56 protein-coding genes, 2 pseudogenes and 1 riboswitch (2 of these 59 running past the window's edge) are annotated in these 56,684 nt (G+C 57.0%); of the genes and pseudogenes, 28 read left to right on the plus strand and 30 right to left on the minus strand.

Annotated elements, in window-relative coordinates; translation table 11 throughout:
* Positions 1-929: the 3' portion of an amidase gene (locus tag IEI95_RS16750; protein ID WP_194416795.1), read on the plus strand. 469 nt of this gene lie to the left of the window's left edge; 929 of the gene's 1,398 nt are visible here — the last part of the coding sequence; its start codon lies off the left edge, out of view; its stop codon occupies positions 927-929.
* 258 nt (positions 930-1,187) lie between these two features.
* On the opposite strand, the gene IEI95_RS16755 is transcribed toward IEI95_RS16750, so the two are convergent.
* The 4 genes from IEI95_RS16755 to IEI95_RS16770 form a co-directional block, all read right to left on the minus strand.
* Positions 1,188-1,958, minus strand: coding sequence for an amino acid ABC transporter ATP-binding protein (locus tag IEI95_RS16755; protein ID WP_015916253.1), 771 nt, complete (start codon positions 1,956-1,958; stop codon positions 1,188-1,190).
* Between the two features lie 111 nt (positions 1,959-2,069).
* Entirely contained in the window at positions 2,070-3,224 is a 1,155-nt protein-coding gene (locus IEI95_RS16760; RefSeq protein ID WP_194416796.1) for an amino acid ABC transporter permease, read from the minus strand.
* Positions 3,225-3,228: 4 nt separating this feature from the next.
* Positions 3,229-4,425: an amino acid ABC transporter permease gene (locus IEI95_RS16765; RefSeq protein ID WP_194416797.1), complete on the minus strand. Its 1,197-nt coding sequence runs from the start codon at positions 4,423-4,425 to the stop codon at positions 3,229-3,231.
* Between the two features lie 133 nt (positions 4,426-4,558).
* Positions 4,559-5,584, minus strand: coding sequence for an amino acid ABC transporter substrate-binding protein (locus IEI95_RS16770; RefSeq protein WP_174089206.1), 1,026 nt, complete (start codon positions 5,582-5,584; stop codon positions 4,559-4,561).
* A gap of 236 nt (positions 5,585-5,820) precedes the next feature.
* On the opposite strand from IEI95_RS16770, the gene IEI95_RS16775 reads away from it, so the two are divergent.
* Both IEI95_RS16775 and IEI95_RS16780 read left to right on the plus strand, forming a co-directional pair.
* Positions 5,821-6,048: a hypothetical protein gene (locus IEI95_RS16775; protein WP_156536289.1), complete on the plus strand. Its 228-nt coding sequence runs from the start codon at positions 5,821-5,823 to the stop codon at positions 6,046-6,048.
* Positions 6,024-7,214, plus strand: a complete 1,191-nt coding sequence (locus tag IEI95_RS16780; RefSeq protein ID WP_156536290.1) for a cystathionine beta-lyase — start codon at positions 6,024-6,026, stop codon at positions 7,212-7,214. Before IEI95_RS16775 ends, IEI95_RS16780 begins: the two co-directional genes overlap by 25 nt.
* Before the next feature lie 50 nt (positions 7,215-7,264).
* Here IEI95_RS16780 and IEI95_RS16785 read toward each other — a convergent pair whose 3' ends face one another.
* Positions 7,265-8,443: an FAD-dependent monooxygenase gene (locus tag IEI95_RS16785; RefSeq protein WP_156536291.1), complete on the minus strand. Its 1,179-nt coding sequence runs from the start codon at positions 8,441-8,443 to the stop codon at positions 7,265-7,267.
* A 38-nt stretch (positions 8,444-8,481) separates the two neighbouring features.
* Positions 8,482-8,727: a zinc-finger domain-containing protein gene (locus IEI95_RS16790; protein ID WP_015916247.1), complete on the minus strand. Its 246-nt coding sequence runs from the start codon at positions 8,725-8,727 to the stop codon at positions 8,482-8,484.
* Here IEI95_RS16790 and IEI95_RS16795 point away from each other — a divergent pair.
* Both IEI95_RS16795 and IEI95_RS16800 read left to right on the plus strand, forming a co-directional pair.
* The gene (locus tag IEI95_RS16795) at positions 8,716-8,880 is read left to right on the plus strand and encodes a hypothetical protein (protein WP_156536292.1); all 165 of its coding nucleotides are present in this window, start codon (positions 8,716-8,718) and stop codon (positions 8,878-8,880) included. The two genes, IEI95_RS16790 and IEI95_RS16795, sit on opposite strands and share 12 nt — an antisense overlap.
* A 248-nt stretch (positions 8,881-9,128) precedes the next feature.
* Positions 9,129-9,914, plus strand: coding sequence for an alpha/beta fold hydrolase (locus tag IEI95_RS16800; protein ID WP_156536121.1), 786 nt, complete (start codon positions 9,129-9,131; stop codon positions 9,912-9,914).
* Between the two features lie 6 nt (positions 9,915-9,920).
* Here the strand turns inward: IEI95_RS16800 and IEI95_RS16805 are convergent, their stop codons facing one another.
* Entirely contained in the window at positions 9,921-10,724 is an 804-nt protein-coding gene (locus tag IEI95_RS16805) for an enoyl-CoA hydratase-related protein (RefSeq protein ID WP_156536122.1), read from the minus strand.
* 72 nt (positions 10,725-10,796) lie between these two features.
* Between IEI95_RS16805 and cysE the strand changes: the two genes are divergently transcribed.
* The 7 genes from cysE (at position 10,797) to IEI95_RS16840 (ending at position 17,194) form a co-directional block, all read left to right on the plus strand.
* On the plus strand, positions 10,797-11,621 hold the full coding sequence (cysE, locus tag IEI95_RS16810) for a serine O-acetyltransferase (RefSeq protein WP_070164906.1): 825 nt from the start codon (positions 10,797-10,799) through the stop codon (positions 11,619-11,621).
* 334 nt (positions 11,622-11,955) lie between these two features.
* Entirely contained in the window at positions 11,956-12,159 is a 204-nt protein-coding gene (locus IEI95_RS16815; RefSeq protein WP_041698049.1) for a DUF3126 family protein, read from the plus strand.
* Positions 12,160-12,349: 190 nt separating this feature from the next.
* On the plus strand, positions 12,350-12,703 hold the full coding sequence (locus tag IEI95_RS16820) for a phasin family protein (RefSeq protein ID WP_156536124.1): 354 nt from the start codon (positions 12,350-12,352) through the stop codon (positions 12,701-12,703).
* Positions 12,704-13,114: 411 nt separating this feature from the next.
* The gene (clpS, locus tag IEI95_RS16825; RefSeq protein ID WP_041698048.1) at positions 13,115-13,462 is read left to right on the plus strand and encodes an ATP-dependent Clp protease adapter ClpS; all 348 of its coding nucleotides are present in this window, start codon (positions 13,115-13,117) and stop codon (positions 13,460-13,462) included.
* Between the two features lie 10 nt (positions 13,463-13,472).
* Complete coding sequence (gene clpA / locus IEI95_RS16830; RefSeq protein ID WP_070164904.1) at positions 13,473-15,959, plus strand: ATP-dependent Clp protease ATP-binding subunit ClpA; 2,487 nt, start codon at positions 13,473-13,475, stop codon at positions 15,957-15,959.
* Between the two features lie 129 nt (positions 15,960-16,088).
* Positions 16,089-16,865: an AzlC family ABC transporter permease gene (locus tag IEI95_RS16835; protein ID WP_071205220.1), complete on the plus strand. Its 777-nt coding sequence runs from the start codon at positions 16,089-16,091 to the stop codon at positions 16,863-16,865.
* Positions 16,862-17,194 carry a branched-chain amino acid transport AzlD family protein gene (locus IEI95_RS16840; RefSeq protein ID WP_087728371.1) on the plus strand — a complete coding sequence of 111 codons (333 nt, stop codon included), beginning with the start codon at positions 16,862-16,864 and terminating at the stop codon, positions 17,192-17,194. The genes IEI95_RS16835 and IEI95_RS16840 overlap by 4 nt, the downstream gene beginning before the upstream one ends.
* Here IEI95_RS16840 and IEI95_RS16845 read toward each other — a convergent pair.
* Genes IEI95_RS16845 through IEI95_RS16860 form a run of 4 tightly spaced genes read right to left on the minus strand, consistent with a single transcriptional unit; the run spans position 17,189 to position 20,088 of the window.
* Positions 17,189-17,614 (minus strand): HIT family protein, encoded by a 426-nt coding sequence (locus IEI95_RS16845; RefSeq protein ID WP_156536126.1) that lies wholly within the window; start codon positions 17,612-17,614, stop codon positions 17,189-17,191. The genes IEI95_RS16840 and IEI95_RS16845 overlap by 6 nt on opposite strands.
* 55 nt (positions 17,615-17,669) lie before the next feature.
* A complete protein-coding gene (locus IEI95_RS16850; RefSeq protein ID WP_156536127.1) occupies positions 17,670-18,878 on the minus strand; it encodes a GNAT family N-acetyltransferase in 1,209 nt (402 codons plus the stop codon).
* A gap of 17 nt (positions 18,879-18,895) precedes the next feature.
* Complete coding sequence (locus IEI95_RS16855) at positions 18,896-19,621, minus strand: glycerophosphodiester phosphodiesterase (RefSeq protein ID WP_194416798.1); 726 nt, start codon at positions 19,619-19,621, stop codon at positions 18,896-18,898.
* Positions 19,618-20,088, minus strand: coding sequence for a RidA family protein (locus IEI95_RS16860; RefSeq protein WP_071205225.1), 471 nt, complete (start codon positions 20,086-20,088; stop codon positions 19,618-19,620). The genes IEI95_RS16855 and IEI95_RS16860 overlap by 4 nt, the downstream gene beginning before the upstream one ends.
* Positions 20,089-20,212: 124 nt before the next feature.
* On the opposite strand from IEI95_RS16860, the gene IEI95_RS16865 reads away from it, so the two are divergent.
* From IEI95_RS16865 to lpxB, 14 genes are all read left to right on the plus strand, one after another.
* The gene (locus IEI95_RS16865; RefSeq protein ID WP_156538101.1) at positions 20,213-21,031 is read left to right on the plus strand and encodes a cell envelope integrity EipB family protein; all 819 of its coding nucleotides are present in this window, start codon (positions 20,213-20,215) and stop codon (positions 21,029-21,031) included.
* A gap of 289 nt (positions 21,032-21,320) precedes the next feature.
* Positions 21,321-22,088 (plus strand): 30S ribosomal protein S2, encoded by a 768-nt coding sequence (gene rpsB / locus IEI95_RS16870; protein WP_041696674.1) that lies wholly within the window; start codon positions 21,321-21,323, stop codon positions 22,086-22,088.
* A gap of 291 nt (positions 22,089-22,379) precedes the next feature.
* The gene (gene tsf / locus IEI95_RS16875) at positions 22,380-23,306 is read left to right on the plus strand and encodes a translation elongation factor Ts (protein WP_156553414.1); all 927 of its coding nucleotides are present in this window, start codon (positions 22,380-22,382) and stop codon (positions 23,304-23,306) included.
* Positions 23,307-23,523: 217 nt separating this feature from the next.
* Positions 23,524-24,246, plus strand: coding sequence for a UMP kinase (gene pyrH / locus IEI95_RS16880; protein WP_015916230.1), 723 nt, complete (start codon positions 23,524-23,526; stop codon positions 24,244-24,246).
* An 87-nt stretch (positions 24,247-24,333) separates the two neighbouring features.
* A complete protein-coding gene (frr, locus tag IEI95_RS16885) occupies positions 24,334-24,894 on the plus strand; it encodes a ribosome recycling factor (RefSeq protein WP_015916229.1) in 561 nt (186 codons plus the stop codon).
* A 44-nt stretch (positions 24,895-24,938) separates the two neighbouring features.
* Positions 24,939-25,685 (plus strand): isoprenyl transferase, encoded by a 747-nt coding sequence (locus tag IEI95_RS16890; protein ID WP_015916228.1) that lies wholly within the window; start codon positions 24,939-24,941, stop codon positions 25,683-25,685.
* Between the two features lie 6 nt (positions 25,686-25,691).
* Positions 25,692-26,534, plus strand: coding sequence for a phosphatidate cytidylyltransferase (locus IEI95_RS16895; protein WP_194416799.1), 843 nt, complete (start codon positions 25,692-25,694; stop codon positions 26,532-26,534).
* A 110-nt stretch (positions 26,535-26,644) separates the two neighbouring features.
* Entirely contained in the window at positions 26,645-27,766 is a 1,122-nt protein-coding gene (gene rseP, locus IEI95_RS16900) for an RIP metalloprotease RseP (RefSeq protein ID WP_156536130.1), read from the plus strand.
* A 194-nt stretch (positions 27,767-27,960) separates the two neighbouring features.
* Complete coding sequence (gene bamA / locus IEI95_RS16905; protein WP_156536131.1) at positions 27,961-30,297, plus strand: outer membrane protein assembly factor BamA; 2,337 nt, start codon at positions 27,961-27,963, stop codon at positions 30,295-30,297.
* 51 nt (positions 30,298-30,348) lie between these two features.
* Positions 30,349-31,413 (plus strand): UDP-3-O-(3-hydroxymyristoyl)glucosamine N-acyltransferase, encoded by a 1,065-nt coding sequence (gene lpxD, locus IEI95_RS16910; RefSeq protein ID WP_156536132.1) that lies wholly within the window; start codon positions 30,349-30,351, stop codon positions 31,411-31,413.
* Positions 31,410-31,874 carry a 3-hydroxyacyl-ACP dehydratase FabZ gene (fabZ, locus tag IEI95_RS16915; RefSeq protein ID WP_015916223.1) on the plus strand — a complete coding sequence of 155 codons (465 nt, stop codon included), beginning with the start codon at positions 31,410-31,412 and terminating at the stop codon, positions 31,872-31,874. Before lpxD ends, fabZ begins: the two co-directional genes overlap by 4 nt.
* Complete coding sequence (gene lpxA / locus IEI95_RS16920) at positions 31,871-32,686, plus strand: acyl-ACP--UDP-N-acetylglucosamine O-acyltransferase (RefSeq protein WP_071205230.1); 816 nt, start codon at positions 31,871-31,873, stop codon at positions 32,684-32,686. Before fabZ ends, lpxA begins: the two co-directional genes overlap by 4 nt.
* A gap of 3 nt (positions 32,687-32,689) precedes the next feature.
* Positions 32,690-33,562 carry an LpxI family protein gene (gene lpxI, locus IEI95_RS16925; protein ID WP_156536134.1) on the plus strand — a complete coding sequence of 291 codons (873 nt, stop codon included), beginning with the start codon at positions 32,690-32,692 and terminating at the stop codon, positions 33,560-33,562.
* A 46-nt stretch (positions 33,563-33,608) separates the two neighbouring features.
* Positions 33,609-34,784: a lipid-A-disaccharide synthase gene (gene lpxB / locus IEI95_RS16930; protein ID WP_156538098.1), complete on the plus strand. Its 1,176-nt coding sequence runs from the start codon at positions 33,609-33,611 to the stop codon at positions 34,782-34,784.
* Positions 34,785-34,829: 45 nt separating this feature from the next.
* Here lpxB and fghA read toward each other — a convergent pair whose 3' ends face one another.
* From fghA to ilvA, 16 genes and pseudogenes are all read right to left on the minus strand, one after another.
* Positions 34,830-35,675, minus strand: coding sequence for an S-formylglutathione hydrolase (gene fghA, locus IEI95_RS16935; RefSeq protein WP_194416800.1), 846 nt, complete (start codon positions 35,673-35,675; stop codon positions 34,830-34,832).
* Between the two features lie 19 nt (positions 35,676-35,694).
* The gene (locus IEI95_RS16940) at positions 35,695-36,366 is read right to left on the minus strand and encodes a DUF1345 domain-containing protein (RefSeq protein WP_015916218.1); all 672 of its coding nucleotides are present in this window, start codon (positions 36,364-36,366) and stop codon (positions 35,695-35,697) included.
* Positions 36,363-36,827: a YaiI/YqxD family protein gene (locus tag IEI95_RS16945; RefSeq protein ID WP_156536137.1), complete on the minus strand. Its 465-nt coding sequence runs from the start codon at positions 36,825-36,827 to the stop codon at positions 36,363-36,365. The genes IEI95_RS16940 and IEI95_RS16945 overlap by 4 nt, the downstream gene beginning before the upstream one ends.
* A 5-nt stretch (positions 36,828-36,832) precedes the next feature.
* Positions 36,833-37,306 (minus strand): GNAT family N-acetyltransferase, encoded by a 474-nt coding sequence (locus IEI95_RS16950; protein WP_194416801.1) that lies wholly within the window; start codon positions 37,304-37,306, stop codon positions 36,833-36,835.
* Positions 37,306-38,433 (minus strand): S-(hydroxymethyl)glutathione dehydrogenase/class III alcohol dehydrogenase, encoded by a 1,128-nt coding sequence (locus tag IEI95_RS16955; protein ID WP_015916215.1) that lies wholly within the window; start codon positions 38,431-38,433, stop codon positions 37,306-37,308. The genes IEI95_RS16950 and IEI95_RS16955 overlap by 1 nt, the downstream gene beginning before the upstream one ends.
* Positions 38,434-38,520: 87 nt before the next feature.
* A complete protein-coding gene (locus IEI95_RS16960) occupies positions 38,521-39,000 on the minus strand; it encodes a hypothetical protein (protein ID WP_194416802.1) in 480 nt (159 codons plus the stop codon).
* A gap of 255 nt (positions 39,001-39,255) precedes the next feature.
* The gene (locus tag IEI95_RS16965; RefSeq protein WP_156536140.1) at positions 39,256-40,194 is read right to left on the minus strand and encodes a DMT family transporter; all 939 of its coding nucleotides are present in this window, start codon (positions 40,192-40,194) and stop codon (positions 39,256-39,258) included.
* Positions 40,195-40,287: 93 nt separating this feature from the next.
* Complete coding sequence (locus IEI95_RS16970) at positions 40,288-40,929, minus strand: RBBP9/YdeN family alpha/beta hydrolase (protein WP_194416803.1); 642 nt, start codon at positions 40,927-40,929, stop codon at positions 40,288-40,290.
* A 203-nt stretch (positions 40,930-41,132) separates the two neighbouring features.
* A pseudogene (locus tag IEI95_RS29820) lies at positions 41,133-42,389 on the minus strand (carboxyltransferase domain-containing protein); the annotation flags it as partial.
* A gap of 240 nt (positions 42,390-42,629) precedes the next feature.
* Positions 42,630-44,864: pseudogene (locus tag IEI95_RS29825) on the minus strand (5-oxoprolinase/urea amidolyase family protein); the annotation flags it as partial.
* A 3-nt stretch (positions 44,865-44,867) separates the two neighbouring features.
* Entirely contained in the window at positions 44,868-45,518 is a 651-nt protein-coding gene (locus IEI95_RS16980; protein WP_156536143.1) for an urea amidolyase associated protein UAAP2, read from the minus strand.
* Between the two features lie 11 nt (positions 45,519-45,529).
* Positions 45,530-46,360, minus strand: a complete 831-nt coding sequence (locus IEI95_RS16985) for an urea amidolyase associated protein UAAP1 (RefSeq protein ID WP_194417317.1) — start codon at positions 46,358-46,360, stop codon at positions 45,530-45,532.
* A gap of 7 nt (positions 46,361-46,367) precedes the next feature.
* Positions 46,368-47,183, minus strand: a complete 816-nt coding sequence (locus IEI95_RS16990) for an ABC transporter ATP-binding protein (RefSeq protein WP_194416805.1) — start codon at positions 47,181-47,183, stop codon at positions 46,368-46,370.
* The gene (locus IEI95_RS16995) at positions 47,180-47,998 is read right to left on the minus strand and encodes an ABC transporter permease (RefSeq protein WP_194416806.1); all 819 of its coding nucleotides are present in this window, start codon (positions 47,996-47,998) and stop codon (positions 47,180-47,182) included. Before IEI95_RS16995 ends, IEI95_RS16990 begins: the two co-directional genes overlap by 4 nt.
* A gap of 73 nt (positions 47,999-48,071) precedes the next feature.
* The gene (locus tag IEI95_RS17000; protein WP_194416807.1) at positions 48,072-49,145 is read right to left on the minus strand and encodes a putative urea ABC transporter substrate-binding protein; all 1,074 of its coding nucleotides are present in this window, start codon (positions 49,143-49,145) and stop codon (positions 48,072-48,074) included.
* 70 nt (positions 49,146-49,215) lie between these two features.
* A riboswitch (guanidine-I (ykkC/yxkD leader) is annotated at positions 49,216-49,324 on the minus strand.
* A gap of 185 nt (positions 49,325-49,509) precedes the next feature.
* A complete protein-coding gene (gene ilvA / locus IEI95_RS17005; RefSeq protein ID WP_194416808.1) occupies positions 49,510-50,760 on the minus strand; it encodes a threonine ammonia-lyase in 1,251 nt (416 codons plus the stop codon).
* Positions 50,761-51,450: 690 nt separating this feature from the next.
* Here ilvA and IEI95_RS17010 point away from each other — a divergent pair.
* Together IEI95_RS17010 and IEI95_RS17015 are read left to right on the plus strand one after the other, a co-directional pair.
* Positions 51,451-52,488 carry a glycosyltransferase family A protein gene (locus IEI95_RS17010; protein WP_194416809.1) on the plus strand — a complete coding sequence of 346 codons (1,038 nt, stop codon included), beginning with the start codon at positions 51,451-51,453 and terminating at the stop codon, positions 52,486-52,488.
* 139 nt (positions 52,489-52,627) lie between these two features.
* Complete coding sequence (locus IEI95_RS17015; RefSeq protein WP_015916203.1) at positions 52,628-52,954, plus strand: HlyU family transcriptional regulator; 327 nt, start codon at positions 52,628-52,630, stop codon at positions 52,952-52,954.
* A 76-nt stretch (positions 52,955-53,030) separates the two neighbouring features.
* On the opposite strand, the gene IEI95_RS17020 is transcribed toward IEI95_RS17015, so the two are convergent.
* The 3 genes from IEI95_RS17020 to IEI95_RS17030 form a co-directional block, all read right to left on the minus strand.
* On the minus strand, positions 53,031-55,034 hold the full coding sequence (locus IEI95_RS17020) for a bifunctional 2',3'-cyclic-nucleotide 2'-phosphodiesterase/3'-nucleotidase (RefSeq protein ID WP_156536150.1): 2,004 nt from the start codon (positions 55,032-55,034) through the stop codon (positions 53,031-53,033).
* A 163-nt stretch (positions 55,035-55,197) separates the two neighbouring features.
* Complete coding sequence (locus IEI95_RS17025; protein ID WP_156536151.1) at positions 55,198-55,533, minus strand: PilZ domain-containing protein; 336 nt, start codon at positions 55,531-55,533, stop codon at positions 55,198-55,200.
* Between the two features lie 149 nt (positions 55,534-55,682).
* Positions 55,683-56,684: the 3' portion of an asparaginase domain-containing protein gene (locus IEI95_RS17030; protein ID WP_156536152.1), read on the minus strand. 603 nt of this gene lie beyond the right edge of the window; 1,002 of the gene's 1,605 nt are visible here — the last part of the coding sequence; its start codon lies off the right edge, out of view; the stop codon is at positions 55,683-55,685.

Consider the following 56,684-nt stretch of genomic DNA (forward strand, 5'->3'; position numbering starts at 1 on the left):
TTGCGTTAGGTACGGAAACGGTGAATTCGATCCGCAATCCCGCGCATGTTTGCGGCGTTTTCGGATTGAGGCCAAGCCGGGGGCTGATCGCCCGAAGCGGCACGATTCCCGTCTCGCCGACCATGGACGTGCTGGGGCCGCTCGCGGGGACGGTCGAAGATCTGGCACTGGCATTTCGGATGATGATTGGCTTTGATCCGGACGACGCCGTGAGTTTGGCGGCCCGAGATTTCGATAGGAACGGTCTTAACGTGTCACGGTGGCCGAAAGTCGAGGGTATGCGCATCGGTGTGCTGTCTGGGCTGTTTGGTACAGGTCGGGAGCATGTCGGCATAAATCAATGCCTGGATGCTGCTTTTGAGCGGCTTCGCAGCAGCGATGTCGTTGTTGTCGATATCGCTGAACCACAGTTCAATTCTCTATCGTTATATAATGATCTGGCGTTACATGCGCACGAATTTGAAAGTGCATTCGATGGCTGGCTGAGCGGCTTGGATACCTGTGCCCCACTCCGTAGCTTCAAGACCTATGTCGAAGATGGGCGCTGGCCGCATTCGACCATGCATATGCTGCTTAAAACAGCACTGGAGGCGGATAGGGGCGAGGCGAAGCTGGATTATGCCCGGAAGATTGCCGTTACGCAGACGATGCGAACGCTTACCGAGCAGATTATGCGGGAGCATCGGCTTGATGCCCTGGCCTATCCTGTTCAACATCGCACCGCTCTTCTGATCGGTGAACCGTCGAGACCCGAACGCAATGGCGTACTAGCGTCAGCGCTTGGATGGCCGGCCATAAACGTGCCGGTAGGGCAATATGAAGGCCTGCCGGTTGGGGTGGATTTAATGGCATTTCCATTCCAGGAGCCCCTGCTGTTTTCACTGGCAAAGGCCGTGCAAGGGCCGCCCGCTCGCCCCAAAACCTTATAAAATGCGCGGTTTATAAATTCGTTTGAAGCGCTATAGGAGCGGGGGTAAGCCTTGGCGGAGAGGGCGACATCAACAATGTCGCTCTATCGAATACAGCCATGACAAATTCTGCAATTCGTCATGGCTTTTCAGACAAACGGTCGACACTGGTTAGATCCAAGAGTCTGCCAGGTTCAGATTGAACCAGACAGACTCTTGCTTCTCTTAGTTTCGTTTGTCTGTTCGGGAAAACCGGATTCCGCTTTTCCCTGATAAACTTTAGTGCAGGATCTGGCTGAGGAACAGCTTGGTGCGCTCATGCTGCGGATTGTCGAAGAACTCGGCGGGCGCGTTCTGTTCGACGATCTGGCCCTGGTCCATGAAGATCACCCGGTCGGCAACCTGGCGGGCGAAGCCCATTTCATGGGTAACGCAGAGCATGGTCATGCCCTCTTCCGCCAGACCCACCATAGTGTCCAGCACTTCCTTGACCATTTCAGGGTCAAGTGCCGAGGTCGGTTCGTCGAATAGCATGATCTTCGGCTTCATGCAGAGCGCACGTGCAATAGCCACGCGCTGCTGCTGGCCACCGGAGAGCTGGCCTGGATATTTATTGGCCTGTTCCGGGATCTTGACGCGCTTCAGATAGTGCATCGCAACTTCTTCGGCTTCCTTCTTCGGCATCTTGCGGACCCAGATCGGTGCCAGTGTGCAATTTTCGAGGATCGTCAGATGCGGGAACAGATTGAAGTGCTGGAACACCATGCCGACTTCGCGACGGACTTCATCGATCTTCTTGAGGTCGTTGGTCAACTCGATGTCGTCGACGATAATCTGTCCGGTCTGGTGTTCCTCCAACCGGTTAATACAACGGATCATCGTCGACTTGCCGGAGCCCGACGGACCCGCGATGACGATCCGCTCGCCGGTCGCGACCTTGAGGTTGATGTCACGAAGGACGTGAAATTCGCCATACCATTTGTTCATGGCAATCAATTCGATTGCGGTCTTGGTCGGGGCTTTCTCGATGGAGGTTTGAGCTTCAGCCATAATTGAGTTTCCTAGAAGTGGAGTTTGTCAGGAAAGCCGGACGTCGATCTTGTCCCGACAAACGAACGAAAGAATGAAGCAACTGCCGGATCAGGTCGAAACCGACAGATGCTAGTGCTTGTGGCCCGTGTCGAGGTGCCGTTCCATGAAATACGAGTAGCGCGACATGCTGAAGCAGAACAGCCAGTAGATGAAGCCTGCAAACACCAGACCGGTTACGGCTGTCTCAGGCGTTGCCCAGTTGGAGTCCGACAGGTTGAGGATGACGATGCCCAGCAGGTCGAACATGCCAATGATCGAGACCAGCGACGTATCCTTGAACAGCCCGATAAAAGTATTGACGATGCCCGGAATGACCAGCTTGATCGCTTGCGGCAGGACGATCAACCGGATCTTCTGCCAGTAGCTCAGGCCAAGCGAGTCGGCACCTTCGAACTGCCCCTTCGGGATGGCCTGCAGGCCGCCGCGAATGACTTCAGCCATATAAGCCGATGAGAAGATCGAGACACCGACCAAAGCGCGCAGCAACTTGTCGAAACTCCAGCCATCGGGAAGGAATAACGGCAGCATGACGCTGGCCATGAACAATACGGTGATCAAGGGGACGCCGCGCACCACTTCGATGAAGATCACGCAGAGCATCTTGATGACCGGCATGGTCGACCGGCGGCCAAGCGCCAGCATGATGCCAACCGGCAGCGACACCGCAATCCCAAAGAAGGACAGAATCAGGGTCACCATCAGGCCGCCCCAACGGGCCGTTTCCACATGCTCGAGGCCAAAGCCGCCAGTGAGCAAAAAGAAGGAAACTACTGGCAGCACCAGAAACAGCAGCAGGGCATTGGTACCCTTGAACGGCGCCTTCGGAATCAGCATGGGTGCCAGCAGGACGGCGAACAGGATCATGACGGTCAATGGACGCCAGATCTCTTCGCTCGGATAGCGTCCGAAGATGAATTGCTGGAACTTGGCGCCGACAAACGCCCAGCAGGCACCAGCGCTGCCATCGGGCAATGCCCCGCCCTGAGAGACGGTAAGGCAGGCGATGCGGCCTGCGCCCGACCAGACAGCGTGGACGAACAGCCAGTTGATCAAGCCGGGCAGGATATAGGCCAGAAAGGCCAATGCCAGCAGGGTCAGCACAACGTCTTTCGGGGTCGCAATCAGGTTCTTGCGGACCCAGGCCGTCGTGCCAATCTGGCCAGCGGGTGCCGGAGAGGCGGACACCATCTCCGTGCGTACGAATACAGGGGTGTGTAATGCCATGATATTACCTCTCGACCAGCGCCATCTTGGCATTAAACCAGTTCATGAAGACTGCAGTGCTGATGCTGATCGTCAGGTAGACGGCCAGCCAGACGGCAACGATTTCGACGGCCTGTCCGGTCTGATTGAGAATCGTACCACCGACAGCGACGATATCGGCAAAGCCGATGGCAACAGCCAAGGAGGAGTTTTTCGCAAGGTTGAGATACTGGCTTGTCAGCGGCGGAATGATAATCCGCATCGCCTGCGGCACGACAATGAGCCGCGAGGTGTGGCTATGCTTGAGGCCGAGCGCACTGGCCGCTTCTGTCTGCCCCTTGGAGACAGCCTTGATGCCACCGCGAACGATTTCCGCTATGAAAGCGGCGGTGTAGAAGGACAGCGCCAGAAACAGCGAGGTGAACTCGGGTCCGACGACCGAACCGCCCTGCATGTTGAATCGACCGACAATTGGAAGATCGAAGGTGAGCGGCATGCCGATCGCCATAAACACCAGGACTGGAAGGCCGACGATCAACGCCAGCGACGACCAGAGGATTGGAAATTGTTGGCCTGTCGCCATCTGGCGCTTGCGGGCCCATTTCCTGACGAGAATGGAAAGAACGATGCCTATCGCGATGGCTGGCAATAGCAGCCAGGCCTCGTCGCCGAAAATCGCCTTCGGAAAAGTGACGCCTCGATTGTTCAGATAGATATCGAAAGGCAGCGCAATGGAATCGCGCGCCTGCGGCAGAATGGCGATGACGCCGCGGTACCAGAAGAAGATGACCAGCAGCGGCGGAATATTGCGGAAAATCTCGACATAGACCTGGCAGAGCTTGGCGATAAGCCAATTGTGCGACAGCCGGCCAAGGCCGATGGCAAAGCCGATGATCGAGGCGGTGATGATGCCAGCCACGGCGACTTGCAGCGTATTGAGCAGGCCGACGACCAGCGCTCGACCATAGGTGGAATCACTGCTGTAGCTGATCAACTGCTGACCGATGTCGAAGCCGGAGCGGCCTTGCAGAAAGCCGAATCCGGAGGTGATATTGGCTTTTTGCAGATTGTGAATGGTATTATTGGCGACCATCCAGATGAAGGCGACCAAAATTACTAAGGTAACCACCTGATAAAATATGCCCCGGACCTTCGGGTCGTAGATGAGCGATGCCGCGCTGACCGATCCGGTTTTAGAGGAGCTCGAATCCTGTATTGCCATTGAGGCTTTTTCCCCCTTTTTCACCCTTGGTTTTGGGTGCGCATGTCCTTGCCCTTTTGCAATGAGGAGGCGGTGCGGACACCGCCTCCCCAGAAAGGCTTGGTTTGGGTTGGTTATCGGACCCGGTTGCGGATCAGCGGATCGGCGGGCCGTATTGCAGGCCACCCTTCGACCACAGAGCGTTGACGCCACGGGCAATCTTCAGCGGGCTGCCATTACCGACATTCCGGTCGAAGACCTCGCCGTAATTGCCAACGAGCTTGATGACATTGTAAGCCCAGTCTTCCTTGAGGCCGAGATCAGTGCCCAGCTTGCTGCCAGATTCAGCGCCGAGCATGCGCTTGACGTCCGGACCGCCATTGGCCTTCATTTCGTCGATGTTCTTGGAGGTCACGCCGGCTTCTTCAGCGTTCACCATGGCATAGTGAACCCAGCTGACCACGTCGAACCACTTGTCGTCGCCCTGACGCACAGCCGGTCCGAGCGGCTCCTTGGAAATGACTTCCGGCAGAACCATGTTGTCATCGGGGTTCTTCAACTTCAGACGGATCGCATAGAGGCCGGACTGGTCGGTGGTGTAGACGTCACAACGACCGGCGTCGTAGGCCGAAGTCGCGTCGTCTTCCTTTTCAAACACGACCGGGTTGTATTTCAGGCCGTTGGCCTTGAAATAGTCGGCAAGGTTCAATTCGGTTGTGGTACCGGTCTGAACGCAGACGGCTGCGCCGGACAGTTCCAGAGCCGACTTCACGTTGAGGCTCTTTTTCGCCATGAAGCCCTGGCCGTCATAATAGTTGACGGTGCGGAAGTTGAAGCCGAGCGAGGTGTCGCGGCTGATCGTCCAGGTGGTGTTACGCGTCAGCACATCGACTTCACCCGACTGCAATGCGGGGAAGCGGTCTTTACTGGACAGCGGCGTAAACTTGGCCTTGGATGCGTCGCCGAAGACGGCGGCAGCAATGCCGCGGCAATAATCGACATCCAGACCCGACCAGTCGCCCTTGTCATTCGGAGCGGAAAATCCCGGAATGCCCTGGCTGACGCCGCATTGAACAAAGCCTTTTGCCTTAACATCGCTCAGCGTGTCGGCCGAGGCTGCCGATGCGCCAAAACCAAATGCCGCAGCGCCAAGCGCAACTGACAGGAGCGTCTTTTTCATGTTTCCCAACCTTTTTTCTGTTTGTCTTCCCTCCGGTGCCTGACACGGCTCTTGCCCCTCTCCATGCACCGGTGCCCGGGTTGTGACCCTAGCAAGCCCATCACATTCATAAATGGGTTCATGGTCAAGTGTTGATGGGTGGAAATTGCGTCGAAAAGTGGCAATTCGATTTTTTTGCTCATAAAATAGGCCGACAACACAGGAAAGCCGCAGTTGGTGATGAAAATTTAGTCTAAATGGCGCCGTTGAATTTCATTGTCCCGGTGACGCGGGAAGGCTTGACCATGATTGGCTGGCCTGTTCAAAAAAAGAAGTGGAGAAGCGGCGGCGATAAACCGATAACGAGGTGGATTGCGCCGCTATTTTCGATAGTCATAACTCTTGGCAAGTTGCTCGATCGGGCAGGCGGCCAGCAGATGAAAAAAGGCAGTTATAGCGGATGTCCGACAAAAAAGACTGGTTGACGAGCGCTGGCACCAATACGAAATTGTGCCATATCGGCCATGATCCCTCGAGCTACCATGGTTTTGTCAATCCGCCGATCGTCAAGGCATCGACGGTGCTGTTTCCGACTGCCGAAAGCATGGAAACACGGACGCAGAAATATACCTATGGCACCCGCGGCACACCGACGACGGACGCGCTTTGCGATGCGATCGACGTGCTGGAAGGGTCAGCTGGAACGATTATACTGCCCTCCGGCCTCGCTGCGATTACTGTCCCTTTTCTGGCCTTTCTATCGCCGGGCGATCATGCGCTGATCGTCGATTCGGTCTATGACCCGGCCCGGCATTTTTGCGATACAATGTTGAAGCGGATGGGTGTCGAGGTTGAATACTATGACCCTGCCATCGGCGCGGGACTAGCATCGCTGATGCGCGCCAATACAAAGCTGGTTCACGCCGAGGCTCCCGGCAGCAACACATTCGAAATGCAGGATATTCGCCTTCTGGCTGACATCGCTCATAGTCATGGCGCCGTGGTCAGCATGGACAATACCTGGGCAACGCCGCTCTATTTCCGGCCACTGGATTTCGGTGTTGATATTTCCATGCAGGCAGCAACCAAATATCCGGCTGGCCATTCCGACATTCTGATGGGGACGGTTTCGGCCAATGCCGCTTGCTGGCCGCGCCTTAAGGCTGCCAATGGCGCCATGGGCCTCTGCGGTTCGGCAGAGGACAGCTATATGGTTCTGCGTGGTCTTAGAACCATGGCGGTTCGGCTTGCCCATCACGATCGCAGCTCTCGTACCGTTGCCGAATGGCTGGAGACGAGGGACGATGTTGCGCGGGTCTTGCATCCGGCCCTGCCCAGTTTTCCCGGTCATGACATCTGGAAACGCGATTTTAAAGGCGCGTCGGGGATATTTTCCTTTGTGCTGGAGGAAAGCGATCCGGCGCAGTTCAAGCGCAAGGCGCATGCCTTTCTCGATGCCTTGCAGATTTTCGGTCTTGGATGGTCCTGGGGCGGGTACGAAAGCCTGGCGGTATTGGCCAATGTCGGCGACCGCGTCATCGCCAAGCCGCCCGCAGGCGGGCCGTTGATTCGTCTTCAGATCGGACTTGAAGATGTTGCCGATCTCCAGGCGGATCTGGAGTGTGGTTTTGCTGCGGCAGCTACTGTTTAACTGTCTGATCCGAAAGCAATTTCTGGTTGAAGGCATCGGACAATTTACGGCTACCGGTCCGTCAAGACAGGCCGGTAGCCATAGAGCCAGTCGAGATCGCGGGCAAAGCTATCGGAAGGGCGCAAGGACAATAGGACGTCGCGCCCGATTTGCAGCGGCCCCTTGGCGTGATAGGCGAATTTGTTGATTGCCCCTCGTTTGCGCACGGCGCTGACCCGTTTTTGCCGACTGGTCTCATAAGCCGTGAGTGCCTGGGGGATGGACAGGCTGGAGACAAGGTCGGCCAGTTCGAAAGCGTCTTCAATGGCCATCGCCGCGCCCTGAGCCGAGAAGGGGAGCATGGCATGGGCTGCATCACCGATCAGCACCAGATCCCTGTCATTGTGCCAACGGCCATTTCCAGCCTGAAACAGCGGCCAGAAGGTCATGTTGGTCTTGGCATTCGCCAACATGGTGCAGATGTCGCTATTCCAGCCTTTGAAGGCCCGCTCCAGCAGCAGAGCCTGGCTATCCTGCGTTTGAGCTGCCCATCCTTCGCCGGGATCGACGCCCGCGCCGATGGCCACGATGTTGGTACTGTCGGTATCGCGCAAGGGATAGGTGACCATATGGGCATTCGGCCCCAGAAAGGCCGTTACGGACTGTCGGTCGAGAAAGGCGGGGGCTTCGGCCTGGGGAAGGGTAACGCGCCAGGCAATGCTGCCGCTGAAGGACACGTCCGGGCCGCCAGCCACGAAATTGCGCAGCCGCGACCAGACGCCATCGGCAGCGATCAGCAGGTCGGGACGCTCGCCGGTCTGCGGATCGCGCAGGATTTGTGCATCGGGGCTTTCAACCCTCTGGTCCAATGTCAGGGAGCAAAGCGGATTTTGGGCCACGGCCTCAAGAAGAGCCTGTTGCAGCGTTGCGCGATGCAACACGCCGTAAGGCGCCTGCCAACGGGATTTCGCGTGGGCGCCAACTGGTACGTTGCACAGGCGTTTCAAGCTGATGCCGGAGGCGAGCGCCACCACATCCGGCTCATGCCAGCGCGTGCGCAGGTTTTCGAGAACACCGAGTTCGTTGAGAATCCAGGTGACGTTTGGCGTCAGTTGCAGGCCGGCGCCGACCTCAAGCAATTGCGGGCTTTTCTCAAAAATCCGGGTCGCAATACCCACGCGGGCAAAGCACAAGGACGCGACGAGACCGGCTATGCCGCCGCCGACAATTGCCACGGTTTTCGTGGACATGATGATGATCCGATCGCTGGCGCGTCGCTGAGAGCCGCTTAGGCTGCCTTGACGTGAAAGACGCAGCCTGCGGGGTTGGTTTCGGTTGCCTTCAGGCTGCTGTTATAACGATAGAGCGTTGAGCAGTATGGGCAGACCTTCTCGGTGTCATGGCCAAGGTCGATGAAAATATGCGGATGATCGAAAGGAACGGACGCGCCGGTGCACATGAATTCCTTGACGCCGATTTCGACAAGCCGATGTCCGCCGTCGTTCTGGAAGTGGGGAATGGAATGACCGGCCATGTCTATGCTCCGAATGCCTTGTTGCCCAGTTTCCAAGGCCTGCAAGGTCCGGAAACTCAACTGAATATGAAACGTTTATGGCGCGTGATCCGCATCTCTGCTGCGCCATGCACCGCGATTGGGTTTCGCCGGACATTAGCCGCCTTTTTTTGAAATGGGTAGAGCCAATGCAGGGCGCTGCCGATTGTTTTTACAGAATTCCTGTGCCTTTGCAGGGGTATGGGCAGATAAACTCTTGAACCTTACAGGGGTTACGACTTATGCAGCAGGGCTACTGCGTATCGCAACCCTTGCGGATGTCTGGCGTCTTCCTGCCCTTGTTGGCAGATTGGGGATGGCATGGTGTGGGGCGGCGGGCCGGGTCACGCCACATTGATCGACTATCAACTGGACCGATTGTGATGAATCTGAACGCTCCCGCTTTTTCCCGCCTTCGCCATGACGGTCTGGAGATCGCCTATTTCGACGAGGGCGATCCGTCTGGCCCGGCGGTTTTGCTGATCCACGGGTTTGCCTCCAGCGCCCTGGTCAATTGGGTGCATCCTGGCTGGCTGAAGACGTTGGGCGATGCCGGCTACCGGGTGATCGCACTCGACAATCGCGGCCATGGCCAGAGTGACAAGCCGCATGAAGCGGAAGTCTATCACCCTGAAAACATGGCAGCGGATGCCGCAGCCCTGCTCGATCATCTTGGCGTGGCTGAAGCGCATGTCATGGGATATTCCATGGGCGCGCGGATTTCGGCTTTCATGGCGCTGGATTTTCCGCAGCGAGTCCGCTCGCTGGTGTTTGGCGGGCTTGGCATCGGCATATCCACCGGGGTCGGCGACTGGGATCCGATTGCCGATGCGTTGCTGGCTCCTTCGCTTGATGATGTGACCCATGAGCGCGGACGGATGTTTCGCGCTTTTGCCGAGCAGACCCGCAGCGACCGGCTGGCGCTTGCCGCCTGTATTTCAACGTCACGCGATCTGGTCTCCGCAGCCGAGCTTGCTACAATCAGCATGCCCGTCCTGATCGGCGTTGGCACTGTGGATGATATTGCCGGATCGCCACACGAACTCGCAGCGCTGATGCCCAATGCCCGCGCGCTCGATATTCCCAAGCGCGACCATATGCTGGCGGTTGGCGACAGGGTGTTTAAACAGGCCGTCCTCGAATTTTATGCTGAACTGGATGGAAGATGAAGACGTTCACTCTCCGGTAAAGATCGGTTGGCGTTTTTCGCGAAAAGCCGCGCGGCCTTCACGGTAGTCGGCGCTTTCGAACGTGGTTGAGCCAAGAACAGCGGCCTCGCTCAGCAGGCTGTCGTCCTGGCTTTCCGTTGCCCGCAGCGCCAGCTTGGCAGCGTGGATAGACAGCGGCGCATTGGCAGCGATGGTTTCTGCTAGCGAAAAGGCGGCACCATCAAGGGATTGGGGGGCTACGAGATCGCCCAGAAAGCCGCAGCTCAACAGAGAAGCAGCAGGGAACGCCTGACCGGTAAACAGTGCCCGCCGGGCGATCTGGCTGCCCAGCGTCCGGCTGAGGTCGGCAACGGCATCTGCGGGATAGGCCAGGCCAAGGCGGGCTGCGGGTATGGCGAAGATTGCGGTGTCGTCAGCGATCCTGAGATCGGCAGCGGCGGCAAGCCCGAAGGCTCCACCATAGCAAACCCCGCGAAGCGAAGCGATGACAGGCACCCGCGATTCCCGAATTGCCGAGAAAGCCGCGCTATTATCAGCCTCGTAGATCCGCGCCTGACGGCTGTCATTGCGCACGGCGTCGAATTCGGAAATGTCGGCACCGGCGCTGAAATCCGTCTGGCCGCCGCCTGTCATGACGATGCAGTGAACCCCGGCCTCGGCAATCAGCCAGTCCAGTGCCGGCGGAATGGCGCGCCACATGGCCTGGGTAATCGCGTTCTTGCGTGTCGGATTGTCGATAATCAGCGCGCCAATGCCATTTTGTCCGGCCACCCTTATGCCGTTATTTGCAAAGGTCCGCGCTTTTTTCATGTCATGCCCCCATCTGGTCTGATCGATAGATCATCTATATAATGGAAGATGAACGTCAACGAGGAGATTGCAATGGCTGTCATGCACGATCTTGCTGTGCGCGAGATGATCAAGCCCATGGACCCGATCTGGGACAGCATGCGCCAGGAGGCCCGCAGTGCCGCCGAGCATGATCCGCTCCTGGCGGCCTTCCTCTATTCCACCGTGCTCAACCACCGTTCGCTGGAAGGCAGCGTGATCTACCGGATCTGTGAACGGCTCGACCATGCCGACCTGCAATCCAGTCTTTTGCGCCAGACTTTCGAGGAAATGCTGACCGATTGGCCGGAATGGGGTACCGTGCTGCGCGTCGATATTCAGGCCTATTACGACCGCGACCCTGCCTGCCTGCGCTTTATCGAGCCCGTGCTGTATTTCAAAGGGTTTCACGCGATCCAGACCCATCGGCTGGCAAACTGGCTTTGGAACAAAGGCAGGCGAGATTTCGCGCTCTATCTGCAAAGCCGGTCCTCCAGCGTTTTTCAGACGGATATCAATCCGGCTGCTCACATCGGCAAGGGAATATTTCTGGATCACGCCACAGGCCTGGTGGTCGGCGAGACAGCACGGATCGGCGATAATGTTTCTATCTTGCATGGGGTGACGCTGGGCGGCACCGGCAAGGAAGGGGCAGATCGCCATCCCAAGATTGGCAATGGTGTCCTGATCGGCGCGGGCGCGAAAGTGCTGGGCAATATCGAGATCGGCTGCTGCTCGCGGGTGGCCGCCGGTTCTGTTGTGCTGAAGCCTGTACCGGCTGGCAAGACGGTTGCAGGCGTACCCGCCAAGGTGGTGGGCGAAGCAGGCTGTGCCGAACCGGCCCGCTCGATGAACCAGGTGGTGTCCGAGGACGGCTGACGGAACGGGTGCCCACGCCGTTACGTTGATTTCGACATGCCGTATTTGGCGCGCGAACCTTATGGCCTCCGTGGCCGCTTCGGTTGGTGGTCATGGATGAACCTGTCTGATGATTTTTTAGTGAACCGATTCCGCTTCCAGCAATTATCCCTTAAAAGCAGGGGCGGATCGATATTCGCGGCTTTACACAGCTGTTTGGCCCATGCGACAAGCAGGCCGCCGAAGCATGGTTCGTGCGGTTTGTCAGTCACTGCCATGCTGGAATTTTGAGAGCGCTGCGGCATCATGGCCGGATCGAAGGTTCGTGCTGCGCAGACAATCCATGGAGATTTTTGTGAAAGCAGACGAAATCAAGAAGCTTGACGCTTATTTCAAGCGGACTTTCAACCCGACGATGGCTGTAAAGGCGCGCCCGCGCAAGGATGACTCGGCAGAAGTGTATGTGGGCGAAGAGTTTCTCGGCGTTGTCTTCAAGGATGACGAGGACGGCGATCTGTCCTACAATTTCTCGATGGCCATTCTGGATGTCGATCTTTGATCGCAGGTTGCATTCATAAGGAATGCATTTATTGATATTTGATAATGAAGGGCGGCCGCGTATGGGGTCGCCCTTTTTTGTTATTGATAAAATGCAACTTTTTGGCGATGACGCACTGCACAAATTGACTTGACCAATTTTAGCAATCTGTCCTATGGTTTGGGACAGCAGAGGAAAAAGGAGTGCTGTTATGTTGAATTTCGAAGACGTGAACAAAAAGAGCAAAGAAGCCGTCGATACGATGGTGAAGAATTATTCCGAGGTTGCCAAGGGCATGCAGTCGATCGCTGCTGAAGCCCAGGATTACTCGAAAAAGTCCTTCCAGGATCTGGCCGGTTTCATGGAGCAGCTGACCGCTGCCCGCAGCATCGAAACCGTTTTCGAGTTGCAGACGAAATATGCGAAGACCTCCTACGAAACCTTCGTGTCGGAAGCCACCAAGATCACCGAAATGTATGCTGATCTGGCCAAGACGGCATATAAGCCTTATGAGGCTCCGATTGCCAAGGCTTCGAAAGCGGCGTCCGCCGCGACGGCTGCCTGATCATTTTTTATTGATGTCGCTGCAAACGGCCGTCCTGTGGGACGGCCGTTTTTCGTTGTAACTTCCCATGCAGCCCAGGTTTGGCAGCTTATGTCCATTCTCAGTCTTGTGGTCAGCCTGGGGCATTGCTGGGGAGACAATATGATTATCTGGTGGTAATCTCAGCTGGAATTGAACGTGCTGCGATTGCTGGTCTGGAAAACGCGGGTAAGGCACTTATCTTTAGGCCTGTTGCGTCGGTATCGGGACTTGTCCGGGGTGCCTTTTTGAGGCCGGACACGCAATTCTCTTTGCAGTGCGTATCTATGGGCTTAAAATCGATGAGAAATGGACTACCTTAATGAATCTGTGAGGTCTGGCGGGATTCGCCTTTTGCGATGAAGCGGCCGGAACTCGGGAGAATGGATGGAAATGATCGCGCAACCGATCGTCATGCAAGCGCAGGGTAACAACGACGGACCAAACAGGGGCACGTCGGTTATCACGCGCACGAAGCCGAAAACCAAGAAGCCCAATTTATATCGCGTTCTGCTGCTAAATGATGACTATACGCCGATGGAGTTCGTCATCCATATTCTGGAGCGGTTCTTTCAAAAAGACAGGGAAGCGGCAACCCTCGTCATGCTGCACGTACACAACCACGGGGTAGGGGAATGCGGCGTCTTCACCTATGAGGTCGCCGAAACCAAGGTAAGCCAAGTTATGGACTTCGCGCGGCAGCACGAGCATCCGCTGCAATGCGTCATGGAAAAGAAATGAGGATCTGACCGTGCCAACATTTTCTCCGAGCCTGGAAAAGGCGCTGCATCAGGCACTGACTTTTGCCAATGAGCGCCACCACGAATATGCGACGCTTGAACATTTGCTGATGGCACTGATCGATGATGCCGATGCGGCCGCCGTTATGGGCGCCTGCAATGTGAACCTCGATACGCTGCGCAAGACCGTGAGCGATTACGTCGATAATGAGCTGGCCAATCTGGTGACCGGCTATGATGAGGATTCCAAACCCACCTCCGGCTTCCAGCGAGTGATCCAGCGGGCTGTCATCCATGTCCAGTCTTCCGGTCGGGAAGAAGTGACGGGTGCCAATGTTCTGGTGGCGATCTTTGCCGAGCGTGAAAGCCATGCGGCTTACTTCCTGCAAGAACAGGAAATGACCCGCTATGATGCCGTCAACTATATTTCCCACGGTATCGGCAAGCGGCCTGGCACGTCTCAACCTCGTCCACCGCGCGGTGTCGAGGAAGAGAGTGAAGCCAGCCAGAAGCCGCCGCGTGAGCAGGAGGAAGGTCCGGCCAAGAAGCAGCCGGAAGCCCTCAAGGCCTATTGCGTCAACCTCAATGAAAAGGCCAAGACCGGCCGGATCGATCCGCTGATCGGTCGTCACGACGAGGTCAACCGTACCATTCAGGTCCTGTGCCGCCGCTCAAAAAACAATCCGCTCTATGTCGGCGATCCCGGCGTCGGCAAGACGGCAATTGCCGAAGGCCTTGCCAAGCGGATCGTTGAAGGCAAGGTACCGGAAGCACTGGCCGATGCGACGATCTTTTCGCTCGACATGGGCACGCTTTTGGCCGGTACTCGCTATCGCGGTGATTTCGAGGAACGCTTGAAGCAGGTGGTCAAGGAGCTGGAAGATTATCCGGGTGCCGTGCTGTTCATCGATGAAATTCATACGGTGATCGGGGCCGGGGCAACCTCCGGCGGGGCGATGGATGCTTCCAACCTGTTGAAGCCTGCCTTGTCGTCTGGCGCGATCCGTTGCATCGGTTCGACCACCTATAAGGAATATCGGCAGTTCTTCGAGAAGGATAGGGCGCTGGTGCGCCGGTTCCAGAAGATCGATGTCAACGAGCCGTCGATCGACGATGCCATCGAGATCATGAAGGGCCTGAAGCCTTATTTCGAGGAATATCACAAGCTGCGTTACACCAACGAGGCGATCAAGACGGCTGTCGAGCTTTCGGCCCGCTATATCAGCGACCGCAAGCTGCCGGACAAAGCCATCGACGTGATCGATGAGACGGGTGCCGCGCAAATGCTGCTGCCTGCCTCGCGTCGCCGCAAGCTGATCACCGAGAAGGAAATCGAAGTCACCATCGCGACGATGGCGCGGATTCCGGCCAAGACCGTGTCCAAGGACGATGAGTTGGTTCTTGCCAATCTCGACAAGGAACTGCGCTCGGTCGTTTACGGTCAGGACGATGCCATCGAAGCGCTATCGACGGCGATCAAGCTGGCCCGGGCAGGGCTGCGTGAACCCAATAAGCCGATTGGCTCCTACGTCTTCTCCGGTCCGACAGGCGTCGGCAAGACCGAGGTTGCCAAGCAATTGGCTGCGTCGCTTGGCGTGGAAATGCTTCGCTTCGATATGTCTGAATATATGGAGCGTCACACGGTGTCGCGTCTGCTGGGTGCCCCTCCCGGCTATGTAGGCTTCGATCAGGGTGGCCTGCTGACTGATGGTGTGGATCAGCATCCGCATTGCGTCGTGCTGCTGGACGAAATCGAAAAGGCCCATCCTGACATCTACAACATTCTGTTGCAGGTTATGGACCATGGCTCGCTGACCGACCATAACGGCAAGAAGATCGACTTCCGCAATGTAATCCTGATCATGACCACCAATGCGGGCGCGTCGGAAATGGCCAAGTCGGCGATCGGCTTTGGCTCTTCCAAGCGCAGCGGCGAGGATGAAGAGGCGATCAATCGTCTGTTCACCCCGGAATTCCGCAATCGCCTGGATGCGATCATTCCGTTCGCCCCGCTGCCAAGCGAAGTGATCCACAAGGTCGTGCAGAAGTTTGTCATGCAGCTGGAAGCCCAGCTTTCGGAACGTGGCATCACGTTCGACCTGTCCGAACCCGCTGTCGCCTGGTTGGCGACGCGTGGCTATGACGAGAAAATGGGCGCCCGGCCGCTTGGCCGCGTCATTCAGGAGCATATCAAGAAGCCATTGGCCAATGAGATCCTGTTTGGCAAGCTAAAGAAGGGCGGCATCGTCAAGGTCGGTACCGTCACAAAGGATGGTGACGAACAGCTATCCCTGGACTGCGTGGCCGATGTGGCGCCGGTCAAGCCGAAGAAGGAAGCCGAAATTGCCGCCGTGGTGCCTGACGATGGCGAGGTCATCGCCAAGCCGCGTTCCAAGGCAAAAAAAGTCGCCAAGGCTGAGCCGGAAGTCGAGGCCTTGAAGGAAACCAAGCCGGTCGCCAAGAAAACCACGGTTCCAAAGGTGCCAAAAAAGAAGTAATTCTTTTGGAAGAACGGTCAAATTTTTGACAGCATCAATGCCGGGCAGTTTGCCCGGCATTGTCATGAGCGGAAGCGCTGATTTTTCAACGCAATGCGCTGTAACGCTTCGACTTTTGCTGGAAATCTTATGTCATCTCTCCTCCTTGCCGACCGCAGCCAGTTGCGCTGGTTCTTCACGGGCATGCGCGGCCTTTTCAGCCTGCCGGCGATTATTCTCATGGTATCGTTTGTCGGCTTCAGCGCCTTCGCATTGCAAAGCGGCGTCAGCCGTAATGAAGCGATGTTCATGACCGTGATCATCTGGGCCTTGCCTGCCAAGATGATCCTGATCGGCATGATGTCGAGTGGCGCCAATCTGCTGGCCTGTTTTCTGGCCGTATCGCTTTCCTCGATCCGGATGATGCCGATGGTCGCCTCGCTGGTACCGGAAATGCGCAGCCAACGCACCCCGACCTGGCTCCTGCTGTTTCTGTCGCATTTCGTCGCCATTACCGCTTGGGTCTATGCGATGGGCAATCTGAAGACTGTGCCGCGCGAAGGTCGGGTGGCGTTTTTCGCAGGCTTCGGCCTGACTTTGGTGGCGGTCAACACCATTCTGGTCGGTGTGTGCTATGGCCTTGTCTCCAGCCTGCCGCCGCTCGTCGCCGGTCTGTTGTTTTTCCTCACCCCGGTCTATTTCGTCGCTTCGATCTGGGCGACTGGCAAGCAGCGGGTGGTGAAGATCGCCTTTGTGATCGGCATCGTCTCCGGGCCGCTGCTGGCACTGGCGGTCCCAGGTTTCGACATCCTGATCGCAGGCCTGGGTGGTGGCACGATTGCCTATCTGATCGACCGGCAAATCCGCCGCCGAAGCCATGAGCCCTCGGATATTCGTCCAGTTGAAAACCTGTCGGAGGAGCTATGATGGCGGAGTTCTGGCCCTATCTGGTTATCATCGTCGCAGGCTGGCTGGCGACCGATCTCTGGCGCTGGCTGGGCGTGCTGGCCGGAAACCGCCTTCAGGAAGGGTCCGAGCCGCTCTATTGGGTGAGGGCGGTTGCCACGGCCCTGGTCATGGCCGTGACGGCCAAGCTGATTGTCTTTCCGACCGGCACACTCGAACATTCGCCGCTCTGGCTGCGGCTGGCTGCGACCGGCCTCGGCTTTGCAGCCTTTCTGCTCGCCGGTCAGCGGATCATCGTTGGCGTGGTCGTATCGCTCGGTGTTTTGGCGATAGGTCTGTTTGTCCTATAATGCTGCGATAATTTTCGCGGCGTTGGCCTTCAACACGTCGATATTCTCCATGCCGCCCACATGCGGCTTCAACGGTTGCCCATCATGGCGGGGAATGACGTGGAAATGCAGATGAAACACGGTCTGGCCCGCGGCAGGCTCGTTGAATTGCGCAACATAGACACCGTCGGCATCGAAGGCCTGTTTGACTGCAACGGCCAATGTCTGCACGACCGGGATGAGTTTTGCCAGCACAGCCGGATCGGCATCCAGCAGATTGCGGGAGCCCTGCTTTGGAATCACCAGGCAATGACCCGCCGCCTGCGGCATGACATCCATGAAGGCCAGCGCGTCGTCATCCTCATACAGCTTGATCGAGGGGATGTCGCCCTTGAGGATCTTGGCGAAAATATTGTCTGGATCATAGGCCGAAATGGTCATTATCTGTCTCCGTTACCGGGTCTTGTCTATTCTGCTTCTGACCTCTCAATCAAGGTCAGCCGTCGATTTCCTCGCCGTCGCGCGGCTGGCGCTCGCCCTTGCGAAACGGCGTATGTTCGCCGAGATAGGCACCGATGTGCTCCACCTCTTCGCGTTCGCGCTCCAGATAATCGGCGATGGCTCGGCGCAGACCCGGATGGGCGATGTAATGGGCGGAATGGGTGGTAACCGGCTGATAGCCACGCGCCAGCTTATGCTCTCCCTGCGCGCCCGCTTCGACCTTTTTCAGCCCCTTGGCCAAGGCAAAGTCGATGGCCTGATGGTAGCAGACCTCGAAATGCAGGAAAGGGTGATCTTCGCTACAGCCCCAATGACGACCGAACAGCGTATCCTCGCCGATGAAATTGATGGCGCCCGCCACATAGCGGCCATCGCGTTTGGCCATCACCAGCAGAATGTCCTCGGCCATGCGCTCGCCAATCAGCGAGTAGAATTGCCGGGTCAGGTAGGGCTTGCCCCATTTACGGCTACCGGTATCCATATAGAAGGTGAAAAATTGGTCCCACACCGCTTCCGTCAAGTCGCTGCCTGTCAGCCAATCGATGGTGATACCGTTTTCCAGCGCCGCCCGCCGCTCCTTCTTCAGGGCTTTGCGTTTGCGCGACGCTAGTGTTTCCAGAAAGGCGTCGTGATCGGCGTAGCCCTGGTTGATGAAGTGGAATTGCTGGTCCAGCCGGTGCAGGAAATCCGCATCCTCGAAATGCTCCAGCTCGTTTTCCGGCAGAAAGGTCGCATGGGCTGAGGAGACGCCGAGCTTGCGGGATATTTCTGCAAAGCTGGCGGCCAGCGAGGCGCGGGCGCTTTCCGGTTCAATGCCATCTGCAACCATCAGCCTTGGGCCGGTTGCTGGCGTAAACGGAATTGAGGCCTGCAATTTCGGATAATATTGCCCGCCGGCCCGCTCAAATGCATCGGCCCAGCCCTGGTCGAAGACATATTCGCCCCGGCTATGGTTTTTGAGATAACAGGGCATGGCACCAAGCAATTGCCCATCACCATCCTCCATCAGCAGATGATGGCCGAGCCAGCCGGTTTTGGCTGTGGCCGAGCCTGATTCTTCCAATGCCGAAAGATAGGCCCAGCTGTTGAACGGATTATAGGCTTCGCCCCCAGATGCCTTGGCGGCACCGGAAAGCCTGTTCCATGCGTGTCTGTCGATCGCCTTGAAAGACTGCTCGACCCGGATGATGACCTCTTGTGTCATGCCACTCCACTATAAGGTTATGATGCCGCGGTCTCGCGCGGGTCAAAGCCTTCAAACGTCATTTGATCGGCATAAGTATAGGTGTGGGCGCGCATGATTTCATCCCGCACCGTCCAGGTGATCACTGGAATGTTTTTCTGCCGCTGCGCGTCGATGAAGCTGTTGGGCAGATGGGCGACGCAATAGGAGATGAAATCCAGACCGAGCTGCATGGCCTCGTCATGGGCAAAGAAGTTTTCCGGCTTGGCACCCTCGGCGGTCAGTCCGACCGGGTAGGGGCAATCATTGGCCTTCAACTCTTTCAAAAGATGATGGTCGAAGCTCATCAGCGCGACTTTGCCCTGGTAGCCGGTGAGGATCTCCAGCACATCTTCGACAAAGCCCTCGTCGTCGCCGAGCCGGCCTTTCAGCTCGATGATCAACGGCACCTGGCCCTTGACCAGATCAAGCAATTGGCGAAGCGTCGGCACCTTGTCGGCTGTACCGCCAATCGACATCATTTTCAGTTCCGCCGAGGTACGGGCGCGCACGTCGCCGGTCATGTTGCACAGGCGCTGCATATCGTCGTCGTGAAACACCACCGGTACGCTGTCCGTGGTATATTGCAGGTCGCATTCGATGGCGAAACCGGCCTCTATGGCGCGGGCGGCGGCCGACAGCGTGTTTTCCCAGACCAGTTTGTTCTGGTCGTGAAAGCCGCGATGGGCAACCGGCGTGTCCTTGATCCAGCTTGCATCCGTCACAGGCGGATCTCCAGGATGGCATCGATTTCCACGGCGGCATTCAGGGGCAGGGCGGCCATGCCAACGGCAGCGCGGGCATGTTTGCCCGCCTCACCCAGCACCGAGGCAATCAGGTTGGAAGCGCCGTTGATCACCAGATGCTGATCGGTAAAGCCGGGGCCTGAGGCCACGAAGCCGTTGAGCTTGATGACACGGGCAATGCGGGAAAGGTCGCCGTCCAGTGCCGATTTTGCCTGAGCCAGAATATTGATGGCGCACAGCTCTGCGGCGCGCTGGGCCGAAGCCAGGTCCACATCGCTGCCGACCAGGCCGCTCACGGCAATTTTGCCGGCTTCCATCGGCAATTGGCCAGAGAGATAAAGCAGGTTGCCGCTGATGACATAGGGTACATAATTGGCAGCAGGTGCTGCGGCCTGGGGCAGGGTAATGCCAAGGGCGGCAAGGCGGCTGTCGATAGTGTCGGACATGATCAAATCCCGGCTAGCATGAAAACGGAAACGTGGTGATAAACTCAGGCAAGTTGCGTAAGCGCCTCGCTTTTGACAACTCAGTTCTTATAGCATCAAGCCAGACCGCAACAGGAGAATATGCATGCCGCAGTTGACCTTGGCCCTTGTTATGGCATTGACGGCAAACACCGCGGTGACATCCGTGAAGGTCGATCCGCAGGCTGTAGGCGATCTTGCGCCACATCGCGCCACCTATGATATCCAGCTGAAAAAGGCGACAGACCAGTCCGGCGTCGATAATATGAGCGGCCGGATGGTCTATGAGTTCAATGGCTCGGCTTGCGATGGCTATTCCACCAGCTTCCGATTCGTCACCAAAATCGAGACTGGCGATCAGGTCAGCGTGACGGACCAGCAGGTTCGGACTTTTGAGGACATGGCAGCCAGACGATTCGATTTCGAGTCGAAAAGTTTTACCGACGACAAGCTGGACAAGGATGTCAAAGGAGCGGCTGCGGCGAAAACAGACGGTCTTAGTATCGAGTTGAAGGAACCGCAGAAAAAGGAGCTGGAACTGGCCTCTGCTCGTTTTCCGGCTCAACATATGATCGATATGATCGATAAGGCCAGGAAGGGCAATCGCTTCTTCGAGGCTCGTGTGTTTGATGGCACGGAAGACGGCGACAAAAGCTATTTGACCACGACGGTGCTGGGGACATCGAAAAAGCTGACGGGCGATACCAAGGACCCCCTGTCGGGCCGCACCTATTGGCCGGTCGCCATCGCCTATTATGAGGACAAGTCGGATGGCGATCAATTGCCGGTCTATACCCAGTCCTTCGACCTCTATGACAATGGGGTGACGCGGGATCTGACGCTGGATTACGGTGATGTTGTCCTGACAGGCAAGCTTTCCAAGTTGGAATTGCTGCCACCGACGGCCTGCAAGGCGCAAAAGTAGCAATTGCAGGCTTTTTCTTGGCCCTACAGCGAACCATTGTGCGCCATATATAGCGCACAATGGTTCGCTGTGGCTCTATATGTGTTGCATAATTTTCTCTTTAAACCGATTCCGGTCTAAAGAATTATGCAATAGTCTTGCCTTGGCCGTCAAATCGTTCTATGCGACCGGCATTCCACACGTGAAGCTTGGGATAGGCCGGGAGACATCCGGTCCGTTCCGCCCGGTGGCGTTTTGAAAAAGACGCTGTTTGCTTCACGGGGGTTCAACCGGAAAAGGAGAAAAAGGCATGGCATTGCCTGATTTTAGCATGCGTCAGCTTCTGGAAGCTGGCGTTCACTTCGGCCACCAGACACATCGCTGGAACCCGAAGATGAAGCCGTATATCTTCGGCGACCGTAACAACATCCACATCATCGATCTGGCTCAGACCGTACCGATGCTGTCGCGCGCCCTGCAGGTCGTATCTGACACGGTTGCCCGTGGCGGTCGCGTTCTGTTCGTCGGTACCAAGCGTCAGGCGTCTGACCTGATTGCCGATGCTGCCAAGCGTTCGGCCCAGTATTATGTCAATTCCCGCTGGCTCGGCGGCATGATGACCAACTGGAAGACCATTTCCAATTCGATCCAGCGCCTGCGCAAGCTCGACGAAATCCTGAATTCGGAAGCCCAGGGCTTTACGAAGAAGGAACGTCTGAACCTTGAGCGCGAGCGCGAAAAGCTTGACAAGGCTCTCGGCGGTATCCGCGACATGGGCGGCACCCCGGACCTGATGGTGATCGTTGACACCAACAAGGAAAAGATCGCTATCGATGAAGCCAAGCGCCTGGGCATTCCGGTCGTTGCCATCATCGACTCGAACTGCGATCCGGACCTGATCGATTACCCGATCCCCGGCAATGACGATGCTTCGCGCGCCATCGCTCTTTACTGCGACCTGATCTCGCGCGCTGCCATCGACGGCATTGCCCGTCAGCAGGGCTCGTCTGGCCGCGATATCGGCGCTTCGGTTGAAGCTCCAATCGAGCCTGCTCTGGAAGGCTCCGCCGAGGCTTGATGCCTTGACCGGATGAGGGGGGTGTGACCCGCCCTTTGTAAAGGCCAGCCTTTTTTAGAGGCCAGCCTTTTCTACAGGATTGATGGGCCGCCCGTCAGCGTCAGGCTGTGCGGCGGCCCGCTCCTTTGAATAGGGTCTTATCCCCGGGCGCCATCTTATGGTTCCCCGTGCGTGTGATGACACTGATTTCATCACGCTGTAACATTTCCGGGTACAAGTCGTGCCCAATCCGGGCGCCGGTTGCAGGTTTCTGTCCTGCCGCCCGCCCCTGAACAGACAAAGAGGCAAACAATGACCGAGATCACTGCTGCAATGGTGAAGGAACTGCGCGAAAAGTCCGGCGCAGGCATGATGGATTGCAAAAAGGCGCTGGCTGAAAATGGCGGCGACATGGAAGCATCCATCGACTGGCTGCGCGCCAAGGGCATTGCCAAGGCCGACAAGAAGTCCGGTCGCACCGCAGCCGAAGGCCTGATCGGTATTGCCAGCGCTGGCACAACCGCCGTGGTCGTCGAAGTCAATTCCGAAACCGACTTCGTTGCCCGCAACGATGCCTTCCAGGATATGGTTCGCGGCATCTCCAACGTCGCTCTCTCCACCGACGGCACGGTTGATTCCATCAATGCCGCGACTTATGCCGCGACCGGCAAGTCGGTTTCCGACTCGATCAAGGACGCGATTGCGACCATTGGCGAGAACATGGCTCTGCGCCGCGCCACCCAGCTGAAGGTTGAGGACGGCGTTGTCGCCACTTACGTCCACAATGCTGTTGCTGACGGTCTCGGCAAGCTCGGCGTGCTGGTTGCCCTGAAGTCCACCGGCAACAAGGAAGCGCTCAACACGATCGGTCGCCAGATCGCCATGCATGTTGCTGCCACCAACCCGCTGGCTGTGCGCGCCGAGGAAGTGGATGCTGCCGTTGCCGAGCGCGAGCGCAATGTGTTCATCGAGCAGTCGCGCGAATCGGGCAAGCCGGAGAATATCATCGAAAAGATGGTTGAAGGCCGGATGCGCAAGTTCTTCGAAGACGTGGCCCTGCTGTCGCAGGCTTTCGTTATCAATCCTGACCTGACCGTTGCCGCCGCCCTCAAGGAAGCCGAAAAGGACGTTGGCGCGCCAATCGAGATCACCGGCATCGCCCGCCTGCTGCTGGGTGAAGGCATTGAGAAGGAAGAGAGCGATTTCGCCGCCGAAGTGGCTGCTGTCGCCAAGGGCTGATCGGTCTTTACCGTAAAACATTCCAATCATGGGAAAAGTCAGGGCATCGCGTGACAACGCGGTGCCCTTCGTGTATCCGGCATTGCTGGCGCCCGCGCTTCTTGTTCGCTGCGGCACATTTCGTGACGTTTTTCACCATTGCGGCCTCTGTTTCATCATCCGCCGGTATCAAGCCGGGATGTTTCATCAGGCGGCAGGTTCAATTCAAGGAGAGACCATGACCTCCAAGCCCATCTATCAACGAGTTCTCCTCAAAGCCTCCGGTGAAGCCCTGATGGGCAGCCAGGGCTTCGGCATTGATGTCGCGGTCGCCGATCGGATCGCCGGCGATATCGCAGAGGCGCGCGCCATGGGCGTCGAAGTCGGCGTCGTGGTCGGCGGCGGCAATATCTTTCGCGGCGTGGCCGTTGCCTCCAAGGGCGGTGATCGGGTAACCGGCGACCATATGGGCATGCTCGGGACGGTGATCAATGCGCTGGCGCTGGCAACCTCGCTGCGCAAGCTGGACATCGACACCGTGGTGCTTTCAGCCATTGCCATGCCGGAAATCTGTGAGAGTTTTTCGCAGCGCGTCGCGGTTCATCACCTGTCGCAAGGCAGGGTGGTGATCTTCGCTGGCGGCACCGGCAATCCATTCTTCACCACCGATTCTGCCGCTGCATTGCGGGCTGCAGAAATGGGTGCGCAGGCGATTTTCAAGGGCACCCAGGTGGATGGCATCTATTCCGCCGACCCGAAAAAGGACCCGACAGCCACCCGTTTCGACCATATTACCCATGCTGAAGTGCTCGAAAAGGGCCTTGCGGTAATGGATGTTACCGCCGTTGCCCTGGCGCGGGAAAACCGGATCCCGATCATCGTCTTCTCCATCCACGAAAAAGGTGGCTTCAGCGCCATCCTGCAAGGCGGTGGTGTGAAAACAGTCGTTAATGACGATTGACGGAGGCGAATGGCAGCCGGGACCGATTGACAGACGGATCGTTTCACGTTTTCAAGGCGTCACTGAAGAATTGTCGGAGACTGTAAGATGACAGCAGGTATTGATCTCAACGATATCAAGCGCCGCATGGATGGCGCGATTAACGCATTCAAGAGCGACCTCGCCTCGTTGCGCACCGGTCGCGCCTCGGCCAATATTCTCGACCCGGTCATGGTTGAAGCCTATGGTTCGCGCGTTGCGCTGAATACCGTGGCCAATATCACCGTGCCGGAACCGCGCATGCTGGGCGTCTCTATCTGGGACAAGAGCATGGTCGGTGCGGTCGACAGGGCGATCCGGGAATCCAATCTCGGCCTCAATCCGATTGTCGACGGTCAAAACCTGCGCATTCCGCTGCCGGAACTGAATGAAGAGCGCCGCAAGTCGCTGGTCAAAGTGGCGCATGGTTATGCCGAGAACTCGAAAGTCGCGATCCGCCATGTTCGCCGCGATGGCATGGACAGCCTGAAGAAGGCTGAAAAGGATGGCGAAATCGGCAAGGACGATGCGCGAAGCCTTTCGGAAAAGCTGCAAAAGATGACGGATGACACGATTTCCGATATCGATCGCTTGCTTGCCGAAAAGGAAAAGGAAATCATGCAGGTCTAGTCTGCACCTTTTGCCTTCTCTGCGACGCCAATGCAGGACCTGATATGACGACTTTGGATATTTCCGCCGTTCCCGAGCACGTTGCCATCATTATGGATGGCAACGGACGCTGGGCCAATCAGCGCGGCATGCCGCGCGCTTATGGCCATCGGCAGGGAATGGAAGCCTTGCAGACAGTGGTTCGCACGGCAGGCGAAGTCGGCGTGCGCTATCTGACCCTGTTTGCGTTTTCATCGGAAAACTGGCGCAGGCCAGAAACCGAGATCACAGACCTGTTCGGTTTGCTTAAAACCTTCGTGCGACGCGACCTTGCCGAGCTTCGTGCCAATAACGTACGTGTACGGATCATCGGTGAGCGCAGCACGCTGAAGAGCGATATTCTCAAGCTGCTGATCGAAGCAGAGGAGACCACCCGCACCAATACCGGCATGACTATGGTGATTGCCTTCAATTATGGTGCGCGCGATGAGATGACCAGGGCAGTTTCAGCCCTGGTGCGCGATGTGCAGGCAGGACTTTTACCTGCCAGCGCCATTACACAGGAGGCGATTTCCGCCAGATTGGATACGGCGGGAATACCTGATCCGGATCTGATCATCCGCACCAGCGGCGAGGAACGCCTGTCGAATTTCCTGCTCTGGCAGGCCGCCTATTCCGAATTGATCTTCGTGCCGGAATATTGGCCCGATTTTAGCCGCGAGAGCTTTCTGGCGACCTTGGAACTCTATGCCTCCCGCAGTCGGCGATTCGGCGGTCTGGCACCAGCCGCCGCCGTTGTTGCCGGATCGTAGCCAGCCATGACCAGAGAACTCAGGCTCCGTATCTTGTCCTCCATCGTCATGGTCGCGGTGGTACTCGCCGCCACCTGGACCGGTGGCCTGCCTTTCCGGGGGCTCGCCGCTGTGATCGGCCTCGCCGTGTTCTGGGAATGGTCGACGATGACCCGGCTCGACGAAGTCAGTATCCGTGGCCTTGCCATTGGCTGGCTTTCGGTTGCTGTCATTGCCGGCAATGTTGTGGCGGGCGATACCTCTTTGAGCCTACCCTTGCTGTCCGGCTTCACTTTGACGCTTGTTTTTCTTACATTTTTGCGTCGCTGGTCCTGGTGGCTTGCCGGTGGCGTATTTTATGCCGGAGCTTGTGTTGTGACTTTGGCGGCCATTCGCGATGACGATGCCATCGGCTTTGTCGCCATGCTTTTTGTCTTCGTCATTGTCTGGAGCACGGATATTTTCGCCTATTTCGTTGGACGCACGCTCGGTGGCCCGAAGCTGGCGCCCCGCATATCGCCGGGCAAGACCTGGTCCGGTGCCATCGGTGGAACCGTGGCGGCCGTCATCGGCGGGTACGCGGTGACGGCATCCTATTTCACGGTCTATGGCTGGTGGATACCTGCGTTGGCGCTGGTCTTGTCCATTTGTAGCCAAATGGGAGACCTGTTCGAATCCTTCGTCAAGCGGCGCTGCGGAGCCAAGGATTCCAGTCATCTGATTCCCGGCCACGGCGGGGTGATGGATAGGGTCGACGGACTGGCGACCGCAAGCTTCGCGGCATTTATGATTGCTATGGCTGTTGCTGCGATCAACAACGGAGTGACCGATTCGGTTGGCGGACTGTTGTTCGATTTCGCCGGTCACTGACATTCGTTTGACGGTCGGTCGGTTTCTGCCATCGCCGGTGGTGATGTGTATGCTTTACGGCGGTGCCAATCTGGCGCATAGGTAAAGCGAGTATATGAGAAGGGCGTCCTATGGCTGTTATCGGTTTCCTGACGGGTTATATCATTCCCTTCGTTCTGGTCCTGTCGCTGATCGTTTTCGTGCATGAAATGGGCCATTATCTGGTTGGGCGCTGGTCGGGTATCAGGATTCTCGCATTCTCTCTGGGGTTCGGCCCGGAGCTGATTGGCTTCAATGACCGCCACGGCACGCGCTGGAAACTGAGCGCCATTCCCTTGGGGGGCTATGTGCGCTTCTTCGGTGATGCCGATGCGTCCAGCAAGACCGATACCGCGGAGTTTGAGGCGCTGAGCCCTGAGGACCGCGCCCGCACGCTGAATGGTGCAAAATTGTGGAAAAGGGCAGCCACTGTTGCCGCCGGGCCAATTGCAAATTTCCTGCTGGCAATTTTAATTTTCTCGGTAACATTCAGCCTTTATGGAAAACCCGTTTCCGATCCTGTCGTGGCAGAGGTCAAGCCTGCGAGTGCGGCGGCTGAAGCCGGTGTGCAGCCCGGAGACATTCTGGTGGCGCTCGATGGCAGCAGCGTCAAGACCTTCGACGATGTGGTCCGCTATGTGAGCGTTCGCCCGCTTGTGCCAATCGTCGTCACGGTCAAGCGTGGTGAGTCCCAGATGGACCTATCGATGACGCCGCGCCGGACCGAAACCACCGACCGTTTCGGCAATAAGATGGAAGTCGGCCAGATTGGCATCATGACGACGGCAGCCAGCGGCAATTTTCGTGTGGAAAAACTGGGGCTTATCGAATCGGTTAGCGCCGGGATCGATCAGACCTGGAATATCGTGACGGGTACTTATGATTATCTGGCAAACCTGTTTGCTGGCCGAATGAATGCCGATCAGCTGGGGGGACCTATCAGGGTAGCGCAGGCATCTGGTCAGGTTGCGACACTTGGTGTTGTAGCTTTGCTGCAATTGGCGGCAGTTTTGTCGGTTTCCATTGGGTTACTGAACCTTATGCCGGTTCCGGTGCTTGATGGCGGCCATTTAATCCTCTATGCGCTAGAAGCAGTACGAGGAAAACCAGTGAGTGCCGGTGCGCAGGAAATCGCGTTCAAGGTGGGAATGGTCATGATTCTGTCGCTGATGGTGTTCGCTACATGGAACGACATCAGCAGGTTGATTGGCTGAGTGGTTCTTGCATTGATGATAAGGATTTGTTTACGATGTTTCAACTTGGTAGTGGCGAATACGCCACGTGTTGAAACGAAGTAAATGGAAATTAACCACTGGTCTTGCTTGTAGAGCAAAAGCGGTTAAAACCACCAACGGACCGGAGTCGGTTTAAAGACCGAGGGACAACGGAAAAAAGGTTAGAAGTTCACATGAAGGCTGGTTCAAAATTTTTGAACGCGGTGTCAGCGATTGCGCTGTCTGCTGGTGTAGTTTCGTTAAGTGCAGGCCTCGCCGTTGTGGCATCTGCCTCTGTTGCCAATGCGGCCTTGATCCAGCGGATCGATGTGCGTGGTGCGACGCGTGTCGGGACGGAGGCTGTTCGTTCCAACTTGACGATCCAGCCTGGAAAAGCCTTTTCCAATTCCGACATCGACGACTCGGTAAAGCGTCTTTACGCAACGGGTTATTTTTCCGATGTGAAGATTTCGGTTTCCGGCAGCGCCCTGGTGGTTACGGTCAACGAGAACCAGTTGGTCAACCAGGTCGTGTTCAACGGCAACCGCAAGATCAAAGATGACAAGCTGACGACTGTTGTTCAGACGCAGCCGCTTGGTCCTTATAGCCAGGAACTCATCCAGGCCGATATCACCCGCATCAAGCAGGCCTATGCCGCCATTGGCCGCAGTGAAGTTGAAGTGACGACGCAGACCGCGCCGGTTGGCCCTGGTCGCGTCAATCTCGCTTTCGTCATCAATGAAGGTGATCGCACGAAAATCGGTGCCATCAACTTCGTCGGTAATCACGCCTATGGCGATAGCCGTCTTGCGGCTGTTATCAGTACCAAGAAGTCCAATCCTTTGTCGTTCCTGACCCGTAAGGATGTCTATAACGACGACAAGTTGAAGGCTGACGAGGAAGCTCTGCGTCAGTTCTATTACAATCATGGCTATGCCGATTTCCGGATCACGTCTTCGGATGCATCGCTGAACGAGCAGACCAACGAATACACCGTCAACATCACGGTTGATGAAGGTCAGCGTTACAAGTTCTCCGATATTAATGTCGAAAGCTCTGTTGAAGGCGTGGACCCGACTGAGTTGAAGGGTCTGGTGACGACGTCGCCGGGCGGCGTTTACAGCGCCCGCGAAATCCAGAAGTCGATGGAAGCGATCCAGCAGCGCGTCTCTGCCAAGGGTTATCCCTTTGCCCGCGTCGTTCCGCGCGGCAACCGCGATATGGGCAATGGCACGATCGGTGTCACATATATGGTTGACCAGGGCGAGCGCGCCTATGTCGAGCGTATCGAAGTCAAGGGCAATACAAGGACACGCGATTACGTTATTCGTCGCGAATTCGACATCAGCGAAGGCGATGCTTTCAACCAGGAAGTCATTACCCGCGCCAAGCGTCGTCTTGAAGCTTTGGGCTACTTCAGCTCGGTCAATATCACGACGGCTCAGGGCAGTGCTCCGGACCGCGTCATCATTGTCGTTAATGTCGAAGATCAGTCGACTGGCTCCTTCGGTATTGGCGCTGGCTACTCCGTTGGTGGCGATGGCCTGATCCTGGAAGCTTCGGTGGAAGAAAAGAACTTCCTCGGTCGCGGTCAGTATATCCGTATTGCGGCTGGTGCCGGTACGGATGACAGCCAGACCTACAATCTGTCATTCACCGAGCCCTACTTCCTCGGCTATCGCCTTGCTGTTGGTTTCGACCTGTTCAAGAGCAGCACGAGCAGCAACGATTATTACGATTACAACGAACAGGGTGGCACCCTGCGCGTCACGGCGCCGATTACTGAAGATCTGGCAACGACGTTCCGCTACACCTACAAGCAGATCAAGTACAAGGGCGTCGACGACTGGACGACGTCCCTGTCGCAGCCTTATCAGGATCTGATCAACGGCAGCCCATGGGTCGTGTCTTCGGTTTCGCAGACTTTGACCTACAATACGCTGGATGATAAAAATCTGCCGCATGAAGGCATCTATGCGACATTCACCCACGAGTTTGCGGGTCTCGGTGGCGATTCCGAGTACTACAAGCTCTATGGTAAGGCCCGTATCTTCAAGAGCCTGTCGGATGAGCAGGATATTATCGGATCGCTGTCTTTCGGCGCCGGTCATGTCATGGCTACAGGTGATAACCTGAACGTCTTCGACCAGTTCCAGATCGGCGGCAAGGAAATCCGCGGCTTTGAGAACAACGGTATTGGTGTTCGCATGCCGAACCGCAACGACGACTCCTTGGGTGGTACCACCTATTTCACCGCCTCTGCTGAAGCGAGCATGCCCATTCCGGGCGTGCCACAGGATGCAGGCTTCCGTATCGCTGTCTTCTCGGATGCCGGTACGCTTTACGGTAATGAAGTGAAGAACAGTGCTGGAGCACAGGGCACAGACATGGCATGGCGTGCATCTGTTGGTGCCGGTATCGTCTGGGCATCTCCTTTCGGTCCGCTGCGCTTCGATTACGCACAGCCTATCCTCAAGGAAGATTACGACAAGGTGCAGCAGTTCCGATTCTCCATTGCGAACCAGTTCTGATTTCTATAGTCCGAACCTCAGACAAACTCACTCGTCTGGGACATTGGTGTGATGGAGCATGAAACTTTTTATCCGCCCCACGCGGGCGTCAGTTTGAAAGAACTGGCGGACCGTCTTGGGGCGGAACTGTTACAGGATGAGGCGGGTGACCGCGTCATTCGTTCGGTGGCGCCTGTCTATCGGGCAAAGCAGAGCGATATTTGCTATATCCTGTCGAGGCGCAACAAAGCCGAACTCGAAACCTGTGAGGCCGGGGCCATCCTTTGCGATGCTGCGCTGCGTTCGCTGATCCCGGAGCATATTCCGGTTCTGCTGATCAAAAACCCGCATGCGGCTTTTGCTATCGCAGGGCAGTTCCTGCATCCAGATGGCAAACAGCCTTTGCCTGTTGCCCGGCCAGGCGCTGTCGACATTTCTCCTGCGGCCTTTGTCGATCCGAGTGCCCGTCTTGAAGATGGGGTTGTGGTCGAGCCGATGGCGGTGATTGGTGCGGATGTGGAAATCGGCGCTGGCAGTCTGATCGGCGCGGGCTCAGTGATTGGCCGTGGTGTCAAGATCGGCCGCGATTGTTCGATTGCCGCAGGCACCAGTATTATTGCTAGCTATATCGGCAATGGCGTTATCATCCATAACGGGGCGCGCATTGGCCAGGACGGATTTGGTTACGCACCAAGCCCACGCGGCATGGTGAAAATCGTGCAGATCGGACGGGTGATTATCCAGGACAATGTGGAAATCGGCGCCAATACGACGATTGACCGCGGCACGATGGATGACACGGTGATCGGCGAAGGAACCAAGATCGACAATCAGGTCCAGATCGCTCACAACGTGCGCATCGGTCGCCATTGCGGCATCGTAGCCCAGGTCGGCATTGCCGGCAGCACGGTGATTGGCGATGGCGTATTGATTGGTGGTGGCTCTGGCGTTAACGGCCATATCAAGATAGGTGACGGTGTTCAAATTGCCGCGATGAGCGGTGTTATTGGCGATCTTCCGCCGGGCGAGAAATTCGGTGGTATTCCGGCACGTCCGCTTGGGGATTTTCTCAGGGATTGCGCCCAGATCATGGGACGGTCTGAAGGCAAGTCGAAGGTTGGAAAGGGGCAGAAATGACCGTTGAGCAGAAAGAGTTGGGACGTGCGGATATTCTGGAGATCATGAAGCTCCTGCCGCATCGCTATCCCTTCCTGCTGGTGGATCGCATCATCGACATCGATGGCGACAATGCAGCTATCGGTATCAAGAACGTAACTGCAAACGAACCGCAGTTTACCGGACATTTTCCCGAGCAGCCGATCATGCCGGGGGTGTTGCTGATTGAAGGCATGGCGCAGACGGCAGGGGCGATCTGTGCCCGCAAAGCCGGGACGGCTGGCGACCTCGTTTATTTCATGACGATCGACAATGCCAGGTTCCGCAAGCCTGTCGTGCCTGGCGATCGTGTGGAGTTCCACGTTACCAAGCAGAAACAGCGCGGTAATGTGTGGAAGTTCCACTGCGATGCCAAGGTAGATGGCGCGCTTGTCGCAGAAGCCGATATCGGGGCAATGATCGTCAATAAGGAAGCGCAATGACCGTTATTCCAGCCAGTGCCCGCATTCATCCCTCCAGTGTCATCGAAGATGGCGCGGTGATCGGGGAAAATGTGACGATAGGACCGTTCTGCCATGTCGGTCCCAAGGTCGTGTTGGGCGACGGTGCTGAGTTTTTGTCGCATGTGGTGCTCACGGGAAAAACCGTCGTCGGCAAGAATAGCCGAATATTTCCCAATGCGGTTATCGGTGGCGAGCCACAGAGCATCCATCATTCCGGCGAAGAGACAACCTTGACAATCGGCGACAATTGCACGATGCGTGAAGGCGTAACGATCAATTGCGGCACGGTAGAAGGTGGCGGACACACGGTGGTCGGCAGTAACAATCTGTTTCTGGCCAATTCGCATGTGGCGCATGATTGTCAGCTCGGCAATCATATCATTCTATCCAACAACGTGATGTTGGCTGGCCATGTCAAAATCGGTGACCGGGCCATTCTCGGCGGCGGTTCCGCCGTTCACCAGTTCACCCGTATCGGACGACAGGCGTTTATCGGTGGGCTGTCGGCTTGCAGCTACGATGTCATTCCCTATGGTATGTTGAACGGCAATCCAGGCCTGCTGGGTGGATTGAATGTGGTAGGCATGACCCGGGCCGGGGTGGAACGCGCTACCATTCACCGCGTCCGCAAGGCCTATAAGGCATTGTTCGATGAAGAAGGTGCCATTCGTGAAAAGGCTGCGGCCATTCGCGAAGAGTTTGCCGATTGCGCCGAGGTGATTGAAATCCTGGATTTCATTGTTGCCGAAAGCGACCGGGCGCTCTCGTCGCCATTCCGCGGCAAGAGCTGAGGGATGAGCGGCCCGCAGGGGCGTCTCGCCATCATTGCCGGCAGCGGCATGCTGCCGGTCTATGTCGCCGAAGCGGCGCGGGCGGCGGGTGAAGATCCCTTCATCCTGCCGCTGAAAAACGAGGCGGACCAACGCTGGGACGGTTTCCAGTCTGCCGTGATCGGGGTCGGCGATATGGCGGGCCTGTCGAGCCTGATAAAGCGACATGGCATCAAACGGGTGGTGATGTCTGGTGGTGTTAAAAAGCGTCCGAATTTCAAAGAGATCCACGTTAATCTTCGTTTTTTGGTGAAGCTGCCTTTCGCGGTCAAAACCCTGCTGTCGGGTGGGGATGACGCTGTGCTGAAAATGGTCATTCAACTGATCGAGTCGCAGGGCTGCCGGGTGGTGGGCGCGCATGAGATTGCACCGCAACTGCTGGCGGAGCTTGGGCCGCTCGGTTCGTCCCGACCGACAGATGATGACAGGCGCGACATTGCCGCCGCTGCCAAGGCCGCAGATGCCTTGGGCCGGTTGGATGTCGGGCAGGGCGCTGTCAGCGTCGGCGGTCGCATCGTTGCTCTGGAAGGTGTCGAAGGCACGGACCGGATGTTGCAGCGCGTCGCCGAACTTCGGTCCGAAGGGCGAATTTCATCGCGGCGCCGTGGCGTGCTGGTCAAGCTATGCAAACCGCAGCAGGATATTCGCGCCGACCTGCCGACCATCGGGCAGTCGACCATCGAAAATGCCGCCCGCGCTGGGCTTTCCGGCATCGCGGTGCAGGCTGGGCGGGCGCTGCTTTTGCAACGCCAGGAAACCTTGAGACAGGCAGACGCAGCAGGGATTTTTGTTTCCGGTATTGAATTGGGACCTGAGGGCGAAGCCCAATTAGACTAAACATGAGGGTGAAGCCCGATTGGGTCTGCCCTGAGGGAGATGGATCATGGAAAACCGGCCCCTGAAGATCGCGGTGATCGCCGGAGAAGTGTCCGGTGACTTGCTGGGTGCTGATCTGATTTCTGCGCTGAAGCGGCGCTACGGTGGCGACATTGCTCTGGTCGGTGTTGGTGGCCCGGCGCTGGAGGCGCAGGGGCTCTCATCTTTGTTTGATTTTTCAGAATTGTCCGTAATGGGCATTACCCAGGTCCTGGCAAAGCTGCCGCGCTTTCTGAAGCTGATCGGCACGACCGCGAAGGCGCTTATCGCGGCCAAACCGGATTTGCTGCTGATTGTTGATAGTCCTGATTTCACCCATCGTGTTGCGAAAAAGGTGAGGGCGGCCTGCCCGACCATGCCGGTGGTCAACTATGTCTGCCCGAGCGTCTGGGCGTGGAAGGAATACCGGGCCAAGGCCATGCTGGCCTATGTCGATAGCGTTTTGGCCGTCCTGCCGTTCGAGCCCGCCGTGATGCAGCGTCTTGGCGGGCCGGAAACCCATTTTGTCGGGCATCGGCTGGTCACCAGCCCCGCCATGTTGGCCTGTCGGGCAGACCGGCTGCTGCGTCCGCTTCCTGCCGTAGAGGAGCCGAAAACCATCATGCTGCTGCCGGGATCACGCGGCGCGGAAATCTCGGCCTTGGCACCGGTGTTTCGCGATGCGGCCCGGATTTTCGTCGAGCGCAATGGGCCAACGCGGTTTGTGCTGCCAACTGTACCTCGGCGGGAGCGTCAGGTGCGCGAGGCTGTTGCCAATTGGGAGGAAAAGCCTGATGTGGTTATCGGGGAAGAGGCCAAGTGGCGGGCTTTTGCCGAGGCGGATGCGGCCATCGCTGCTTCAGGCACGGTATTGCTGGAGCTTTGCCTGGCTGGCGTGCCTGTCGTCTCCACCTATAAGACCGATTGGCTGATCAAGCTGCTGCATAGCCGGATCAAGACCTGGACTGGCGCCTTGCCGAGCATTATTGCCGATTATGTCGTGGTGCCGGAATATCTGAACGAGCAATTGCGCGGCGCATCGCTGGCCCGCTGGATGGAGCGACTATCCACCGAGACGCGGGAGCGTCAAGCCATGGTGGAGGGCTTCGATCTGGTCTGGCAGAAAATGCAGACGGAAATCCCCGCCGGAGAGGCGGGGGCGAAGATCGTGCTGGATGTTTTGAAGACCCGCGCAATTATATGATTATGAAGCAGATATAAAGCGCTACAGCGAACATTTGTGCGCCATTTATGGCGCACGGCGCTGTAGTCGTTCGCCATGCCAGCGCAAGTGATCGTCCATAAACGTCGAGATGAAATAATAGGAGTGGTCGTAGCGCTCATGCAGCCGCAGCGTCAGGCCGATATCGGTGTTTTTTACGGCCTCTTCCAGTAGCCAGGGCAGTAGACCTGTTTCCAGGAAACTGTCGGCCTTACCTTGGTCCACCAGGAATTCCGGGAAGCGCGCTCCATCCTCGATCAGAGCGCAGGCATCATACTGACGCCAGAGGGCACGGTCGGGGCCAAGATATTTCTCGAAGGCATCCTGCGTCCAATCGGCTTTTAGCGGGCTGACAATTGGGGCGAACGCAGAGCAACTCTTGAAGCGGTCGGGATGCTTCAGTGCGATGGTCAATGCACCATGGCCGCCCATCGAATGGCCGAAAATGCCCTGGCGGGTCATGTCGGCGCGGAACTGTTCGGCAATCAACGCGGGCAATTCCTCGGTGATGTAGCTGTACATCTGGAAATGTTCGGCCCAGGGCGTTTCGGTGGCATTCAGATACATGCCAGCGCCCTTGCCCATTTTCCAGTTGGTCAACTCATCTGGCACGTCATTCCCGCGTGGGCTGGTGTCCGGGCAGACGATGATCAGGCCGAGTTCTGCGGCCAACCGACGGTATTCGCCCTTTTCCATCACATTGGCATGGCTACAAGTCAGGCCGGACAGATACCACAGCACCGGGCGCTTTTCGGTGATGGCCTGCGGCGGTACGAAGACGGCAAAGGTCATTTCGCAACCGGTGACATCGGACTGGTGCGAAAACACGCCCTGCATGCCGCCAAAGGCGGTGTTTTGCGACAGAATATTCATGCGACAGGGCTCCTGCTGATCAATTGGCTATCGAGACGACGGCGTTGACGGCTGCCGCGACCAGGATTGTGTTGAAGAAGAACGACACGATGGAATGGGCGAGGTTCAGCCGCCGCATGGCCGTGCTGGTGATGGCGACATCAGATGTCTGGGCGGTCATGCCGATGACGAAGGCGAAATACAGGAATTCATAGCCGCCCGGCTCCGGCGTGTCGGGAAAATCCAGACCACCGGAAGGGCCGGGGTCGGGATTGCTTGTCAGATGACGCCAATAATCATGGGCATAATGCATAGCAAACATCGTATGAATGGTGAACCAGCCGCTGATAACCGACACAAACGCTAGCGACACTTCCAGCAAGCTGGGAGAACCGGCCCGGTTCAAGGCGTTGAACAAAGCGGCGACGGCAGCCACTACCGCCAGCAGGCTGACCAGCGGGATGACGATGGTCGGCGCATCGTCGCGTTGCGGGCTGGTTTTCAGGCGTTCAGCGGTGATGCCGGGGATGCGTTTTATCATCAAGGCGATATAGAGGACGAAAAACACGATGGCCGAGCATTCGACGGCCAAGGCGGGCTTGATCCACAGAAAGACCGGCAACGTCAAAAGTCCCAGCAGACCAGACGCATAGAACGGGCTGTGCCTATGGCGTCTCAATGCATAGAAACGAGGCTTTTTCTTCGAGGTCATAATGGGGCCGTGTCCTGACGGAGGGATTTGCAGCGGCGGCAAAGCCGATCCAGTGTTTCCAGAAACTGCGAGCGGTCGCGGGGGCTGAAGGCGCGGTTATAGCCCTTGCTTTCACCGGTCTCGCGCAAATGGGCACCGAGATCGCGCATGGCGGTGGCCATGCCGATATTGGTCTCATCGAACATCCGCCCGGTCGGCCCGGTGACCATTGCGCCTGTGGCCACACAGCGCCCGGCCAGCGGCACATCGGCGGTGATGACAATATCGCCTGGCCCGGCCCGTTCGGCGATCCAGTCGTCAGCGGCATCGAAACCATTGGAGACGATGACATTCGTCACCATCGGATCGCGAGACGGGCGCAGGCCGGAATTGGCAACGAAAGTCACTGGCATGTCGTGGCGTTCGGCCACTTTCAACACCTCGGCTTTAACCGGGCAAGCGTCAGCATCCACATAGATCATTGGCTTCAGGCCCTCCCGATCGAGACGGCACGGACCATGTCGACATGGGCAATACCGTCTTCCAGATATTCCGCCGAGACCGGAAGAAAGCCAAAAGACTGATAGAAAAGTTGCAGATGGCTTTGGGCGGAAAGTTCTATCGGACTTGAGGGAAAACGCTGTTCACAGGCCGCAATGGCTTCGCGCATCAAGGCATCGCCAAGCCGCTTGCCGCGATGGGAGGGCGAGACGACAACACGCCCGATCTTGACCTTGGACGAAGGCTCTTCCGGCGCTAAAATCCGGGCGCTTGCGATAAGGTCATCACCATCTGTCAGCCGTAGATGCAGGGCGTCGATATCCTTGCCATCAAGCTCGGGATAGGGACATTTCTGCTCGACGACAAACACATCGACGCGCATTTTCAGAAGGTTATAGAGGTCTCGTGCGGAGAATGCATCCAGTCTCCGCACGTCAACCCGATAAGGCATATTTGCCATCAATACAGAACCACGCTGCGGATGCTTGTCCCCGAATGCATCAGCTCGAAGCCCTTGTTGATGTCCTCAAGCGGCATGGTGTGGGTGATCATCGGGTCGATGAGGATCTTGCCTTCCATGTACCATTCAACAATCTTCGGCACATCGGTGCGGCCACGCGCACCGCCAAAGGCGGTCCCCATCCAGTTGCGGCCGGTTACCAGCTGAAACGGACGGGTGGAGATTTCCTGACCGGCACCCGCAACGCCGATGATGATCGATTTGCCCCAGCCGCGATGCGAGGATTCCAGTGCCTGGCGCATCACCTTGGTGTTGCCGGTGCAGTCGAATGTGTAGTCAGCACCGCCGATCAGGTCGCCATTGCGCTTCGTCAGGTTGACCAGATAGGCAACGATGTCGCCATCGACTTCGGTCGGATTGACGAAATGCGTCATGCCGAATTTCTCGCCCCAGGCCTTGCGGTCATTGTTGATATCGACGCCGATGATCATGTCGGCGCCTGCAAGCCGCAGGCCCTGAAGCACGTTGAGGCCGATGCCGCCCAGGCCAAAGACGATGGCGGTGGCGCCGATCTCGACCTTGGCGGTGTTGATCACCGCGCCGATGCCTGTCGTGACGCCGCAGCCGATATAGCAGATCTTGTCGAAAGGCGCGTCCGGGTTGACCTTGGCCAAGGCGATTTCCGGCAGGACAGTGAAATTGGCGAAGGTCGAGCAGCCCATGTAATGATGGATCTTGTCCTTGCCGATGGAAAAGCGTGAGGTGCCATCTGGCATGACGCCCTGGCCCTGGGTGGAGCGGATGGCGGTACACAGATTGGTCTTGCGCGACAAGCAGGAGTAGCATTCGCGGCATTCTGGCGTGTAAAGCGGAATGACGTGATCGCCCTTTTTCAGCGAGGTAACGCCCGGCCCGACATCGACCACGATGCCAGCCCCTTCATGGCCGAGAATGGCTGGAAACAGGCCTTCCGGATCGGCGCCGGACAAGGTGAAATCATCGGTATGGCAGATGCCTGTGGCCTTGACTTCAACAAGCACTTCGCCAGCCTTCGGGCCGTCCAGTTGCACGGTCATGATTTCAAGCGGCTTGCCTGCCTGGGTGGCAACGGCGGCGCGAACATCCATAAAGAAGTCTCCCTTGGTTTCTTGTCGGCGGAGTTTTGCACTGACTTGCGCAAAGCCTCAAGATCCGGAAGGGGTTTTTCTCAAAACTCAGCCCAGCGCAAATCGTTTTTTGCGCTGCTGAAGAGGCAAAGGCTTTTTATCTTTGTGGTCGCGGTTTGAGAAACGGCTGTGCAGCTCTCTTCCCTGTCTTTTCAATGGATGAACGCTGCTTACGACTGTCTTTTCAGTGACATCAACCAGGATCGGCGACTCGATGGGCCCATTCTGCAAGTCTGCCATCATCATGGAAATGTGTTGCAAAAGCCGCTGTTCGATTGGCGAGTTTGCCTTGCCATCGGTGGTGAGGGTGCTGATCAGCCATTGCAATTTATAGTGGTCGATGCGGTTTTCCGGCGGCCGTTTGCGCAAAATGTAGCAAGCCATGGAATCGATAAAATAGCTCTGCCATTCAGCGCATTTATCAGGACAACATCCGTTCAGCACCAGAAGCGTCAATGCATCTTCATGGGTGCAAACCCCATGCGGCAGGCCATATGTCTGGAGAAGAACCACATCATGGTGGTCCAATCTCTGTTTTCCGGCGATAACACATGCCGGAAACGAGAGACGAAATTCCCTCATAGTCGAAACCTCGTTTCATCATGAAACCGTAGATTGATCTAAATGCCAATTCTTTCTTTCGCCATAACGAACGAAGTTTACAAAAGGTTACAATGAGCTGAAACGATACGTTATATGCGCTCCGATGCAGGTAAGCCATGAAAATGTATGGGATTCGAATAGTAAAAGACCAAATATGGATTTGCTCTTTTTTGGGTGTATTTAGGTGGCAGCCAGAGCTTTTTCGGCAGAGGCGCTGCGGTGTTCGCGCCATAGAATGAATAGGCCGGAGGCGACGATGATGCCGATGCCCAGCCATTTCGACGGCGACGGAAAATCATTGAATAGCACATAGCCGAGAATGGTCGCCGCAATGATCTCGAAATATTGGAACGGCGCGAGCACCGAAAGCGGTGCCATGCGAAAAGCCTTCACCACGAGAAGGTGTATGTGACCGGAGAGAACACCCAGCAGAACCAGCAGCAGCAGACCTGTCATGCTGGTGGGAAGCGAGGCTGTGAAATCGGCACTGCCTGCGGATTGGCCGATCAACATCGCACCGCCCATGAAAATTGTACCACCGACGCCCGACATGGTCTGCATTGTCATCGGCGAATCGGCATTGCCGATGGCGCGGTTCAAAAACATATAGAGGGCAAACAGGAAGGCGCAGAGTACCGGCAGCAGCGAGGTCGCGCCGAAAATTTCCCAACTGGGCTGGATGACAATCATCGCGCCGCCAAAGCCGATCAGAATGGCAAGCCAGCGCCGCCATCCGACCTTGTCGCCCAGAAACAGCGCCGACAGCGCTGTCAGGATAAAGGGCTCGACGAAATAGATCGCGAACACATCGGCGAGCGGCATATATTTGACGGCGGCGAAAAAACACAGGCTTGCCGCGCCATGCAACGCGCCCCGTAGCAGGTTGAGAAACGGCCGATTGGCGGTAAAGGCTTTGGTGCCTTGCAAGGCGATGAGAAAGGGCAGGGTGCAGGCAAGCTGGAAGAAGAAGCGGTAAAAGGTAACCTGCCCCGGCGACATGCCTTCGATATTGGCCATGTATTTGGCGATCGCGTCCATGCCCGGCAGCACAAGCATGCAGCCCGCCATCAGGGCCATACCGCGCAACGGATTGGAAAGATTGGGGGAGACAGGCGTCATCGGAATATCCAGGTTTCCCGATGATGACCATGAGGCGAGGCGTTAATCAAGGCGCGGCTTGCAAAGACAGGTTGAAAAAAATTGTACGTATGTTCAGGCGTGTGAATGCACGTGTGGCTCAGCCAAGCTTATAGGTGCTGATCTTGTAGACTTCGGGGGCTGGATTTCTCGGCGGCCTTCAACGGCGGTTTGCAGTTGCGACAGAAAATCATAGCCTTCGCTCCACCGTCCAAACCCGCTTTGCGGGTTGATATGGCCGACGGGGCCGAGATTGACCAGCCGGCTGCCCCAGCAGGACGCGGTGCGCTGTACGGTTTCGGTATCCATATAGGGATCGTTGCTGCTGCCGATCATCAATGAGGGAAAGGGCAGGCGCTGACAGGGCATCTCGCCGAATCGGATGACATCGGGATGTTGGTTCTCGGTGGTTTTCAGGTCGCAGGGTGCAACAAGCAGCGCGCCACGGATCAGATGACGAAGCGGACTATCGGCCATTTGGGCGGTCAGAAGGCAGCCCATGCTATGGGCGACGATCCAAGCGCCTGACCTACACGAGGACAGCTGCTGTTCCAGCCGGGCTTTCCAGGCACAAAGCTCTGGATGAGCCCAATCGTCCTGCTCGACCATGATGCTGGAGGGTTGGTCTTCAACCCAATGCCGCTGCCAATGCCCGGCGGCTGAACCGTTCAGTCCCGGAACGACAAGGGTATCGATGCTACAGGTCTGGCTTGGCATGGCTGATCCTTTCCGTAACTGTCAGGACATCCGAACATGCCGATCCCGCGTCGATCATGCTCCGATATCGGTGATTATCGATCCGAATCTGGCCGAGGACGAGAAAGCGCCATCTATTCTCTGGTTTTTTAGTAGAAAATTTGACCGGATAAATGAAATTTCATTCCAGATATCCGGTCATTGCGGTGTTGCGGAAGGCTATTTCAGAGATTTTGCAGGACGGCGATCACGTCGCCTGCTTTGACCGTCTTTCCTGGGATGGCCCGCAATTCCCGCAGGATTCCCGGTGCATGGGCCGTCACGGTGATCTCCATCTTCATCGATTCGATGATGGCAATCGTCTCTCCGGCGGCAACGGACTGGCCCTCCTCCACCAGCAGTTTCCAGAGATTGCCGGGAACGGCGCTTTCCACACCGAAGCAATTGTCGGGAATATCGCCGCCAGCACTGGGGCTTGCGTCCTCATCGGCGGTGAAGCTGTCGAGGCCTTGGTTCTTCCAGCGCTGGCGTTCCGCTTCGAAGGCTGCCTGTTGCTGGCGCTTGAACGCGCCGATGCTTTCAGCATTTTCAGCCAGATCCGCCGCGTAGCTTGCATAGGAAAACGCACCGTCCTCGATACGGATCGGATAGCCGCCATGCGGGAAGGCGGCGCGAGCCTCCATCAGCTCTTCGTGGCTGACGGGGAAGAAGCGGATCTGGTCGAAGAAATCCAGCAGCCAGGGCTTGTCGCGGGTAAAGACCGGCGTTTGCCGCCAAGTGTTCCACATCTGGATGGTACGGCCAAACAGCTGGTAGCCCCCCGGACCTTCCATGCCGTAGATGCACATATAGGCGCCACCAATGCCAACGGCATTTTCCGGCGTCCAGGTGCGGGCCGGATTGTATTTGGTGGTCACCAGCCGGTGGCGTGGATCGAGCGGGGTGGCAACCGGCGCGCCGAGATAGACATCGCCAAGACCCATCACCAGATAGCGGGCGTTGAAAATGGTGTCCTTCACGGCCTGCTCGTCGGCAAGTCCGTTGATACGGCGGATGAACTCGATATTGGAGGGGCACCAGGGGGCGTTGGGCCGCACCAGCTCCTGGTATTTGCGCATCGCCAGTTCCGCCTCCGGGTCGTTCCAGGAGAGCGGCAGATAGACCGTGCGACTTGGCACTGTCACGTCCTGTGCCGGGGGCAGGCTGGCCTCGATTTCGCTGAGTAGGCCCAGCAGCCGGGTGCGCGACAGGCTGGTGCCATCATAATGGATTTGCAGCGACCGAATGCCGGGGGTGAGGTCGATCAGGCCCGGCAGCTTGGCCGCCTTGACCGCTTGCATCAGCAAGTGGACGCGCATGCGAATGGCGATGTCGAGCTGCATCTCGCCATATTCCACCAGCAAATTGTCGTCACCCTGACGGCGATAGGTGACGCAGACAGGGCCGTTGGAATTGTGGCTGAGGATGGGTGATCCGGCTTCTGGTGGGAGGGGTGGGTGAGCTGGCGTTGGAGGTGGTGGTTTACCCCCCTCTGTCCTACCGGACATCTCCCCCTCAAGGGGGGAGATTGGCAAGACCGAAAACATCTCCTTTGACGATACCGATCGAGATATTTCGGCGGTACCATCCCCGATCTCCCCCCTTGAGGGGGAGATGCCTGGCAAGGCAGAGGGGGGTATCCCATACTCGACACTTCCTAAAGCGGCGGCACTATCCCCATCTCGCGCCACAGGATGAAAACGAATGGTATCGCCCGATTTGAACTGGCCCATCTTCCACTGTTCGTCACTGGCAATCACCGCCGGGCAGACGAAGCCGCCAAGGCTTGGGCCGTCAGGACCGAGAATGATCGGCATATCCCCGGTAAAATCGATGGCCCCAATCGCATAGGGGTTATCATGCAGGTTGGAGGGATGCAGCCCGGCCTCACCGCCATCCTGCCGCGCCCATGTCGGCGCAGGGCCGATCAGCCGGACCCCGGTGCGGGCGCTGTTGAAATGCACCTCATAATCAGTGGAAAACAGCGTTTCGATATCACTGTCCAGAAAGAAATCCGGCGCACCATGCGGGCCATAGACCACACCGACCGACCATGCGCGGGTCAGTTCCGGCGGCTCCTCGGCGGGCGTGGCGACGGGTTGCGGGCTGCGGGCCAGCCGCAGCACATGGCCAGCCTTAAGGGGGCCCGTGGCATTGCCGCCGAATTGGCCAAGGCCGAAGGTGGCGCGCGATCCAAGCACGACAGGTGCTGCAAATCCGCCCGAGACCGCCAGATAGGCGCGCTGGCCGGGACCGGAAATCCCTCCAATGGCGAGAACCTGTCCGGGTTTGACGGTAAAGGCCGCGTTATGCGCGACCGGCCCGCCATCCAATGTCATCGCCATCTCGGCACCGGCCAGTGCGAGGGTGACATTGGAGAAGAATTTCAGCACCGGCCCGGAGACAGTCAGCTCCAGCGCCGCCACATCGTCGCCATTGCCGACCAGCCGGTTGGCATGGCGGAATGATCGGGCATCCATCGGCCCGCTTGGCGGCACACCGACATGCCAAAGCCCCAGCCGCCCCGGCAATTCCTGAAGGCTTGATTGGGCGCCGGGGGCGATGACCTCGACCACATCTGGCACGAAGGAAAAATCCTTCAGCGCCGTGGTTGCGACATCACCGCTTAAAAACAGATCGGAGGCGGCGATAGCGCTGAGATAATCGAGATTGGTCTCAATGCCGGAAATGGACGTTGCCGATAGCGCCGATTGCAAAGCGGCAATCGCTGCGTCACGGTCGCTGCCTGACACGATCAGCTTGGCCAGCATCGGGTCGTAATAGGGTGTCACCTCCGTGCCGGTCTCGATCCAGCCATCGACGCGGGTTGTTTTCGGAAACACCACCTCCGTCAGCAGGCCCGCGCTGGGGCGAAAATCGGCATGGGGCATTTCCGCGTAAATCCGGGCCTCGATGGCAGCGCCCTTCGGCACCAGATGTTCATTGCCGGTCAGCACATCCTCTTCGGCGGCCTGGCGGATCATCCATTCCACCAGATCGATGCCGAACACGGACTCGGTGACGGGATGCTCGACCTGAAGTCGTGTATTGACCTCCAGGAAGTAAAACTCTTCTCGGGCGGGATCGTAGATGAACTCCACCGTGCCTGCCGAGCGGTAATGGACAGACCGACCAAGCGAGACGGCTGCCTCATGCAGGCGCTGGCGCACCGCGTCCGACAGGCCGGGGGCCGGGGTTTCCTCGATGACTTTCTGGTTGCGGCGCTGGAGAGAGCAATCCCGTTCGCCAAGTGCGATGACCCGGCCCTGTCCATCGCCGAAGATCTGCACTTCGACATGCCTTGCCTTGGAAACAAAGCGTTCCAGATAGACCCGCGCATCGCCGAAGCTGGCCTTGGCGGTGCGCTGGACGGTGTCGAAGGCCGCTTGCAGGCTAGCGGCATCATGGCAGAGCTGCATGCCAATGCCGCCGCCACCCGCCGTAGATTTCAGCATTACCGGGTAGCCTATCGATTCGGCTGCCGAAAGCGCGTCTTCGGCGCTGTCCAGCAAGCCGCTGCCGGGCAGCAGTGGCACGCCGCTATCTGCCGCCAGTTGCCTTGCCGTGTGTTTGAGGCCAAAGCTGGCGATATTCTCCGGTGTCGGGCCGATAAAGGCGATGCCTTCGGCCTGTAGCCGCTCGGCAAAGCCGATATTTTCGGAGAGAAAGCCATAGCCGGGATGGACGGCTTCAGCCCCCGTTTCCTTGCAGGCGGCAATCACCGCCTCGACATTCAGATAGCTTTCGCTAGCCGCAGCCGGGCCAAGCCGGATGGCTTCATCAGCCAGCCGCACATGCAGCGCGAAGCGGTCGGCATCGGAATAGACGGCGACGGAGGCAATGCCCAGACGCTGCAACGTCTTGATGATCCGGACGGCGATTTCGCCCCGGTTGGCAATCAGTACCTTCTTGAACATCGATCAGGCCTCGCTATCCCAGACCAGAACCCGGGCAGGCGTCGGATCAAAACCGTTGCAGGGGTTGTTGATCTGCGGGCAATTGGAAATCACCAGCAGCACATCCATTTCGGCTTGCAGCTCGACATAATCGCCGGGGGCGGAAATGCCATCGACAATGGTCATCTGGCCGCTCGGCTCAATCGGCACATTCATGAAGAAGTTGATATTGGCGACCACGTCGCGCTTGCTCATCCCGTATTTCGCCACTTCCAGCACAAAGTTATCGCGGCAGGCATGCAGATATTTGGTACCATGGCCAAAGCGCACCGTATTGCTTTCGCAGGAGCAGGCCCCGGCAGAGGTATCATGCCGTCCGCAGCTATCGGCGGTCATGGTCAGCATTACCCGGCCGTCATTGGAGATGATTTTGGTGCCGGTGGAAATATAGGCGGCACCCTGTTCGCGCATCGTATCCTGATTGGAATAGCGCTCGGACAAATCCTTGGCGTTGTAAAACAGCGTGTCGATAGCCTGCTGGCCATAACTGTCCTCGATCCGCAGAATCTGGCCTTTTTTGACCACCGTGGAAAATGGCGCTTCCGCCGCAATGACGTGATCCTGCACAGCGGTATCAGGCGTGCGAAGGGGAGACGTGGTGTTGAATTCAGACATGGTTTCCTCCCTCACAGCGCTGCAAACGCATTATTTTCAAAGCCACGTACCGCTTCGGCTGTCGCTGTGCGGCAAAGATCGTCCGCTTGCAGTGGCTTGGCCTTTATCCGGCTAATGACAACGGGATTGGGCTGGTAGAGTGGATTGGGATCGAGCGGATGCGGGCAATTGGAAAAGCCGACAATCATCTCCATCTCGGCGCGAAGCTCGATGTAATCTCCGCCATTGAGCAACTCCGGCCTCCAGTGGAAGCGTCCGTCCGCATCGACCCGCACAGGGGCAAACAAAGCAAGGGCTGCTGGGATATCGCGCTTGTCGAGGCCGAGCTTGCTTACCATGATCAGAAGATTGTCGCGGGTATTGCGCAGGCCCTGGCTGTTGGCACTGGCATATTTGCGGGCGTTGGACGCGGCTGTGGAGCCGCCCATCAGGCAATCATGCGCGCCGCTGGTGTCTTCGGTGATCGAAAACATCACCTTGCCCATGTCGGAAAACATCACCCGGCCTTTGCCAAGCCCGGTGGTCCATTGCATCTTGGCGGTATCAGGCAGGTTCAGCCGTTCGGACCGATCATCCGCGTTCCAGGCGACCAGCGTGACGGTTGAAAACCCGTGGGGTAGGGCGATCCGCAGCGTTTCATGGGTTTTTACCGGCGTGGACCAATACCAGCCGCCGGGGATGGTCTCGCTATGGATAAGGTCTGTCGCCTCGATGTCCGGTGCGGGCAGTGGGCTTTTGCCTGGCAAGGCCTTCGGGGAAAAGTCCAGGCCGCTTTTCTGGTGTTCCTCATAGCGCGCCCGGTTGGCGGCAATCTCTTCGGCAGAGCGTCGGATATGCATGATGGGTCTCCTATCGACGATGTGCCGGGTCGTCCCGGTGAAGCCCGATGGATGCGACCGGGCCGTCCCGGTCAGGGCGAAAGATGGAAGGGGTACCCGCCTGGCGGGGTGGCCAGATGGAAATGTCCTTGGTGATGGTGGCGCCGTAGCGCTGTTTTTCCTCCGGACGGTCACGGGGACGCTCAAAAGCGACGACGCGGCTGGCCAGTGTGAAGGCTTCCCGCATGTCATGAGTGACCATGACGACGGTCATCGGGTTTTCGTGCCAGAGCTTTTTCATCAGCGTGTGGATTTCGGCGCGAATGCCGGGATCGAGCGCCCCGAACGGCTCGTCCAGCAGCAGCACTTTTGGCTTCATGATCAGCGCTTGCGCTAGAGCCAGCCGTTGCTGCATGCCGCCTGAAAGCTGGGCTGGATATTTCCCCTCCGATCCGGCAAGACCAACAGCGGCAATCATCGTGCGAGCTTCATCCACCGCATTGCGCCGGGCAGAGCCAAACAGACGACCGGCCAGCGACGAGGCGGGCAATTCCTTACCCAGCAGCACATTGCCCAGCACTGTGAGATGCGGAAACACCGAATAGCGCTGGAAGACGACGCCGCGATCTGGTCCCGGCTCCTTCGGCAGCGGCTTGCCATCCAGCAGGATGGTGCCGCGTGTCGGCTGCTCCTGCCCCAGCAGCATCCGCAGAAACGTGCTCTTGCCGCAGCCGGATGGACCGACCAGCGCAACGAACGCCCGAGATGCGACCGTTAGCGAGACGCTTTCCAGCACGATCTGGTCGCCATATTCCTTCCAGATATTGTCGATCTTCAGCCCGCTCATGCGCCCTTCTCCAGATTGGACCAGGGAAACAAAGCGATGCGCAACCGGTCGAGCAGGACATCGGCGACAACGGCAATCAGCGTGATCCACAACACGTAAGGAAAAATCACGTCCATGGAGAGATAGCGGCGCACTAGGAAGATCCGGTAGCCGAGACCGCTATCGGAGGAAATCGCTTCCGCTGCGATCAGAAACAGGAAGGCCGGGCCAAGCTGCAATCTGAGACAGGTGATCAGGCGTGGCAGGATCTGTGGCAGGACGACCCTGATGGCGATCTGCCAGGAAGAGCCGCCTAGAGTCTCGGCCTTGATGATCTGTTCGCGCGGCAGGGCCAGGGCGGTGAGTGCCAGATCGCGGATCATGATCGGCGCAACGCCGATGACGATCAGGGTGATTTTCGAGACCTCGCCAAGGCCCATGGCGATAAACAGTATGGGCAGCAGCGCCAGTGGCGGCACCATGGAAATCGCGGCGACGAACGGCGACAGCAGCGCACGCAGATAGGGCAGCATCCCGATCGCCATGCCGATGGTCAGCGCGATCAGCAGTGAAATACCAAGCCCGGAGAAAAGCCGCGTCAGGCTGGCCAGCGTATCGGTCCAGAGAATATAGTCGCCGGTGCGGGCATCGGCGGTAAAGGCCAAACGGTTGATGGCATCGGCAAAGGCGACAAAGCCCGGCAGCAGCTTGTCATTGGCGTTTTCCGCCAGCCGTGCCGCCGAACCTGCGGCGTAGGCGAGCAGCACCAGCGCAAAGGGCAGGGTGGCGAGGCTTAGTTTTGCACCATTGCTCGGTTTTTGATTGATCCAGCGCATCCTGTCGCTCCGAATTCTTGGGGAAGGTGGGGCGGGCGATCACCCGCCCCCGGATATGCGTCCCGGATAAGTTTCAGAGTGCGCCTTTGGCGGCGGCATCCATATAGGTGGTTGTGAAGCGGAACTTCACATTACCCTTGTCGCCCAGCACATTACCGTCAGGCATTTCAATGCCGATCACGTCGGCAGACGGCGCGCCATTACCCAGTAGGCCTTTTTCAAACAGGAAATTGCGCACCAGATCCATGGTCTTCGGCAGGCCGGGCGAGGTGGTGAAGGTGCTGGCATCCGCTGCCTTGTCGAACAGCTTGGTGGCGGCCAACTGGCTGTCAAAGCCCTTGAGGTCGGTGCCGGAGGCCTTGCCCATCTCCTCGCGGGCGGCCTTGCCCTCTGCGGTGTCGGCCATCATCAGCTTGACCGTGTCATACCAGATTCCCGCCAGTGCTTTACCGAAATCCGGATTGTCCTTCAGCACTTCTGTATTGGCGACCATCAGGTCCATGATTTCGCCGGGGATTTGCGAGCTGTCGAACACTTTTTTGGCGGTCGGTTCTTCGAGGATGGTGGAGACTAGCGGGTTCCAGGTGACGACCGAGGTCACGTCATCGGTCTTATAAGCGGCGACCATGTCGGCATCTGACGTGTTGACCACTTTCACGTCTTTTTCCGTAAGTTTAAGGCTTTCCAGTGCCCGCACCAAGAGATAATGCGAGACTGAAAACTCGACCAGATTGACGTTCTGGCCTTTGATGTCGGCAAGCTTGTCCTTACCCTTCAGGATGACCGCGTCATTGCCATTGGAAAAGTCGCCGACGACCACCGCCGTGGTATCGACGCCACCGGCGGCGGGAATCGAGAGACCGTCCATATTGGTCAGCGTGACCGCGTCGAAGGCACCGGCGGTATATTGGTTCATCGATTCCACGTAATCGTTGAACTGGGTGACATCGATCTTGATGCCGTATTTATCGGCCCATTTCTTGACGATGCCATGGTCGCTGGCATAGCCCCAGGGCATCCAGCCGACATAGATCGACCAGGCGACCTTGAACTCCTTCTTGGGCGCGGCATCGGCTGGGACAAGTCCGCCCAGCGACATGGCTACGGACAGTGTAGAAACAGAAATAAGTTTTGAGAACAGGCGCATGAATTTCCCCTTTTGCTTTTTTCAAAAGGGATCGGCATAGACCAACGCCGCCAATCCCTTGGCTAACGAGGTCTCCCGGGCTTTTATCCCGCCGTGCACCCGACAGGGATGTCTCCCCCGCCGGTGGCTGCTCTCGGACCAGTCACGCTTCTCGCGCCGGAACCCTAGCTGCCAACTCTGGCTGTATACTAGCAACTCTTGTGCCAGCTTGGCAATGATCGAGCTTTTTTTGGAGTTTTGGCTGTTTATCCTTTGTTTTCCGGCTATTTCTCCAAATCTACTGTTCTGTAATCTGCAATTGTCGTCCCGCAAATGCGGCAGGACGTTAAATTTTAAGCAGGCAAAGGTGCAATTTTAAACATCGTCAGATGATCAGATTGGCCAGGATGTCGTTTTCGGTGATGTCTTCATAGCCGAGACCATTTTCCTCGAACCGCTGTAACAGACCGGAAAAATTCGAGGCATCCGTCGTTTCAATGCCGATCAGGATCGAGCCGAAATTGCGGGCGGATTTCTTCAGATATTCGAAGCGGGCGATATCGTCTTCGGGGCCGAGCAGGTTGAGAAAATCGCGCAACGCGCCGGGCCGCTGCGGCAGGCGCAGGATGAAATATTTCTTCAAACCGGCATAGCGCATGGCGCGCTCTTTTACATCTGGCAGGCGCTCGAAATCGAAATTGCCGCCGGAGACGACGAGAACCACGGTCTTGCCCTCGATGGATGAGCGCTCCAGCAGACCGAGTGTGGCAATCGCCAAGGCGCCGGCCGGTTCCAGCACCACGCCCTCGACATTCAGCATGTCGATGATCGTCCCGCAAATCGCATTTTCCGGCACCAGCATGACCTGAGAGGGGGGGAAGTGTTTAAGGGCCGCAAAATTGGCATCGCCGATCCGCGCCACGGCAGCACCGTCTACAAAATTATCCACCTTGGGCAGGGTGATGACTTCACCCGCTTCCAACGAGCGTTTCAGGCTTGGCGCGCCGACCGGCTCGGCAAAGAGAAAGGCTGATGGCGGCAGGTCTTCTGCTAGATAGCCCGTCATGCCCGCACTCAAGCCGCCGCCGCCGACGGGCATGATCACCAGATCGGGGGTGACGTCTTGCGATAGTTGCTCCAGAATTTCGGCAGCAACGGTTGCCTGGCCTTCGATGATGTCGGCATGGTCGAAAGGCGGCACCATCAAGCCGTCAGCTTCCTCAACATAGTCGCGGGCAGCCTTGTAGCATTGGTCGAAAATATCGCCGACCAGCCTTATGGTAATGAATTCGGCACCGAACTTGCGGGTCTTGTCGATTTTCTGTTGCGGTGTGGTCATCGGCATGAACACCACGCCATGCACACCGAAGTGACGGCAGGCAAAGGCGAAACCTTGCGCATGATTGCCGGCTGAGGCGCAGACGAAGATCTTGTCGATCTGCCCCCTGGCAATAACCTTGCGGAAGAAGTTATAGGCGCCACGCACCTTATAGGAGCGCACCGGCGTCAGGTCCTCACGCTTCAAATAAATGTTGGCATTGAACAACGTGCTCAAGTGCTCGCTCAATTGCAGTGGTGTCGCGGGGAAAAGGTCGCGAAGCGCATGAACGGCATCTTGGACGGCAGTTTTTGTCATGGTCTGGTTTCCAGCATCGGCAATATCAGTGCTATCTGCTAACGCATCGATCCCGAAGTTGGAACTGCTTTAAGCAATCCTGCCGCAGATAGTGAAAAATACGGTTTTACCTCGGCAGGGTATAGGCGAACGACGTTGCTGACGCGCTCTACTGGAGCGAAAGCAGGAAAAACAGGGTTCTAAGCACCACTGCGAAAGCCTCGGTCCATGTCTCGATATGGATCATAAACTGACGCTATCAAGAAATTTACCATAAGTTCCGTTTTTTGCAGTCAAGCATGCAATCATATTTGGTTGCATTGACTAGAATATATCCACTTATGGTTTGTAAAAAATCCCCAACAATAAGGGGGGCGGTACATATCAATTTTCCAAAATGTTGATTTCGAATAGTTTTTCCTGATTTTACTGCTTTAACAGTGCTGTCCCAATTTGGGAAATCCCTTAAAATACATGTGTAACATAATGGTAATGCTGATTTCGTTCCCACGATTCTTAAAAAAATAGACCCAATAAATGACGTTTCTAGATGTTGCTGGCTCGACTAATGTTGTGTAGGCTTAATTTTGTATTAATTATTTTTCCGTGAACGCTGCGGCACCAGTGATGGTGTCCGAACAGATCTTGGCTGCACATGGCTTGAAAACCATGCGTGGCAAAGGGTGTCGTTGAAGCAACGTGAGGTGTATGATGAGTGTATCGGTTGCTGTCGTGATTCCCTTTTTCCAGAAAGAGAAGGGAATTTTATCCCGGGCTCTGGAATCGATTAAATCGCAGAAGTTAGACAGTGACGTTGAGATAAGCGTTGTTATCGTTGACGATAGCTCGCCAATTTCCGCCAAAGAGGAACTTGCTGATTTCGAAGCCGGTCCCAATCTGCGCATCGTTCTGCTTGAAAAAGACAATGGTGGACCAGGCGAAGCGCGCAATATGGCGCTGGATTATCTTGAAGCCGATCCCGTCAACTATGTAGCCTTTCTCGATTCCGACGACGTCTGGCACAACGATCACATTCAGCGTGCCCTGGACGGGCTTGTCTTTGGCGATTTCTTCTTCTGCAACCATGTTCGTGGCAAGTATTATGCCGACTATTTCATTAGTCTTCCTGGTACGCGCCGCGCGCTTGCTTCCGATGAAGACTTGATCTGCGGTGACAATTACCATGCCTTCCGCAAGGGCCGACTTGCGGAAGTGATGATCCGCGAGTGCCCCCCGCAGACATCGACCGTCGTTTACCGCTTCAAGAAAAATGCCGGTTTGCGTTTCAATGGCGCGCTGCGCAGTGCCGGTGAGGATCATGTTTTCTGGATCGAGCTTTGCCTGTTCAACGACACGGTGATCGATCCGAAGATCAATGTCAGCTGCCTGGAAGGCGTTAATCTCTACTGGTCCAACGTGTCCTGGGATAGCCCGAAATCCGTGGCGATTCAGGGTTGTCTGGCGCTTCAATATAATTACCTCAAGGATACGCCGGTTATCTTGCTTGCCGATCCGGAGACTGTTCTGTTCCGCCAAAAACTCTATGAAGGTGCCTATACCTATGCCTTGTTGCGTGGCCTGGCCAAAGGCTACCTGCCGGATTTCAAGGTTCTGATGCGGCTGGTTGCTGCCTATCCCGGTTATCTGATGCGGGCGCCAACCAGTTTCCAGTTTTTCCTGCGTAACCGTCGTGTGATGACCAATGAAACCGCAGTGAAATCCATGCCTGCTGAGGATGCAGTTGCCTGATATGAGCGTTTTATCGCCGGTTCTGAGCAAAATCGCTTGATTTTATGATCATGCTTGCCGACAAACGACATTGGTCTTGGCCGGGATGCGTGAGTGTCCCTGCGCCATGATATTTGTTGGCAGGCAGAGGGCAGTTGCAATGGCATCCTTTCTTTCGAAGATCTTTTCGGCGTTTTCGGGTTCTTCAGCATCAGATGAGACGAAGCAGTCCGTTTCCGTCGAGCCGCAATTGCATGGCGATTGCCGGATCTATGCCGAGCCGATCAAGGAAGGTAGCCAGTTGCGTTTGGCCGGGCGGATCGAAAAGGACGTCAATGGCGAAACGCTGACCCGCAGCTTCATTCGCGCCGACATGTTTACATCCAAGGAAGATGCGCTGGATTGCACCTTCCGCAAGGCCCGCCAGATTATTGACCAGAACGGACCTTCGCTGTTTGCCGATGGCGCCAAGGATCGCAGCGCTTAAGGGTTTTAGGGGTAATTTTTCATGCAAAACGCCCGGATTTGGTCCGGGCGTTTTGCATTTTAGCTGGATCCTTGTTTTACAGAATCAGCCGGTAATTGGCAAAACCGTCCGCGCCGTCACCGGCATCCTCGATCTTCGCGCCCTTGACCTCAGCGGCAAACGCCCGGCCCTTGGGGCCTGTCTGGAAGCTGGCGGTCGTGTCGGGGATCGCGGCAAAGCGCCAATTGCCGTCCGCAGCAGGGTTGATGGTGCCCTGCGCGACGATATAGCGGACGATGACATCGCGATTGGTATCCGGGCCGACGAAAATCACCTTGTCTGAGGCGATGTCAGGGAATTTTCCGCCGCCGCCAGCGCGGTAATTGTTGGTGACGACCACAAATTGCTGGGCGGGATCGATCGGCTTGCCGTTAAAGCTCAGGTTTTTGATCCGGTTTGCATCCGGATTGATCGCTTTGCCGTCCTTGTCATATTTCGCAGGTTGCGACAGATCGATCTCATAGGTGACGCCATCGATCACATCGTAATTGTAGGATGGGAAGTCGAGATTGAGCAGGGCTGCGTCTTTTGATCCAGGCTTGATCTGGTTGAACATCCCAGCCGACATCTCCAGCCAGTTCTTGACTTGCGCGCCTGTTATCAGCACCGCCTGCACGGTATTTGGATAGAGGTAGAGGTCCGAGACATTCTTGATGGCGATATCGCCTGCGGGAACATCGGTATAATAATCGGCGCCACCGCGGCCGCCAGCCTTGAACGGAGCTGCGGCTGACAAGACAGGATAATCCTTGTACTTCGTCTCCTTCAGCATGTCCTTGATATACCAGGTCTGGGCATTGGACACGATCTGCACCGAGGGGTCGTCGGCCACCAGCGCAAAATAGGAGTAAAGCGGTGCGGAGGTCTTGCCGACCGGGGTGCGCACATAGGCCAAAGTTGCCTCATGTTCGTCCTTTACGGCCGCCACAACGTCCTGATTGTCCCTGACATCGGCAATGATTTTCTTGGCGTCATCGCGGTGATAGATCGGCCGCGCCTCAGCGGTGAAATCGACGATTTTCCAGCGATTGCCATCTTTTTCCAGCATGAAGTCGATCAGGCCCATATGAGAGCCCCAGAAGCCAGCCATAACCGCGGGCTTACCCATCAATGTTCCCTTCAGCGGATCAGCGCCCTGGACGCCATCCCAGGTCTTGGGGCCGGGAAAGACCAAATGTTGATGGCCTGTGAAAATCGCATCAATGCCGTCAACTGTCGCCAGGTAGAGCGAAGCATTTTCCATTCTCTCCGTCTGGCCGCTGCCATCGATACCGGAATGCGATAGCGCGATAACGATATCGGCACCTTGCTCCTTCATGACAGGCACCCAGGCGCGCGCCGCCTCAACGATGTCACGGGTCTGGGCCTTGCCTTCCAGGTTCTTGGCATCCCAGAGCATAATCTGCGGCGGAACGAACCCGATAAAGCCAACCTTGATGACGCTCTCGGTGCCCGCGCCATCCTTGATGGTCTTTTCGATGATGGTGAAGGGCTTGAAGAATAGCGCGTCGTTTTTCGGATCGGAGGCGAGCTGGCCCTTGGTCAGGTTGGCGCAGACAATAGGATATTTCGCCGCCGCCAGCGTGTTGAACATGAAGTCGAGGCCGTAATTGAATTCATGATTTCCAAGCGTGCCGCAATCATAGCCCAGCGTGTTCATCGCCTTCATCACCGGATGCTGGTCGCCGGCCTTGATGCCTTTCTTATAGGCCATGTAGTCGCCCATCGGGCTGCCTTGCAGCAAATCGCCATTGTCGATCAACATGGAGTTGCCAGCTTCGGCCCGGATCTCGTCGATCAACGTCGCTGTGCGCGTCAGGCCCATCGTGTCATTGGGCTTGTCGGCATAATAATCGTAGGGCATCAGGTTGACATGGATGTCGGTGGTTTCCATCAACCGTAAATGCGCCTGATTGGCTGCTGCCCGGGCGGCAAACGGATGAAGCACGACAAGGGCGCTGGCAGCGGCAAAACCTCCCAACAGCGAGCGGCGCGTAATAGGGTGCAGGTCGGTGGGGCGCAAGTGTGCGAGTGGCGACATGGGAAGGCTCCTGGCAAATGTCTTCGTCGATGCGTGAGCATCGCAAACCAGTTGCCTTCATATCATGACAGGTTGATGATGCTAATCTGAAATACCGTGCGCGCCAGAAATTGGCCGGTGACATTTAGCTCGAGCGATCAAAGCTGTGGGGGAGCGATCGGGTCTATCGTTTCAGGACCGGGCGCACTTCCTGGTGGAAGTTGCGAAAGTAAGCGGCGACCTTCGCAATGGAATTGCTGTTCTGGCGAAACTGAATGCCCAGACGTCCACCCCGGTTCCAGCGGACCATTCCCTCCAGCAGACCAATTTCCTCATTTTCGATGAGGACGGTGCTGCCAGCTGCTGCGTGGAAGGCAGTGTAGAGTTCAAGTGCCAAGCCTGAGCGGGAAATATCGATGATCCGGCAATCGGCAACCTGGCGCATATAGCGCACGGCACTATCCATGCGGCAGCGGCTTCGGGGGGCTGTGCGAATGTCCATTTTAAAGTTGTTTTGCATGTGAAAGTCTTTTTTCTAGGTTCCTTTCGATTTTAACGGCGATCATTGTAAATACTGTAAAAAATCTCGTTAAAATTCCCGCTTACATCAAGCGGCTCAAAGCCGCCCGCCACGTCAGACGAACGACTGTTTTTCTGCGACGCTGTGGTTCACATCTTCGAGTCTTGATACCTGTCGGATGGAAGCAAAAAAATCTTGCTCCAGAGCGTTTGGCGGTGGTTGTAATCATAAATGCTCAAACACACCGTGTTTTCGTCTGGCTGTCCAAGACGCAATTGTGAAGAGGCGCCTTCTGCCCCACCGGTCTGGCTTTGCCACAGAGGCTGATTGTTTCGGCTATAGAAAACCAGATTTCCATCGTCGCGAATCTGCAACCGGCCGGGCAGGGCGGCTTTTTCATTTTCGCCCAGCATCGACCAAAGCGTCTTGCCGGAGCTGTCTCGCAGTTGCGGGCCGAGCGCCGGGTCATTCACCAGACTGGTGCTGCCAGTGAATGTGGTCAGCGATTGGCCGGGAAGTAGCACTGCGTTGCTGCGGCTGTCCAGCCGGGCAATATCGGCCATCTCGCCAACCAGCGGGATCTGCATCAGATATTTGACATCGTCCAGTGACCAGCCGTTCCCGTGTCGGGCGGCGAGCAGCACGGTCAGCTTGGCGAGGGAGGCCATGACGGTCATATCCACGGGGTTCAATGCGCCTATGGCGGGCAGCCAGGCCCCTGCGGCATAGGTATTATAGTCCACAGCACCTTGCAGAACCTGGGTATTATCAACAATTACCACGCCAGCCCGGTTGGCCTCCTCCAAGGCCTTGTAGATAGCGCCCTGGTCCGGCTGCCGGGCATTTCCGCTTGGAAAATTGCCGGCGCCATAGGCTTGCAGCACCAATCCGCCAATGCCCTGGGCCACGCAGGCGCGGATCATATCGGCCAGCAGCGCCTTTCCTTGGGCGGCATCGTACCAGGCGGGAAAGGCCCCGAGCGTGATGACCGGGGCCTTGTTTATGTTGGACGTGATGGCATGCAACTGGGTCAGAGTTTCTGCCCGTGCGGCTTCGTCATCCAGACTGACGGCGGAGGACACAGGCGGCGGCGGGGTAAGGTCGGCATGAAGGTCGAGGGTGATGCCATATTGGCCGATGACCGGAAAATT

Source organism: Agrobacterium vitis (genome assembly GCF_014926405.1).
Taxonomy (GTDB): domain Bacteria; phylum Pseudomonadota; class Alphaproteobacteria; order Rhizobiales; family Rhizobiaceae; genus Allorhizobium; species Allorhizobium vitis_H.

Coding starts and splice junctions, on each gene's coding strand:
- IEI95_RS16755 (WP_015916253.1), bottom strand. CDS start 1,958: ATGGCTGAAGCTCAAACCTCCATCGAGAAAGCCCCGACCAAGACCGCA.
- IEI95_RS16760 (WP_194416796.1), bottom strand. CDS start 3,224: ATGGCATTACACACCCCTGTATTCGTACGCACGGAGATGGTGTCCGCC.
- IEI95_RS16765 (WP_194416797.1), bottom strand. CDS start 4,425: ATGGCAATACAGGATTCGAGCTCCTCTAAAACCGGATCGGTCAGCGCG.
- IEI95_RS16770 (WP_174089206.1), bottom strand. CDS start 5,584: ATGAAAAAGACGCTCCTGTCAGTTGCGCTTGGCGCTGCGGCATTTGGT.
- IEI95_RS16775 (WP_156536289.1), top strand. CDS start 5,821: ATGGCGCCGTTGAATTTCATTGTCCCGGTGACGCGGGAAGGCTTGACC.
- IEI95_RS16780 (WP_156536290.1), top strand. CDS start 6,024: ATGTCCGACAAAAAAGACTGGTTGACGAGCGCTGGCACCAATACGAAA.
- IEI95_RS16785 (WP_156536291.1), bottom strand. CDS start 8,443: ATGTCCACGAAAACCGTGGCAATTGTCGGCGGCGGCATAGCCGGTCTC.
- IEI95_RS16795 (WP_156536292.1), top strand. CDS start 8,716: ATGACCGGCCATGTCTATGCTCCGAATGCCTTGTTGCCCAGTTTCCAA.
- IEI95_RS16790 (WP_015916247.1), bottom strand. CDS start 8,727: ATGGCCGGTCATTCCATTCCCCACTTCCAGAACGACGGCGGACATCGG.
- IEI95_RS16800 (WP_156536121.1), top strand. CDS start 9,129: ATGAATCTGAACGCTCCCGCTTTTTCCCGCCTTCGCCATGACGGTCTG.
- IEI95_RS16805 (WP_156536122.1), bottom strand. CDS start 10,724: ATGAAAAAAGCGCGGACCTTTGCAAATAACGGCATAAGGGTGGCCGGA.
- cysE (WP_070164906.1), top strand. CDS start 10,797: ATGGCTGTCATGCACGATCTTGCTGTGCGCGAGATGATCAAGCCCATG.
- IEI95_RS16820 (WP_156536124.1), top strand. CDS start 12,350: ATGTTGAATTTCGAAGACGTGAACAAAAAGAGCAAAGAAGCCGTCGAT.
- clpS (WP_041698048.1), top strand. CDS start 13,115: ATGATCGCGCAACCGATCGTCATGCAAGCGCAGGGTAACAACGACGGA.
- IEI95_RS16835 (WP_071205220.1), top strand. CDS start 16,089: ATGTCATCTCTCCTCCTTGCCGACCGCAGCCAGTTGCGCTGGTTCTTC.
- IEI95_RS16840 (WP_087728371.1), top strand. CDS start 16,862: ATGATGGCGGAGTTCTGGCCCTATCTGGTTATCATCGTCGCAGGCTGG.
- IEI95_RS16845 (WP_156536126.1), bottom strand. CDS start 17,614: ATGACCATTTCGGCCTATGATCCAGACAATATTTTCGCCAAGATCCTC.
- IEI95_RS16850 (WP_156536127.1), bottom strand. CDS start 18,878: ATGACACAAGAGGTCATCATCCGGGTCGAGCAGTCTTTCAAGGCGATC.
- IEI95_RS16860 (WP_071205225.1), bottom strand. CDS start 20,088: ATGTCCGACACTATCGACAGCCGCCTTGCCGCCCTTGGCATTACCCTG.
- IEI95_RS16865 (WP_156538101.1), top strand. CDS start 20,213: ATGCCGCAGTTGACCTTGGCCCTTGTTATGGCATTGACGGCAAACACC.
- rpsB (WP_041696674.1), top strand. CDS start 21,321: ATGGCATTGCCTGATTTTAGCATGCGTCAGCTTCTGGAAGCTGGCGTT.
- tsf (WP_156553414.1), top strand. CDS start 22,380: ATGACCGAGATCACTGCTGCAATGGTGAAGGAACTGCGCGAAAAGTCC.
- pyrH (WP_015916230.1), top strand. CDS start 23,524: ATGACCTCCAAGCCCATCTATCAACGAGTTCTCCTCAAAGCCTCCGGT.
- frr (WP_015916229.1), top strand. CDS start 24,334: ATGACAGCAGGTATTGATCTCAACGATATCAAGCGCCGCATGGATGGC.
- IEI95_RS16890 (WP_015916228.1), top strand. CDS start 24,939: ATGACGACTTTGGATATTTCCGCCGTTCCCGAGCACGTTGCCATCATT.
- IEI95_RS16895 (WP_194416799.1), top strand. CDS start 25,692: ATGACCAGAGAACTCAGGCTCCGTATCTTGTCCTCCATCGTCATGGTC.
- rseP (WP_156536130.1), top strand. CDS start 26,645: ATGGCTGTTATCGGTTTCCTGACGGGTTATATCATTCCCTTCGTTCTG.
- bamA (WP_156536131.1), top strand. CDS start 27,961: ATGAAGGCTGGTTCAAAATTTTTGAACGCGGTGTCAGCGATTGCGCTG.
- lpxD (WP_156536132.1), top strand. CDS start 30,349: ATGGAGCATGAAACTTTTTATCCGCCCCACGCGGGCGTCAGTTTGAAA.
- fabZ (WP_015916223.1), top strand. CDS start 31,410: ATGACCGTTGAGCAGAAAGAGTTGGGACGTGCGGATATTCTGGAGATC.
- lpxA (WP_071205230.1), top strand. CDS start 31,871: ATGACCGTTATTCCAGCCAGTGCCCGCATTCATCCCTCCAGTGTCATC.
- lpxI (WP_156536134.1), top strand. CDS start 32,690: ATGAGCGGCCCGCAGGGGCGTCTCGCCATCATTGCCGGCAGCGGCATG.
- lpxB (WP_156538098.1), top strand. CDS start 33,609: ATGGAAAACCGGCCCCTGAAGATCGCGGTGATCGCCGGAGAAGTGTCC.
- fghA (WP_194416800.1), bottom strand. CDS start 35,675: ATGAATATTCTGTCGCAAAACACCGCCTTTGGCGGCATGCAGGGCGTG.
- IEI95_RS16940 (WP_015916218.1), bottom strand. CDS start 36,366: ATGACCTCGAAGAAAAAGCCTCGTTTCTATGCATTGAGACGCCATAGG.
- IEI95_RS16945 (WP_156536137.1), bottom strand. CDS start 36,827: ATGATCTATGTGGATGCTGACGCTTGCCCGGTTAAAGCCGAGGTGTTG.
- IEI95_RS16950 (WP_194416801.1), bottom strand. CDS start 37,306: ATGGCAAATATGCCTTATCGGGTTGACGTGCGGAGACTGGATGCATTC.
- IEI95_RS16955 (WP_015916215.1), bottom strand. CDS start 38,433: ATGGATGTTCGCGCCGCCGTTGCCACCCAGGCAGGCAAGCCGCTTGAA.
- IEI95_RS16965 (WP_156536140.1), bottom strand. CDS start 40,194: ATGACGCCTGTCTCCCCCAATCTTTCCAATCCGTTGCGCGGTATGGCC.
- IEI95_RS16970 (WP_194416803.1), bottom strand. CDS start 40,929: ATGCCAAGCCAGACCTGTAGCATCGATACCCTTGTCGTTCCGGGACTG.
- IEI95_RS16980 (WP_156536143.1), bottom strand. CDS start 45,518: ATGTCTGAATTCAACACCACGTCTCCCCTTCGCACGCCTGATACCGCT.
- IEI95_RS16990 (WP_194416805.1), bottom strand. CDS start 47,183: ATGAGCGGGCTGAAGATCGACAATATCTGGAAGGAATATGGCGACCAG.
- IEI95_RS16995 (WP_194416806.1), bottom strand. CDS start 47,998: ATGCGCTGGATCAATCAAAAACCGAGCAATGGTGCAAAACTAAGCCTC.
- IEI95_RS17000 (WP_194416807.1), bottom strand. CDS start 49,145: ATGCGCCTGTTCTCAAAACTTATTTCTGTTTCTACACTGTCCGTAGCC.
- ilvA (WP_194416808.1), bottom strand. CDS start 50,760: ATGACAAAAACTGCCGTCCAAGATGCCGTTCATGCGCTTCGCGACCTT.
- IEI95_RS17010 (WP_194416809.1), top strand. CDS start 51,451: ATGAGTGTATCGGTTGCTGTCGTGATTCCCTTTTTCCAGAAAGAGAAG.
- IEI95_RS17015 (WP_015916203.1), top strand. CDS start 52,628: ATGGCATCCTTTCTTTCGAAGATCTTTTCGGCGTTTTCGGGTTCTTCA.
- IEI95_RS17020 (WP_156536150.1), bottom strand. CDS start 55,034: ATGTCGCCACTCGCACACTTGCGCCCCACCGACCTGCACCCTATTACG.
- IEI95_RS17025 (WP_156536151.1), bottom strand. CDS start 55,533: ATGCAAAACAACTTTAAAATGGACATTCGCACAGCCCCCCGAAGCCGC.